Source organism: Paenibacillus sp. TSA_86.1 (assembly GCF_052691815.1).
In genome coordinates this window covers 1-57,671 of the sequence record NZ_JBQZGE010000021.1, presented here as the reverse complement: position 1 = coordinate 57,671, position 57,671 = coordinate 1, and the positions used below count along the sequence as shown (strand labels likewise).

Annotated in this window: 54 protein-coding genes and 1 tRNA gene (1 of these 55 running past the window's edge); 44 read left to right on the top strand and 11 right to left on the bottom strand. The window is 45.3% G+C overall.

The features are described from left to right. The 7 genes from mnmG to ACUTVW_RS25105 form a co-directional block, all read left to right on the top strand. Positions 1-1,671: the 3' portion of a tRNA uridine-5-carboxymethylaminomethyl(34) synthesis enzyme MnmG gene (mnmG, locus tag ACUTVW_RS25135; protein ID WP_445648281.1), read on the top strand. Its footprint begins 219 nt before the window's first position; only the last 1,671 of its 1,890 coding nucleotides appear in the window; its start codon lies beyond the left edge, outside the window; the stop codon is at positions 1,669-1,671. Next, entirely contained in the window at positions 1,671-2,393 is a 723-nt protein-coding gene (rsmG, locus tag ACUTVW_RS25130) for a 16S rRNA (guanine(527)-N(7))-methyltransferase RsmG (RefSeq protein WP_445648280.1), read from the top strand. The genes mnmG and rsmG overlap by 1 nt, the downstream gene beginning before the upstream one ends. Before the next feature lie 548 nt (positions 2,394-2,941). Beyond that, complete coding sequence (gene noc, locus ACUTVW_RS25125) at positions 2,942-3,760, top strand: nucleoid occlusion protein (protein WP_434748651.1); 819 nt, start codon at positions 2,942-2,944, stop codon at positions 3,758-3,760. A 184-nt stretch (positions 3,761-3,944) separates the two neighbouring features. Further along, positions 3,945-4,706 (top strand): ParA family protein, encoded by a 762-nt coding sequence (locus ACUTVW_RS25120; protein WP_434748652.1) that lies wholly within the window; start codon positions 3,945-3,947, stop codon positions 4,704-4,706. Further along, positions 4,699-5,547, top strand: a complete 849-nt coding sequence (locus ACUTVW_RS25115) for a ParB/RepB/Spo0J family partition protein (RefSeq protein WP_445648279.1) — start codon at positions 4,699-4,701, stop codon at positions 5,545-5,547. Before ACUTVW_RS25120 ends, ACUTVW_RS25115 begins: the two co-directional genes overlap by 8 nt. A gap of 146 nt (positions 5,548-5,693) precedes the next feature. Further along, on the top strand, positions 5,694-6,845 hold the full coding sequence (locus ACUTVW_RS25110) for an aminotransferase class V-fold PLP-dependent enzyme (protein WP_445648278.1): 1,152 nt from the start codon (positions 5,694-5,696) through the stop codon (positions 6,843-6,845). 142 nt (positions 6,846-6,987) lie between these two features. Next, positions 6,988-7,488 carry a DUF4446 family protein gene (locus ACUTVW_RS25105; RefSeq protein WP_445648277.1) on the top strand — a complete coding sequence of 167 codons (501 nt, stop codon included), beginning with the start codon at positions 6,988-6,990 and terminating at the stop codon, positions 7,486-7,488. Here ACUTVW_RS25105 and yyaC read toward each other — a convergent pair. Then, positions 7,463-8,068, bottom strand: a complete 606-nt coding sequence (gene yyaC, locus ACUTVW_RS25100) for a spore protease YyaC (protein WP_445648276.1) — start codon at positions 8,066-8,068, stop codon at positions 7,463-7,465. The genes ACUTVW_RS25105 and yyaC overlap by 26 nt on opposite strands. Positions 8,069-8,197: 129 nt before the next feature. On the opposite strand from yyaC, the gene ACUTVW_RS25095 reads away from it, so the two are divergent. The 4 genes from ACUTVW_RS25095 (at position 8,198) to ACUTVW_RS25080 (ending at position 9,856) form a co-directional block, all read left to right on the top strand. Further along, on the top strand, positions 8,198-8,449 hold the full coding sequence (locus ACUTVW_RS25095; RefSeq protein WP_434753147.1) for a DUF3343 domain-containing protein: 252 nt from the start codon (positions 8,198-8,200) through the stop codon (positions 8,447-8,449). 14 nt (positions 8,450-8,463) lie between these two features. Further along, positions 8,464-9,408 carry a mechanosensitive ion channel family protein gene (locus tag ACUTVW_RS25090; protein WP_445648275.1) on the top strand — a complete coding sequence of 315 codons (945 nt, stop codon included), beginning with the start codon at positions 8,464-8,466 and terminating at the stop codon, positions 9,406-9,408. Continuing rightward, on the top strand, positions 9,398-9,607 hold the full coding sequence (locus ACUTVW_RS25085; RefSeq protein WP_445648274.1) for a DUF951 domain-containing protein: 210 nt from the start codon (positions 9,398-9,400) through the stop codon (positions 9,605-9,607). The genes ACUTVW_RS25090 and ACUTVW_RS25085 overlap by 11 nt, the downstream gene beginning before the upstream one ends. A gap of 158 nt (positions 9,608-9,765) precedes the next feature. Further along, positions 9,766-9,856: transfer RNA gene (locus ACUTVW_RS25080), tRNA-Ser, on the top strand. A gap of 437 nt (positions 9,857-10,293) precedes the next feature. Here ACUTVW_RS25080 and ACUTVW_RS25075 read toward each other — a convergent pair. Beyond that, positions 10,294-10,488: a YjzC family protein gene (locus tag ACUTVW_RS25075; RefSeq protein ID WP_342553557.1), complete on the bottom strand. Its 195-nt coding sequence runs from the start codon at positions 10,486-10,488 to the stop codon at positions 10,294-10,296. A 215-nt stretch (positions 10,489-10,703) separates the two neighbouring features. Between ACUTVW_RS25075 and rpsF the strand changes: the two genes are divergently transcribed. From rpsF to ACUTVW_RS24935, 28 genes are all read left to right on the top strand, one after another. Next, entirely contained in the window at positions 10,704-10,997 is a 294-nt protein-coding gene (gene rpsF, locus ACUTVW_RS25070) for a 30S ribosomal protein S6 (protein WP_434748659.1), read from the top strand. A 51-nt stretch (positions 10,998-11,048) separates the two neighbouring features. Continuing rightward, entirely contained in the window at positions 11,049-11,537 is a 489-nt protein-coding gene (ssb, locus tag ACUTVW_RS25065) for a single-stranded DNA-binding protein (RefSeq protein WP_293200436.1), read from the top strand. Positions 11,538-11,594: 57 nt separating this feature from the next. Next, positions 11,595-11,864 (top strand): 30S ribosomal protein S18, encoded by a 270-nt coding sequence (gene rpsR / locus ACUTVW_RS25060; protein WP_090923587.1) that lies wholly within the window; start codon positions 11,595-11,597, stop codon positions 11,862-11,864. Positions 11,865-12,128: 264 nt separating this feature from the next. Beyond that, a complete protein-coding gene (locus ACUTVW_RS25055; protein ID WP_445648273.1) occupies positions 12,129-12,722 on the top strand; it encodes a M15 family metallopeptidase in 594 nt (197 codons plus the stop codon). 739 nt (positions 12,723-13,461) lie between these two features. Further along, positions 13,462-14,460 (top strand): ABC transporter ATP-binding protein, encoded by a 999-nt coding sequence (locus tag ACUTVW_RS25050; protein WP_445648272.1) that lies wholly within the window; start codon positions 13,462-13,464, stop codon positions 14,458-14,460. Positions 14,461-14,464: 4 nt separating this feature from the next. Then, entirely contained in the window at positions 14,465-15,397 is a 933-nt protein-coding gene (locus tag ACUTVW_RS25045; RefSeq protein WP_445648271.1) for an ABC transporter ATP-binding protein, read from the top strand. A gap of 7 nt (positions 15,398-15,404) precedes the next feature. Next, a complete protein-coding gene (gene opp4B, locus ACUTVW_RS25040; RefSeq protein WP_434748662.1) occupies positions 15,405-16,367 on the top strand; it encodes an oligopeptide ABC transporter permease in 963 nt (320 codons plus the stop codon). Between the two features lie 28 nt (positions 16,368-16,395). Next, complete coding sequence (locus ACUTVW_RS25035) at positions 16,396-17,301, top strand: ABC transporter permease (RefSeq protein ID WP_434748663.1); 906 nt, start codon at positions 16,396-16,398, stop codon at positions 17,299-17,301. A 19-nt stretch (positions 17,302-17,320) separates the two neighbouring features. Then, positions 17,321-19,147 (top strand): oligopeptide ABC transporter substrate-binding protein, encoded by a 1,827-nt coding sequence (locus tag ACUTVW_RS25030; protein ID WP_445648270.1) that lies wholly within the window; start codon positions 17,321-17,323, stop codon positions 19,145-19,147. 214 nt (positions 19,148-19,361) lie between these two features. Beyond that, positions 19,362-20,258, top strand: coding sequence for a D-alanyl-D-alanine carboxypeptidase family protein (locus tag ACUTVW_RS25025; protein ID WP_445648269.1), 897 nt, complete (start codon positions 19,362-19,364; stop codon positions 20,256-20,258). 111 nt (positions 20,259-20,369) lie between these two features. Next, the gene (locus tag ACUTVW_RS25020; RefSeq protein ID WP_445648268.1) at positions 20,370-22,796 is read left to right on the top strand and encodes a S9 family peptidase; all 2,427 of its coding nucleotides are present in this window, start codon (positions 20,370-20,372) and stop codon (positions 22,794-22,796) included. Between the two features lie 261 nt (positions 22,797-23,057). After that, entirely contained in the window at positions 23,058-24,650 is a 1,593-nt protein-coding gene (locus tag ACUTVW_RS25015) for an MFS transporter (protein ID WP_445648267.1), read from the top strand. Positions 24,651-24,900: 250 nt separating this feature from the next. Next, positions 24,901-25,935, top strand: a complete 1,035-nt coding sequence (locus ACUTVW_RS25010; RefSeq protein ID WP_445648266.1) for an LCP family protein — start codon at positions 24,901-24,903, stop codon at positions 25,933-25,935. Between the two features lie 194 nt (positions 25,936-26,129). After that, positions 26,130-26,555, top strand: a complete 426-nt coding sequence (locus ACUTVW_RS25005; protein ID WP_445648265.1) for a CBS domain-containing protein — start codon at positions 26,130-26,132, stop codon at positions 26,553-26,555. 205 nt (positions 26,556-26,760) lie between these two features. After that, the gene (locus tag ACUTVW_RS25000) at positions 26,761-27,063 is read left to right on the top strand and encodes a MazG-like family protein (protein ID WP_090923575.1); all 303 of its coding nucleotides are present in this window, start codon (positions 26,761-26,763) and stop codon (positions 27,061-27,063) included. Positions 27,064-27,068: 5 nt separating this feature from the next. Next, positions 27,069-27,980, top strand: a complete 912-nt coding sequence (locus ACUTVW_RS24995; protein WP_445648264.1) for a DUF2232 domain-containing protein — start codon at positions 27,069-27,071, stop codon at positions 27,978-27,980. Between the two features lie 11 nt (positions 27,981-27,991). After that, a complete protein-coding gene (locus ACUTVW_RS24990) occupies positions 27,992-29,989 on the top strand; it encodes a DHH family phosphoesterase (RefSeq protein ID WP_445648263.1) in 1,998 nt (665 codons plus the stop codon). Beyond that, the gene (gene rplI / locus ACUTVW_RS24985; protein ID WP_445648262.1) at positions 29,986-30,429 is read left to right on the top strand and encodes a 50S ribosomal protein L9; all 444 of its coding nucleotides are present in this window, start codon (positions 29,986-29,988) and stop codon (positions 30,427-30,429) included. The genes ACUTVW_RS24990 and rplI overlap by 4 nt, the downstream gene beginning before the upstream one ends. Position 30,430: 1 nt before the next feature. Continuing rightward, positions 30,431-31,792, top strand: a complete 1,362-nt coding sequence (dnaB, locus tag ACUTVW_RS24980) for a replicative DNA helicase (RefSeq protein WP_434748673.1) — start codon at positions 30,431-30,433, stop codon at positions 31,790-31,792. 445 nt (positions 31,793-32,237) lie between these two features. Next, positions 32,238-33,524: an adenylosuccinate synthase gene (locus ACUTVW_RS24975; protein WP_445648261.1), complete on the top strand. Its 1,287-nt coding sequence runs from the start codon at positions 32,238-32,240 to the stop codon at positions 33,522-33,524. Between the two features lie 183 nt (positions 33,525-33,707). After that, a complete protein-coding gene (locus ACUTVW_RS24970) occupies positions 33,708-34,433 on the top strand; it encodes a hypothetical protein (protein ID WP_445648260.1) in 726 nt (241 codons plus the stop codon). A gap of 2 nt (positions 34,434-34,435) precedes the next feature. Further along, on the top strand, positions 34,436-34,639 hold the full coding sequence (locus ACUTVW_RS24965) for a hypothetical protein (RefSeq protein ID WP_445648259.1): 204 nt from the start codon (positions 34,436-34,438) through the stop codon (positions 34,637-34,639). 483 nt (positions 34,640-35,122) lie between these two features. Then, complete coding sequence (locus ACUTVW_RS24960; RefSeq protein ID WP_445648258.1) at positions 35,123-36,655, top strand: peptidoglycan DD-metalloendopeptidase family protein; 1,533 nt, start codon at positions 35,123-35,125, stop codon at positions 36,653-36,655. Between the two features lie 310 nt (positions 36,656-36,965). Further along, positions 36,966-37,688, top strand: a complete 723-nt coding sequence (yycF, locus tag ACUTVW_RS24955) for a response regulator YycF (RefSeq protein WP_434748677.1) — start codon at positions 36,966-36,968, stop codon at positions 37,686-37,688. Then, positions 37,688-39,538, top strand: a complete 1,851-nt coding sequence (gene walK, locus ACUTVW_RS24950) for a cell wall metabolism sensor histidine kinase WalK (RefSeq protein WP_445648257.1) — start codon at positions 37,688-37,690, stop codon at positions 39,536-39,538. Before yycF ends, walK begins: the two co-directional genes overlap by 1 nt. Then, positions 39,522-40,802, top strand: a complete 1,281-nt coding sequence (locus ACUTVW_RS24945; RefSeq protein ID WP_445648256.1) for a YycH family regulatory protein — start codon at positions 39,522-39,524, stop codon at positions 40,800-40,802. The genes walK and ACUTVW_RS24945 overlap by 17 nt, the downstream gene beginning before the upstream one ends. A 272-nt stretch (positions 40,803-41,074) precedes the next feature. Further along, complete coding sequence (yycI, locus tag ACUTVW_RS24940; protein ID WP_445648295.1) at positions 41,075-41,818, top strand: two-component system regulatory protein YycI; 744 nt, start codon at positions 41,075-41,077, stop codon at positions 41,816-41,818. Between the two features lie 6 nt (positions 41,819-41,824). After that, on the top strand, positions 41,825-42,631 hold the full coding sequence (locus tag ACUTVW_RS24935) for an MBL fold metallo-hydrolase (protein WP_445648255.1): 807 nt from the start codon (positions 41,825-41,827) through the stop codon (positions 42,629-42,631). Here ACUTVW_RS24935 and ACUTVW_RS24930 read toward each other — a convergent pair. Beyond that, positions 42,600-42,812, bottom strand: coding sequence for a hypothetical protein (locus tag ACUTVW_RS24930; protein WP_445648254.1), 213 nt, complete (start codon positions 42,810-42,812; stop codon positions 42,600-42,602). The genes ACUTVW_RS24935 and ACUTVW_RS24930 overlap by 32 nt on opposite strands. Before the next feature lie 597 nt (positions 42,813-43,409). Here ACUTVW_RS24930 and ACUTVW_RS24925 point away from each other — a divergent pair. The 5 genes from ACUTVW_RS24925 (at position 43,410) to rlmH (ending at position 47,445) form a co-directional block, all read left to right on the top strand. After that, positions 43,410-44,681 (top strand): S1C family serine protease, encoded by a 1,272-nt coding sequence (locus ACUTVW_RS24925; protein WP_445648294.1) that lies wholly within the window; start codon positions 43,410-43,412, stop codon positions 44,679-44,681. A gap of 270 nt (positions 44,682-44,951) precedes the next feature. Next, entirely contained in the window at positions 44,952-45,473 is a 522-nt protein-coding gene (locus tag ACUTVW_RS24920) for a hypothetical protein (protein WP_445648253.1), read from the top strand. A 526-nt stretch (positions 45,474-45,999) separates the two neighbouring features. Then, the gene (locus ACUTVW_RS24915; protein ID WP_090923561.1) at positions 46,000-46,167 is read left to right on the top strand and encodes a CxxH/CxxC protein; all 168 of its coding nucleotides are present in this window, start codon (positions 46,000-46,002) and stop codon (positions 46,165-46,167) included. 24 nt (positions 46,168-46,191) lie between these two features. Further along, positions 46,192-46,383, top strand: a complete 192-nt coding sequence (locus ACUTVW_RS24910; RefSeq protein ID WP_445648252.1) for a hypothetical protein — start codon at positions 46,192-46,194, stop codon at positions 46,381-46,383. Between the two features lie 582 nt (positions 46,384-46,965). Next, positions 46,966-47,445, top strand: coding sequence for a 23S rRNA (pseudouridine(1915)-N(3))-methyltransferase RlmH (rlmH, locus tag ACUTVW_RS24905; protein ID WP_062327777.1), 480 nt, complete (start codon positions 46,966-46,968; stop codon positions 47,443-47,445). A gap of 361 nt (positions 47,446-47,806) precedes the next feature. On the opposite strand, the gene ACUTVW_RS24900 is transcribed toward rlmH, so the two are convergent. The 8 genes from ACUTVW_RS24900 to ACUTVW_RS24865 form a co-directional block, all read right to left on the bottom strand. Then, positions 47,807-48,826 carry an endonuclease/exonuclease/phosphatase family protein gene (locus tag ACUTVW_RS24900; RefSeq protein WP_445648251.1) on the bottom strand — a complete coding sequence of 340 codons (1,020 nt, stop codon included), beginning with the start codon at positions 48,824-48,826 and terminating at the stop codon, positions 47,807-47,809. Then, positions 48,807-49,859: an NAD-dependent epimerase/dehydratase family protein gene (locus ACUTVW_RS24895; RefSeq protein WP_445648250.1), complete on the bottom strand. Its 1,053-nt coding sequence runs from the start codon at positions 49,857-49,859 to the stop codon at positions 48,807-48,809. Before ACUTVW_RS24895 ends, ACUTVW_RS24900 begins: the two co-directional genes overlap by 20 nt. A gap of 4 nt (positions 49,860-49,863) precedes the next feature. Next, positions 49,864-50,862, bottom strand: a complete 999-nt coding sequence (locus ACUTVW_RS24890) for a glycosyltransferase family A protein (RefSeq protein WP_445648249.1) — start codon at positions 50,860-50,862, stop codon at positions 49,864-49,866. A 6-nt stretch (positions 50,863-50,868) separates the two neighbouring features. Continuing rightward, on the bottom strand, positions 50,869-51,729 hold the full coding sequence (locus tag ACUTVW_RS24885) for a glycosyltransferase family 2 protein (RefSeq protein ID WP_445648248.1): 861 nt from the start codon (positions 51,727-51,729) through the stop codon (positions 50,869-50,871). Between the two features lie 40 nt (positions 51,730-51,769). Continuing rightward, positions 51,770-53,080, bottom strand: coding sequence for an oligosaccharide flippase family protein (locus tag ACUTVW_RS24880; RefSeq protein WP_445648247.1), 1,311 nt, complete (start codon positions 53,078-53,080; stop codon positions 51,770-51,772). A gap of 38 nt (positions 53,081-53,118) precedes the next feature. Further along, complete coding sequence (locus ACUTVW_RS24875) at positions 53,119-53,976, bottom strand: decaprenyl-phosphate phosphoribosyltransferase (protein ID WP_445648293.1); 858 nt, start codon at positions 53,974-53,976, stop codon at positions 53,119-53,121. A gap of 118 nt (positions 53,977-54,094) precedes the next feature. Further along, on the bottom strand, positions 54,095-55,057 hold the full coding sequence (locus ACUTVW_RS24870) for an aldo/keto reductase (protein ID WP_445648246.1): 963 nt from the start codon (positions 55,055-55,057) through the stop codon (positions 54,095-54,097). Between the two features lie 369 nt (positions 55,058-55,426). Beyond that, the gene (locus ACUTVW_RS24865) at positions 55,427-57,451 is read right to left on the bottom strand and encodes a right-handed parallel beta-helix repeat-containing protein (protein ID WP_445648244.1); all 2,025 of its coding nucleotides are present in this window, start codon (positions 57,449-57,451) and stop codon (positions 55,427-55,429) included. Between the last annotated feature and the right edge of the window lie 220 nt (positions 57,452-57,671).

The window sequence follows — 57,671 nt, the reverse complement described above, 5'->3', positions numbered from 1 at the left end:
AATATCGACAAAACGTTTATCCAGATGCGGATGCTGAATACGGGGAAAGGCCCTGCGGTTCATGCGCTGCGTGCACAGGCTGATAAATTTTCTTACCAACATACAATGAAAGAAACGATGGAGAAGGAATCTAATCTGACCATGCGTCAGGGTATGGTGGATCGTCTGATCGTTGAGGACGGTCAGTGTGTCGGAGTTGTCACCCAAACAGGTACAGAATATCGTGCCAAAGCTGTAGTGTTGACTACAGGCACATATCTGCGCGGTAAAGTCATCATGGGTGAGTTGATGTATGAGAGCGGACCAAACAATCAACAGCCATCCCTTAAATTGTCGGAGCATCTGCGTGAGCTGGGCTTCGAACTGGTACGTTTCAAAACGGGCACACCACCGCGTGTGCATAAGGATACGATTGATTTTAGCAAAACCGAAATTCAGCCTGGCGATGATGAGCCGAAGTTCTTTTCCTATGAGACAAAATCCTCTACTAATGAGCAACTGCCTTGCTGGCTGACGTATACATCTGTAGAGACACATCAGATTATTAATGATAATCTGCATCGTGCGCCTATGTTTTCCGGTGTAATCGAGGGAACGGGGCCGCGTTACTGCCCATCCATTGAAGACAAAATTGTACGTTTTAGCGATAAGCCAAAACACCAAATATTCCTGGAACCTGAAGGCAAGAATACAGCTGAGTATTACGTACAAGGGCTGTCTACAAGCTTGCCTGAAGATGTACAGCTCGCGGTGCTTCGTTCGATTCCTGGTATGGAAAAAGTCGAAATGATGCGGAATGGTTACGCCATTGAATACGATGCGATGGTTCCGACACAGTTGTGGCCTTCTCTTGAAACGAAACGCCTGCCAGGGCTGTTCACAGCTGGTCAGATTAATGGTACATCCGGATATGAGGAAGCTGCTGGACAAGGGGTAATGGCTGGCATCAATGCAGCACGTAAAGTGCAGGGTAAAGAGGCGGTTGTACTTGATCGTTCCCAAGGGTACATTGGTGTACTCATTGATGACCTCGTTACAAAAGGTACCAATGAGCCTTACCGGTTGCTGACATCCCGTGCCGAGTATCGTCTGCTGCTCCGTCATGACAATGCGGATATGCGTCTAACGGAGATTGGTCATGACATTGGTTTGATCACTGAGGATCGTTATGTGGCTTTCCTGGATAAAAAGGCTAAAGTCGAGCAGGAGATCATACGTCTGAAAGAGGCAAAGGTACGTCCTGTAGAGGTCAATGCCAAACTTGAAGAGATTGGTTCTACACCGATCCAGGATGGAAGTACATTGCTAAATCTGATGCGTCGTCCTGAGATCGGCTATGACTGGATTGAGCAGGTTTCCCCTTCCGAAGTGGAATTGACCGCTGATATGAAGGAACAAGTTGAAATTCAAATTAAATATGCGGGTTATATTGAGAAACAATTGATCCACGTGGAACGTTTGCTGAAAATGGAGAAAAAGAAAATTCCGGACACGATCGTATACGACGAGATTCATGGTCTTGCGATGGAAGCCAAGCAGAAGCTTGCAAAAATTCGTCCGATTTCAATTGGTCAGGCATCTCGTATTGCAGGAGTTACGCCTGCGGATATCTCCATCTTACTTGTCTACCTGGAGCATTATAATCGCGTTACCGCAGCAAGGGGACAATAATGGACGATATTCAACAGCAGTTGCAGCTGCGCTTGAAAGAGCACGGTTTGGAAGTAGGAGAACTCCAGTTGGAACAGTTCGAAATGTATTATACAGAACTGGTATCCTGGAATGAAAAAATGAATCTGACTGGCATTACAGATCGTGAGCAAGTATATATGAAACACTTCTATGACTCGGTATCGCTAGCGTTCTATACAGATATGACAAAAGTAAATAAGCTTGCCGATATTGGCTCGGGCGCAGGGTTCCCGGGATTACCGCTGAAGATCTGCTTTCCCCATATCCAGCTTACGATCGTTGACTCATTAAATAAACGGATTGGTTTCTTGCAACATGTGGTGGATACACTTGGTCTGGAGCAAGTCGAATTAATCCATGGTCGTGCTGAGGAGCTGGGTCGCAAAGAAGGGTATCGAGACAGCTATGATCTGGTTACTGCGCGCGCTGTAGCCAAGCTGGCGGTACTGAATGAATTCTGTCTTCCTTTTGTACGTAAAAGCGGCATGTTCGCTGCAATGAAGGGTGGAGACCCGCGTGATGAAATGAAAGAAGCAGAGTTCAGCTTTAATCAGCTGAAAGGACGGGTAAAAGCTGTTCATCCATTTCAGCTGCCAGTGGAGGAGTCAGAACGTCATATCATTTTGATCCAGAAGTTTGATAAGACGCCACATAAGTATCCCCGTAAACCGGGAACACCACTTAAAACACCACTTGTTTAAGCATTTTATCAGAAGGATTAATAGAAATTACGTTTTGGTGTCGTAGACAACTGCGGAGAAGACTTACGTTTCCCCATAAGCTTTTCGTCCGGTTAATTATATGGCGGTAAGATTTGAAAGAGGATGTTTCACGTGAAACATTCTCTTTTTTTTGGGCTCAATCATCCATATGATAGTGAGTTTGAATTAATAAGGAGATGAATTAGATTTAATTACAAATGATTTATGACGATATCATGTGAATATAATCTTTGAATCTTCTGAATTACATTAAAGAAAAGCAGGAAAATTTGCTGTCTTTAAAGAATAGGTAAACATAGGCTTATGGAGAAAAAGATGATAGAATAGAAGTATCAGATCATACGTAAACAGTGATCATAGATTAGTCCATATTAATAGATAGTTAAGCATTTGATGCTGCTTCGCAGCAATTCATAAGAATGGTATAACTTATTTCAGGAACGATGGAAGTTTTGTCTCGCTTATGGAATAAGAAGCACCTGCTGTCCATGCAGGAGCTATTACGAAACTAGGTGGTAATCTACGGAATGAAAGAACAATTTTCGAAGTTGTTTGGTTTGGCGGAGCGCAATAACGGAGATGAGATTAAACAAGTCCCGGTTAATGAAATTGTGAGCAGTCCGTATCAACCCCGTACTATATTTGATGATGATAAGATCGATGAGTTACTGCAAACGATCAAAACGCATGGCATTATTCAACCGATTGTCGTCCGCGTTCGGAATGGATCATATGAGATTATTGCTGGGGAACGCCGCTGGCGTGCTGTACGCAAACTGGGTCTGGAGCACATTCCGGCCATCGTGCGCGAATTCAACGATTCTCAAGCAGCATCCATTGCTTTGATTGAGAACTTGCAACGTGAAGGCTTAACCTCGATTGAGGAAGCAGTTGCTTATCAAAAGTTGATTGATCTTCATCAATTGACACAGGAGAGTCTTGCTCAACGACTTGGCAAAAGTCAGTCTACTATTGCCAATAAGATTCGTTTGTTACAACTTCCTGATGGTGTGAAGACAGCTTTGATGGAGCGGAAGATATCTGAACGCCATGCAAGAGCTTTGTTATCTTTGGATACGGAAGAGCTACAGTTGAAATTGCTGGGCGAGATTATCGACAAGGGATTGAATGTGAAGCAGACAGAAGTACGTGTTGCTTTTTACAAAGAAGCTACCAAAATCAAAAAGTCCAAACGTATATCCTTTACCAAAGATGTAAGGTTGGCACTCAACACGATTCGTCAGTCCATTGATATGGTAACTGGTTCAGGGATGGATATTAAAACTAAAGAAGCTGATCACGAGGATCATTACGAAATCGTTATTCATATTCCAAAACGCAAATAATTGAAGCTTAAGGCGGCAATGGGCCGCTTTTTCTGTCTTAACAGTCAGATTGTGTATACGTGAAGATGCACATTGTTTTGGTAAAACGGTAGTTGTTGTTCGTGCGTACGATGGCCCCTGCTTATTGTTAACTGTAACTCACAACCTACTAGAAAAGACTCCTATTTTATTTGAGGTGAAGGTATTGTCTAAGATTATGGCCGTAGCAAATCAAAAGGGCGGTGTGGGGAAAACAACGACATCGGTTAACTTGGGTGCAGGACTTGCTTCACTCGGCAAAAGGGTACTGCTTGTCGATATTGACCCCCAAGGGAATACAACGAGCGGAGTCGGTATTAATAAAGCAGATGTGGCGAATTGTATATATGATGTTCTTATTAATGATGTACCTCCCCAGGAAGCAATTGCGGAGACACAGATTGAGGGACTTCATATCATACCTGCAACGATTCAACTTGCCGGAGCCGAGATCGAATTGGTATCCACCATATCGCGAGAAGTGCGTCTGAAAAAGGCATTGGCGCTCGTGAAAAACAATTATGATTATATTCTGATTGATTGTCCACCGTCGCTCGGAATGTTGACTATTAACTCACTAACTGCCTCCGATTCCGTAATTATTCCGATTCAGTGTGAATATTATGCCCTGGAAGGATTAAGCCAGTTGTTGAATACCGTTCGACTGGTGCAGAAACATCTGAATACTTCTCTTCAGATTGAAGGTGTATTGTTGACGATGTTTGATGCTCGTACGAATCTTGGCATTCAGGTTATAGAAGAAGTAAAGAAGTATTTTCAACAAAAAGTGTATCAGACCATTATTCCGCGTAATGTTCGGCTTAGTGAGGCACCTTCTCACGGGCAATCCATTATTACGTATGATCCCCGTTCACGTGGAGCGGAAGTGTATTTAGAGCTCGCAAAGGAAGTGATTTCTTATGAGTAAGCGGCTTGGGAAAGGACTAGATGCCCTCATTCCTTCGCTTTCAATTAATGACGACGATAAAGTCGTAGAAATCCCGATTAGCCAACTGCGTGCTAACCCTTATCAGCCTCGTAAAGCATTTGATGAGGAAACCATACATGAACTTGCGGAATCTATTCGGCAGCATGGTGTTATTCAACCGATTATCGTTCGCCCTGTACTTCGGGGTTATGAAATTATTGCAGGTGAGCGCAGATTCAGAGCATCGCAGTATTGCGGTAACGCTACTGTTCCGGCAGTAGTTCGTACATTCAATGATCAGCAGGTAATGGAGATTGCCCTGATTGAGAACTTGCAGCGGGAGAACCTGAATGCAATGGAAGTTGCAGTTGCCTATCAGGGGTTAATGGATCAATTCTCACTGACTCAGGAAGAGTTATCTGTGAAGGTAGGGAAATCACGCTCTCATATTGCTAACTTTCTGCGATTACTGGCTCTGCCAGAGGAAGTAAAGGATCATGTTTCACGTGGAACATTGTCGATGGGACATGCGCGAGCGATCGTGGGCGTTAAAGATGAAGGTCTGGTCAAGCAACTCGCTAAACAATCCATCGAACAGCAATGGAGTGTACGTGAACTGGAAGAAGCGGTTCAGCAGTTGGATCGATCTAAAACAGGTGAGGCGAAGGCCAAAACCAAGCTTAAAAAGAAAGATCCCTTTATCGATACGTTGGAGGAGTCACTGCGGGAACGGTTTAAAACGACAGTGAAAATCAAACATAGTCAGAAAGATAAAGGTAAAATAGAGCTCAATTACTACAGTAAGCAGGATCTCGAACGGTTATTGGAACTGTTGCAATAGCAATTCGTTTGATTGATCATTAACAACATGCAGAGCTACTCATGTCATGACATATCGACTCTGTGTCCTGGAGAAACGATATGTCATTCTTTGTTTACATGCCAATCCTGTAATTATTCCTTATGAGCAGAGGTGGTGGGAAGAGGATGGAGAAAATAATCTACCTAGATCATGCAGCGACATCTTGGCCAAAACCACCTACTGTGGGTGAGGCCATGATGAATGCCCTTGAATATGCCGGAGCTAACCCAGGCCGCGGGAGTCATCGTATGGCTGTGCAAGCCAGCAGAGTATTATTTGCAACGAGGAGAGAGGTAGCGACTCTGTTCGGCATTAAAAATTCCAATGATATTGCATTTGGCTCGAATACAACGGAAGCCCTCAACCTTGCAATTCAAGGAGTCCTCCGAGACGGTGATCATGTTATAGCCACCATGGCGGAGCATAACTCAGTTCGGCGGCCATTGGAATTCCTTCGCAGACTAGGCAAAATAGAGGTTGATTATGTACCTGTTACTGCCTCCGGGAATATGGACTTGAAAAAGATGAAACAAATGTTTCGGAAAAATACGCGTCTGGTTGTGTGCACACACAGCTCTAACCTGCTGGGCAGCATCTTGCCAATTGAAGAAATCTCACAACTATGTCACACCTATCAGGCTCTATTATTGGTAGATGCTGCTCAAAGCGCTGGGGTGATACCGGTTGATGTAGGGCAAATGGGGATTGATATGCTGGCTTTTCCAGGCCATAAGGGTCTGCTAGGGCCACAAGGAACAGGCGGTCTGTATATTGCTCCTGAGCTTGATGTACAACCTCTGCTTCATGGAGGTACTGGTAGCCAATCCGAAGCGCTAGAGCAGCCTAAAGTGCGTCCAGACCGATATGAAGCAGGCACCCCTAATACAGTTGGGATCGCTGGATTGGGGGCGGGAGTGAAACATGTACTCACGATGACCCCTGCTTTAATCTACCAGCATGAATGGGAACTGACACAGCATATGATGGAGGGACTGTCCTCCGTTAAAGGTATTCGATTACTGGGCCCAGGTATTGGACAACCGCGTACAGGATTAGTATCCTTTATTGTTGAGGGATATGATTCAGCTCAATTGGCATTTCAGTTGGATCGGAATTATGATATTGCTGTTCGTTCAGGCTTTCACTGTACTCCACTTGCACATGAGGCAGCCGGTACAGCAACCACTGGGGCTGTTAGAGCAAGTGTAGGATATAACTCTACCCAAGAAGAGGTGGATGAACTCATTCGGGCCGTTACAGAGTTGACAACGGAGTAGTAACGGAAGAAATCTACATCTTGTATTCCAAAATGGAAATATATGATTAATCCCTTGAATAACGGGTTGATTTATAATAAAAGCTAAGGACTGCGGACAGACATGAATCTAATCAAAAACATAGAGGGGTAGTTGCACTTACATGGCTGAATTAAATGAGCTGATTCTGGAACAGCTGTTATGGATTATTGGCGGAGTGACTTTACTTACGGTGATTTTACTGATCGTGAGTATTGCTCAAGGGGCAAAGTTACGGAAGGTTAAACGTAAATATGAAGCCATGATGGCTGGCAGTGGTGTAGAGGATCTGGAGTCACTGTTGATCAATCTGAAAATTCAGATGGATAGCATCGAGGATGAACACAAGCTGCAAACAAATCAGTTGCAAGAAGCATTGCAGAAACTGGCTCGTATCCAGGGGAAGGTCGGCGTGAAAAGATATAATGCATACGGAGAGCGTGGCAGCGACCTAAGCTTCTCCATAGCCATGATTAATGATAGTCAGGATGGTATGATTCTTACCGGATTATTCAATCGTGACGGTTCTTATGTATATGCGAAACCTCTGAAAGGGGGAGAGTCAACGTATACACTTTCCCCAGAGGAAAAGGAAGCTATTACTCTGGCACAGCAAGCAGAGTAGATCGGGTATGCCATTCCCGAATGGCTGAATATAGACTGCTTGCTATAATTTCAGACATACGCATGACCAGACTCAGCCGTGTGTTCTGAAGTACAAAGTATTCCATAAAACCGCCGACGTTAACGATACCTGTCAGATGGATATCGCCGACCGGCGGTAATTCTTTATTTACCCCCGCACCTGGTTTGAGAGGGCCATTCACTACCTGAATGCAACCGACACTGGAGGATTGACCGAGGCAGGCATCAATACCTATCACATATGGGTTATGATGAGTACTGTAAATGTTATGAAGTGTATCTTGTAGATTTACAGCATGGACGGGTTCATCTAACGTGCCATACAGATGAAACAGAGGGCTGTCCCATTTGGCGAGTGACGTACCTACCAGCGGTCCGAGACAGTCACCGGTTGAGCGGTCTGTACCAATGCAAACAATCACTACATTTTGCAGGGAGTGAGCTTTGTAGAGATGGAACATTAAACGATGCACAATAGCGGAGTGTACACCTGCATCGGTATGAGGAACTTTCAGACTGGTCATATCTTGCGACGAAAAGGAACGCGAAGTAGGATTCATAGGATCTATCCTTTCCCTTGGAATAGTAGTATCAGTATATGGAAAGGTAGAGTATTTTATACTTCGTAAGGACAGGCTTTTTGCCAGAGAGCCGGAGAAGGGGGAAAGGAGCAGGACATGGACGAATGGATGGATAATTGGATGCTGATTGCTTTTGATTCAACTCAGCAGGCACTGCGTGCGGAGATGCTGCTGGAGTTTGCCGAGATTGAGATTGACTTGTTTCCGACTCCGAAGGAGATTACAGCCGGCTGCGCACTGTGCATTCAGTTTCCGAAAGAGGATCTGCAGCGAGTGCAGAAAATAATTCGAGATGAGTTTGTCGAGATTCGCGGCCTCTATTTCAAAACCGAAGACAGCTATGATAACATACCGATGTAGAGGAGTGATCAGACATGATGTCATTTTATTTTGCCCAAGCTGGTAATAATGTCGGCATTTATGCATCAACTGTGGATGAAGCCATTCGTTGGACGGATAAAGTGTGGGCTAAAATTTCGGATACGGATATGTGGCTTAACATCATGTTCAGTTCAATTCGCATCCTCATTATTTTTATTATCACCCGTATTGTCATTAAAGTGGTGTCCCGGGTTATTGATCGTTCGATGGCACGGAAGCAGGAAGGTAAAATTCGTGTGAACCCGCGAAGATTCGTAACGATTGGTGAGCTGTTGAAAAATGCGACGTCGATAACCTGTAATTTCATTATGATTCTGTTACTGTTATCGGAGATCAATATTCAGGTTGGACCACTGCTGGCCAGTGCTGGTGTTCTGGGGCTTGCAATTGGTTTTGGCGCACAGGGATTGGTAAAGGATGTTATCACGGGATTTTTTATTATATTAGAAGATCAGTTTGCCGTAGGGGATGTTATCCAAACTGGGTCATATAAAGGGACGGTTGAGGTCATTGGTCTACGAACAACCAAACTGGTAAGCTGGCAGGGAGAAGTACATATCATCCCGAACGGTACGATTGCCAGTGTAACGAATTATTCCATGTCCAATTCACTTGCTGTGGTGGATATTCCGATGAAAGCCGATCTAACGCTGGATGAGTCCGTGCATCTGGTTAAACAATCACTTGCAGGTATTGAGGAACGTGACCTGAATATTGTGAAGGTGCCAGATGTGCTGGGTATACAGTCTATGTCAACTTCGGATTATGTCATACGTGTTGTAGCAGAATGTTTGCCGAACTCCCGAACTTCTGTGGAACGTCAGATTCAGGGAGATGTGAAGAAAATCCTGGAGTATCATGAGAGAAGTAAGCAGGTTGCATTGGAGCATGCGGCTGCGCTGGATAATAATGAGGGAGATGGTGCAGGTGGAGCGTAAAAGTTTCCAGCTTGGAGATATCGTACAGATGAAAAAGCAGCACCCCTGCGGCAGCAATGAGATGGAAATCATTCGCATGGGGATGGATATCCGGATCAAATGTGTTGGTTGCAAACATAGCGTACTGATTCCTAGAGCCAAGTTCGAGAAAAATATGAAAAAAGTGCTGCGATCGACGGAAGAAAATACGGAATCCTGAGGGTAGTTTGTAAAAGGTGATCATGCTATACCTATCCTATATCTGCGATATTAAATATAAAATACCTGGTTAGAGCTACTGGTGAAAATAGCGTTTACATGCAGAAGGGGAGAGGTATTGCTTTCCTTCTTTAGGCGTGGTATAATCATTTTTGCTGCGGAAAGGTACCCAAGAGGCCCAAGGGGGCTGACTCGAAATCAGCTAGGCGTGTCACAGCGTGCGTGGGTTCGAATCCCACCCTTTCCGCCACTTCAGTTTTTTAAGTGTAAAATGTACATATCTCCATGGAATGGAGTTTTCCATAAAGAATACTGAAAGGACTTTCCACCAGTTGGAGAGTCTTTTTTTATGTTTAATTGACTCATATGATATGTCATAAAATGAGGTTGCCCAATAAACACAGAAATAAAGAGCCCCGAAGGGCTCTTTATCCGGCGATGCATGTTTAGTTAGATCACAGTCGGTCGTAACGGCAGAAACGCTGGTTGTACTGCTTGCAGCAATACGTGTGCTTTTTAGACGAAGGGCCTTCAACACGCCCAATTGCTTCTTATATTACGTGATGCAACTCCAACAGCGAAAAATCGGCTTCGTTGTCCAACGGAACCACACCTCTCTCGTGCACCGCCTAATTGTATTATGAGCTAATTGACGTTTTATATACATGGTTATAGAAAAAGACATTGTTAATGGACCCGAGCTTTGGTTAGCTTTTTCCACTTACGATTCTGATTACTGGTTTCCGGAAAGGCTTCGCCTTTTTTCAAGGTTACTCGCTTTGGATCATTAATCTCCGTGTGAAAGCTTTTCTCTCCGACTTCCGTGTACTCTCCATCGTTTGGTGCTTTGTCTCCCGGCTCGAACTCGGTTCTTTCACCCATAATAAGCAACCTCCTTAACAGAATGAGATCATTGTTACTTCTATAGTCTGTTCCAGCAGGGGGCTATTCATGTTAGAGATTATGTACCAATATGTACAGGGAACGTTTGCTTGCATTCCGCCTGCGTATTTGTTATATTAATATAGTTCGAGTTTGTGCTCGTTCCTTGCTCTCAACCTGGATTGAGGGCCAGAGTCCATAAGGAGGTGAAAATTATGCGCAAATATGAAGTGATGTACATTATTCGTCCTGACGTTGAGCAAGAAGTTGTTCAAGCTACAGTCGATAAATTCCAAGGCATCATCTCCAACGGCGGTGGTGAGATTACAGCTCACGACGTTATGGGTAAACGCCGTCTTGCGTATGAGATCAAGAAATTCCGTGATGGTGTTTATGTTCTGGTACACTTCACTGCTGAACCAGCAGTAGTTACTGAGCTTGAGCGTCTCATGAAGATTTCTGACGAAGTAATTCGTTATCTCATTACCAACGACGTTAAGTCTGCCTAAGACGATAACTCGTGATTATCGCACCAATACGCTCAGAAGGAGGGGATTACATTGTTGAACCGTGTCATTCTGATCGGCCGGTTAACCCGGGATCCTGAGTTGCGTTACACTCCAGCAGGAGTAGCCGTGACACAATTTACTTTGGCCGTAGACAGACCGTTTACAAGTCAAGGAGGAGAGCGGGAAGCAGATTTTATTCCGGTCGTAACCTGGAGACAGCTTGCTGAGACCTGTGCAAACTATTTGCGTAAAGGTCGTCTGGCTGCAGTCGAAGGACGCATTCAAGTACGGAACTACGAGAATAACGAAGGAAAGCGTGTATACGTGACCGAAGTCATTGCCGATAATGTTCGTTTCTTGGAGTCAGCTAACCGCGAAGGCGGTGGCGGCGGGGGACAACCTATGCGTGAGGAGCCTTCTTATGGAGGCGGCGGCGGACGTGCAAGCAATAATAATAATGCTGCGCGTAGCAACAATCAGGATCCTTTTTCCGATGACGGAAAACCGATTGATATATCGGATGATGATTTGCCATTTTAACGTGGGCCGATACTCCTTAGGAGATATGGGTTACATGATAGGAAAGGACTGAAAAGCATGGGCTTCAAGCAAAGAGAAGGCGGAGACGATAAAAGACCGGCACGTCGTGGTGGTCGCAATAAACGTCGTAAAGTGTGCTTCTTCACAGCGAACAAAATTACTCACATCGATTATAAAGATACGGACTTGCTTCGTAAATTTATCAGCGAACGTGGAAAAATTTTGCCACGCCGTGTAACAGGTACTAGCGCTAAATATCAACGCATGCTGACGATTGCAATCAAACGCTCCCGTCAAATCGCATTGCTGCCATACACAACTGAGTAGTTTCTACTCAGTTTGCATACAAGAGCAGTCGGCTTATAGCCGGCTGCTTTTTTGTATTCTCAGATCTATAGTTATTATTACTGATGAGAAGAAGACCTTATGAAAGTTGAAGAAAATGAAAACGTATAATCATGTAATTTTTGCAGAAGAAGCTTTCGAGGTCGAGATGATTTATAATAGAATATAGCTTGCCATAGATGACATGAACCCATTCATATATCCATGAAGTGAAGTTCATCAATAGAATTAAATTTGGGAGAATATATGAATTCATCACGACAAAAAGAAAAACAGCGAAGGAAGAAAAGCCTAAGAAACTGGATCGTCGCAACGATTATCCTATCTATTGTATATGTATGGTTGCAACAAAGAGGTGATATGGGAGAGTTGTTGCAAGATGAGACAATTCCTGAGCCTTTACCCATTACAGGTTTGCACCCGGTTGTTGCTGAAAGTGAAGGCGTATTAGTCCGCATGGCTGCCAGGCGTGGTATACAAGTTGTAATTACACATGGATACCGGAGTGTGGAAGAACAGGATGCTCTATTTGCTCAAGGTCGGTCGTCCTCTGGTGCTATTGTTACGAATGCACGTGGTGGAGAATCTTATCATAACTATGGGCTTGCCATTGATTTCGCATTGAGGACCCCGGGCGGAGAGATTGTGTGGGATATGGAGCGAGATGATAATGGCAATGGTAAGGCGGACTGGATGGAGGTTGTTGACTTAGCGAAAGAGCTGGGATTCACCTGGGGTGGAGACTGGGCTAACTTTCCAGACTATCCTCATTTGCAGATGGATTTTGATCTAAGTATTCGTGAGTTAAAGCGTGGTAAAAGACCGCCGGCAGCACCATAAATCAAATAGTATATATACGTATATATGAATAATTATTAGAAAAGTCCTGCTTGTTGTAGGACTTTTTTCTTTCTTTTGTAAAATAAATGTTCAAAAGTGACAATTAACTCTTTACAGCAACAAATAAATAAAACTATACTATAATAACTAGATTTTTACGTTGACCTTACAAATCTTGAATAACTGTATATAACTAAGGTTTATATGACTGCATTAATTTAAAACTCTCAAACGACAAATTCCCCCTAAATATGACATGATATTCACATAAATGAAGCTGATTTTACGCGGGTCATAATAGAAACCACACCTAGTGTCATAGATATGTTATATATGAACATAAAATATTCCAGTGTACACACCTCATATCCTTGTAAAGTTGACCTAAGCAGGCTAACATTTCAACCAAAAACCTCGGTATATCCGCCTTTTTGCAAAGATACTATCCAAAACTGTAGTATAGGAAACATTTATTCCAATAATCTCAAAATAATGATTGACGTTAACTAAAATTACACGTATGATTACAGTAATTATTTGTATTTATAATTCCGCTAGGAATTGTCAACATTAATTGACCAATGGTTTAAATTAAAGACTATAATCTTGATTCTGTTAACGATAAGGTATTTTGTATACACTTTTGTTCAATTTATTGAAGAACATGGAAATATACAGTGGATGCATTCTTCTACTTACGAATACAGTCTGCGGAAATTACGGGGTTAGGGTGATTGATTTGGATAAAGAGCTATTGGAAGTCAGAGAGTTAACGACATCATTCAGAATTGAAGATAACTATTATGCAGCAGTTGATCACGTTAATCTTAAGGTTAAGAAGAATGAAGTATTAGCAATTGTAGGTGAATCGGGTTCCGGTAAAAGTGCGTTTGCATTTTCTCTAATGGGATTGCATAACAAAGCCAAAATCGAAGGCCAGATTCTCTATAAAGGGCAAGATATCGCCAACATCTCCCCTAACAAGTTGAACAAACTACGCGGAAAAGAAATGGCCATGATCTTTCAGGACCCATTATCCGCACTCAATCCTCTAATGATCATAGGTGAGCAGATTGAAGAGATTCTTACACTTCATCAATCTAAGCTGTCTTCTAAAGAAAAAAGAGACAAGGTTATTCACTTATTGAACCAGGTAGGGATTCCACGTCCCGAACAAATATATAAGCAGTATCCCCACGAGTTATCTGGTGGCATGAGACAGAGAATTGTCATCGCGATCGCGATTGCTAACAAACCAGAACTATTGATTGCCGATGAACCAACGACAGCACTCGACGTTACGATCCAGCTACAGATCCTTGAACTGATTCGTGATCTGAAGAAGGAGATTAATGCGGGCATTATCTTGATCACACACGACCTAGGTGTAGTGGCTGAGATGGCTGATCGCGTAGCTGTCATGTATGCCGGTGAAATTGTTGAAATTGCAGACATCGTCACGTTGATGAGTAATGCAAAGCATCCGTATACACGTTCATTGCTGAATTCCATTCCCACTCTCAGTGAAGAAAAATCTAAATTACATGTCATTCAAGGCATTGTGCCTTCTCTTAAAAATCTTCCAAGGCAGGGGTGCCGATTCAAGGCTCGTATTCCATGGATCAGTGACTCAGCTCATGAAGATAAGCCGCAGATGCATGAAATTGCACCAGGACACTTCGTAAGGTGTACCTGTTATCAGCACTTTCATTTCCCTGATCAAGCGGAGGAGGAATAACATAATGGCATTACTTGAAGTAGAAGGACTCAAGATACACTTTCCGATTCGCGGAGGATTACTGAAACGGGAGATTAGCAGTGTCAAAGCGGTTGATGACGTCAGCTTTTCTATTGAAGAAGGCCAGACTTACGGGCTGGTTGGAGAATCTGGTTCGGGCAAGACAACGACAGGTAGAGCTGTGATTGGTCTGAATCATGTAACGGCCGGCAAAATTTTATTTAATGGCAAAGATTTAACGAAAGAACGACGCAAAGATCGTCAGCTTCAGCGGGATGTACAGATGATTTTCCAAGATCCGTACTCCTCACTTAATCCGAAGAAGCGTGTGATGGACATCATTGCTGAGCCTCTGCGAAACTATGAACGGCTGACGGCAACGGAGGAGAAGAGGCAGGTCAGTAGCTTGTTAGAGAAGGTAGGGTTAAGTCCTGAGTCTATCTACAAGTATCCGCATGAATTCTCAGGGGGGCAGCGTCAACGGATTGGAATTGCTCGAGCAATTGCACTCAAGCCAAAACTGATTATTGCTGACGAACCTGTATCTGCACTCGATGTATCCGTACAAGCTCAGGTGCTCAATTTCATGCAGGAGATCCAGAAGGAACTGAATCTGACTTATTTGTTTATTAGCCACGATCTGGGAATCATTCGCCATATGTGCGACCAGATCGGAATTATGTATAAAGGGCGATATGTGGAACAGGGGACGACAGATGATATTTTTGAAAATCCCCAACATATCTATACCAAACGTCTTATTGCAGCGATTCCGGATATGGACCCAACCAAACGTGAGGAAATGATAGCTTTCCGACAGCAGATCAAATCCGAGTATGAAAACTCATATCGCAATTTCTTCGATGAGGAAGGGCTTGCCTATTCGCTCCAATCCATTTCCGATACTCACCGGGTAGCTTTACCTCAGAAAGGTTGAAAGCCATATGTGGAAAACTATTGTACGACGAATATTTATAATGATTCCTCAAATCATTCTACTCAGCATTCTGGTCTTCCTGATGGCCAAAGCCATGCCAGGTGATGCATTAACAGGCTTGCTCGATCCGAGTGTGGATCCCAAAGCGCTGGAAGAACAACGTGAACGGCTAGGGCTTAATAATCCATGGTATATACAGTATTGGGATTGGATCAGACACGCTGTTATGGGTGACTTCGGACAATCCTTCCGATTCAAAATGCCAGTAACAGACCTCATTGGTCAACGAATTGCTAATACGTTCTGGCTTGCTTTGGCAACACTTATACTTACCTATCTTATTGCTATCCCACTCGGTATTATCAGTGGTCGGTATAACGACACCTGGTCTGACCGTTTGATTACAGGATATACGTACTTAGGTTTTGCAGCACCGCTGTTCATCTTTGCACTGGTCATGGTCTGGATTTTTGGTTTCCGCTTTGGCTGGTTCCCGACCGGAGGAAGTGTAGCGCCGGGGCTTACACCTGGAACATTCGATTATGTCATAAGCAAGATTCATCATTTGCTCTTGCCAGCATTATCGATGGCATTAATCTCCACCGTATCCACGGTACAATATTTACGCAGTGAGATTATCGATATCAAGCACAAAGAATTTGTACTCACGGCGAGAGCCAAAGGTGCTTCGGAATCCCGAATCTACAACAGACATATTTTGCGAAACTCCCTGTTGCCGATTGCTGCATTTTTCGGGTATGAGATTACGGGGCTGATCGGCGGAACCATCTTTATTGAAAGTATATTCAGCTACCCGGGTATGGGACAGTTATTCCTGAATTCCATCTCATTACGGGATTTCAGTGTAGTCACAGCACTCGTGTTATTATACGGGATTGCTACGATTCTAGGCTCACTACTGTCTGATATTATTCTGGGATTGGTCGATCCGCGTATTCGCATTAAGTAAGAACTTGAAGATTTCGGGGTGAAAACAGATGAGCAAGGCCAATGATGTTGTTGTAACTTCACAGAAAGTTGATAAAAGCCCTTCCAGCTTAAAAATCTTATGGCGAGAGCTGGCCAGGGACAAAGTAGCCCTCGTTTCACTCATATTTCTGGGGCTTGTCATCCTTCTTGTATATGGAACCTCTATGATCCTGAATCAGGACGACATTGTTAAAGTTGATTTATTTGCGCTGTATGAGCCACCATCCGCTCAATACTGGCTGGGGACAGACTATGGCGGCCGTGATGTATTTGGTCAACTTGTCATTGGGACAAGAAATTCGTTAACCATTGGTATCCTGGTTACCGTAATGACGGGATTCATTGGTATTCTGGTTGGTGTACTCTCAGGTTACTTCGGCGGCATGATTGATAATATGTTCATGCGTGTGGTGGACTTTTTCATGATCCTGCCTTTCCTGATGATGGTTATTGCATTTGTAACAGCTGTGCCGAAATATAATATCGTTTCATTCTCACTAATAATGACCGCCTTCCTATGGATGGGGATTGCCAGACTGATTCGATCCAAGGCACTACAGGAGGGCGAACTAGAGTATATCAAAGCATCCAAAACTTTGGGATCTTCTCACTTTAAAATTATTGTATCTCAGCTTCTTCCCAACCTGAGTTCAATTATCATCGTTACGATGACATTGAATCTGGCAGCTAATATTGGCCTTGAATCCGGGCTGTCTTTCCTGGGATTTGGTTTCCCGGAAAGCACACCGAGTCTTGGAACACTCGTAAGTTATGCACGTAATCCGCAAACCTTGGAATACAGATGGTGGATATGGCTACCTGCATCACTACTGATTCTGGTATTGATGTTGAGTATAAATAATGTCGGACAGGCCTTGAAGCGTGCGACGGATGCAAGACAAAGAAGAGGTTAAAAAAAGGGAGGAAAGGTTCATGAAAAAGGGATTATTTTCACGAGGACTATTTTTCACGATGATGCTGGTCTTTGTATTGGCACTTGCGGCATGCTCCGAGAAAGAGACAGCAACTCCTGCACCAGGAGCAAAAACAGAAGAAGGAGAAACGGGGGAAAAACCTGCGAAAGAAGAGGGTGTTTACTCCATTGAAGACTTCAGCAATGTCAAAAAGAATGAAGGTACAGCCATTGAGGGTGGATCCCTTACATTTGGTCTTGTATCCGATACTGCGTTCGAAGGAACATTAAACTTTAACTTCTACTCCGGTAACCCGGATGCACAAGTTCTACAGTGGTTTGACGAAGGTTTGCTGACTTGGGATAAAGACTATGTCTACACCAATGATGGTCCTGCGACATACGAAACATCTGAAGATGGCAAAACATTTACGCTCACGATTCGTGACAATGTAAACTGGCATGATGGTAAGCCGGTAACGGCTGAAGACTTGCAGTTTGCTTATGAAGTCATTGGTGGCAAAGGCTATGATGGCCCACGTTATGATTCCAACTTCACAAGTATTGTAGGTATGGATGAATACCATGCTGGAAAAGCAAAAACAATCTCTGGTATTAAAGTGCTGAGCGACAAGAAAATCAGCATCACGTATAAAGAAGCAACGCCTTCCTTGCTAACTGGTGGCGTGTGGACTTATCCACTGGCTAAGCATATCTTTGGCGGTATGGATATAGCGAAAATGTCTTCTTCCAAAGAAGTACGTGAGAAGCCAATTGGTTTTGGTCCATTTAAAGTAGAAACGATTACTCCAGGTGAGTCTGTAACTTTTGTTAAGAACGATGACTACTGGCGTGGAGCTCCAAAACTGGACAAAGTGACGCTGAAAGTAATCAACCCAACAACGGTTGTTCAAGAGCTGAAATCTGGCGGGGTAGATCTGGTAGATGCCTTCCCAACAGATCAGTATAAAGATAACGCGAACCTCTCTAACGTAGAATTCCTGGGTGCAATCGACCGTGCGTATACGTACATCGGTTTCAAACTGGGAACATGGGATGCTGAAAATAATAAAGTTAAATCCAATCCTGACGCAAAAATGGGTGATAAAAACCTGCGTAAAGCAATGTGGATGGCTGTAGATAATGACCAAGTAGGTAAACGTTTCTACAATGGTCTTCGCTGGAATGCAACAACGTTGATTCCGCCTTCTCACCCTGAATTCCATGATTCTAGTAATCCAGGCGTAAAATACGATCCGGAAGCTGCAAAGAAATTGCTTGACGAAGCTGGCTACAAAATGGATGGAGAATTCCGTACGAAGCCAGACGGTTCACCTCTTGAAATCAATTTTATTTCCATGACAGGTGGCGACACAGCTGAACCTCTGGCACGTTATTATGTTCAATCTTGGGCAGCAATCGGTCTGAAAGTAAACTTGGAAATGATCGAGTTTAACAACTTCTATGACCGTGTAGGTAACACAGGTAAAGATGATCCTAAAGTCGATGTGTATCAAGCAGCTTGGGGTGTTGGTATCGATGTTGACCCATCCGGTTTGTATGGACGTGATGCACTTTACAACTTCCCTCGTTTCTCCAGTGAAGAGAATGATAAATTGCTGGCACGTGGAATCTCTGCTGAAGCATTTGACGTAGAGAAACGTAAAGAGATCTACAATGAATGGCAAAAATACATGGTGGATGAAGTTCCAGTGTTCCCAACATTGTATCGTGCTGTAGTATCACCGGTTAACAAACGTGTAATGAACTATGCGATTGGTGATGGAACAGGTGTATACTTGAGCGATTTGGCTGTAAATGCAGACAAACCGGTTGTTGCTCAATAGCTTTCTTCATCTGACTTATGTTAAAGTGCCTTCCATTCAGAAAAAGGTTACTTTAAATGATGAAATAAACATGGATTTCGATCACTCTGGCAAGGGGGTGAAGGAATCCATGTTTTTTTGTAACCAAAAAATAAAAAAAATTTAATTTTTTTCAAAAAAAGTGCAGACAAAATGCCTCTTTGTTACGTCTATATAAGTAAGAGGTGATGATTCGATGAAAATATGGTGGAAACGGGCAGGAATGCTGTTCGCTTTACTAATAATTATATACGTAGGAGTAAAACCGGACATGCTGGTTGGCAAACCAGGGATCAAAGCGGAATCGGCCGTATTGATGGATATGAACTCAGAACAGGTACTGATGGATTATAACGGCTCTGAGGAAATTGCTCCTGCAGGTGTCAGCAAATTGATGACTGAACTGCTTGTGATGGAAGCCGCGACGAAAGGTGATATTCGTTGGGATGATCCGGTTAATGTAAGCCGCTATGCCAGCTCTGTTGGCGGGAATCAACTTGCACTGAAACAGGGGGATCGATTCACAGTTCAGGAGCTATTCCAAGTCGTGGCAGTTTACTCTGCTAATGATGCTGCAATTGCTTTGGCGGAGCACATCAGCGGTTCAGAGCATCAATTTGTACAACGGATGAATCAGAAGGCTGCTGAGATTGGTTTGTCAGGGGACACTTACTTTACTAATTCTACAGGTCTAAGTGAGAGTATGCTTGGTTCACACCGTCCGCAGGATATCCAGGGACAGACGTTAATGACGGCAATGGATGCTTGCAAGCTTGCTCGATATTTGCTTAATCATCACCCGGAGATCCTTAAAGTCTCCAATCAAATGCAAGTTTCTTTGCATCAGAAAGGCATCTATATGAGCAATACAAACTGGATGTTATCTGCAATCGGCGGAACTTATGCATATCAGGGCAATGACGGGTTAAAGACTGGATATGATGAGGATAGTGGATATCATTTCGTTGGAACAGCTGAACGTGATGGAAAGCGGTTAATTTCGGTAGTGTTTGGCTCGGATACCCGGGAAGGCCGATTCATTGAAACACGCAAGCTGCTGAATTACGGATTCTCCAGCACTAAAGTAAACTAAGTATATTATTGTCAAGGAAGGTTGCCACTGTTAATAACTGGATAAACGTAGTAAAGTGGGATATAGGTAGTTCCATACTACTCTGCAATTCACTTTTAAGGGGGAAAACATTTGAACTCGATCAGTAAAAAAGTATATGCACTCACGTTGTCCATGGCGATGTCTATCGCTTTGATTCAGCCTGCCGTGCAGGCGGCCGAAGCAGTCAAACCAACATCGGCTGTCTCGGAATCGATCGTTTCCAAGGCAACACAGACCCTGCGGCAACTGGGATACATAGACGGTACTATGGATGGAATGCAAGAAGAAGCAACACCTATTACGCGTGCAGAGGCGGCAATTATTTTGCAGCGTGTGCTCGAACTGGATGCTCCGGAAATCCTCACAGGTTTTGCAGACGTTTCGCCGGATGATGCAGCTGCGCCAGCCATCTATGCGTTGAAGCAAGGTGGACTCATTCAAGGTAAAGCCAAAGGTTATGCCCCGGATGCACCACTCACACGTGCTCAGATGGCCTCTTTGTTCACACGAGCATTCGAATTGAAGGATAACGGTATCCAGGTGGTTTACAATGATGCTGACCAAATCCCGGCAGTACATGCGAATGATGCTGTTCGCGTTAAACAACATTTCATTATCGAAGGTAGCGCATTTCATGCGAAACAAGCCGTAACGCATGGCGAGTTTGCGAGTGCCCTGTATCTTGCGCTGGGACTTGATGTGAAGAAAGCTGGGATCACGCCGCTTGAGGACTTCTTCAAACAGCCTGCTCAGGCAGGTTTCCAAATGTCCCCGGATGGCAAACATCTGGCTTACATGGAGCCGTGGAACGATCGGATGAACATCGTGGTTACGGCAAATGGTCAAGATAAGCCTGTACGTATTACCAGTGAAACGGATCGAAGTATTGCGGGGTTTGCATGGGCAACCAATGACAAGCTGCTATATTTCAAGGATGCGGCCGGAGATGAGAATTATCACCTGTATGTTACAGATATCGATGGCAAAAACAGCAAAGATCTGACGCCTTATCCGAACACAAGAGCTATGCTTGTTGATGCCTTGGAGAATATTCCAGATGAGATTTTGGTGAGCATGAATAAACGTGATCCGAGGATTTTTGACGTATACCGTATCAATATCAAAACAGGCGAAGCTATAATTGCTGCCGAGAATCCGGGTAATATTACAGGTTGGATGACAGACCATGAGGGAAAAATTCGTGTGGCCATTTCCAGTGATGGCAATGTCTCTTCCTTGATGTACCGTGAGGCGGAGAATCAGCCGTTCCAACCGCTGCTCACAACGAAGCTGGGAGATACTTTTGTTCCTGTCATGTTCACAAGCGACAACAAAAACTTGTATGCCGTGTCCAATCTGGAGCAAGACAAAATGAGTATTGTAGAGTATAGCCCAGCAACCAAGAAGGTAATCAAAACGCTTTTCGAAAACAAAGATGTGGATGTCAGCAATGTGATTCCTTCCAAAGAAAAAGGAAAGATTCTTGCAGCAGTCTATGAGACAGACAAGGTGAATTATGAATATTTTGACAACAAGTTCAAGTCATTAATGCAGGATATCAAAGCCAAAGTGCCTGGCAAAGAGGTTAGCATCATAAATACAAGTGATGATGGGCAGGTACTCTTCATATCTTACAGTGACAAAGCGATGGGCACGTATTATTTCTATGATTCGAAAACAGGCAAGCTCGATAAACTGGCCGATACGGCTCCTTGGATTGATGAGACCAAAATGGCAGAGATGAAACCAATTACATTCAAGTCCCGTGATGGTCTGGACATACATGGATATCTGACGCTACCACAGGGCGCTAAAGCGTCTGAACTTCCACTGGTTGTTCTTCCCCATGGTGGACCTTGGGCCCGGGATTCATGGGGATATATTCCGGATGTTCAATTTCTGGCAAGCCGTGGATATGCAGTCCTCCAGGTGAACTTCCGCGGATCAACAGGTTATGGTAAGAAGTTTCTGGAGGCAGGCAACAAACAGTGGGGTAAAGCGATGCAGGATGATCTCACGGATGGTGTAAACTGGCTGGTGAAAGAAGGTACGGTTGATCCGAAACGGGTAGCCATCTATGGGGGGTCGTACGGAGGTTATGCAGCTCTGGCTGGCCTGGCATTCACCCCTGACATATACGCTGCCGGGATCAGCTATGTTGGCCCATCTAACATCTTCACACTGCTTGACTCGCTGCCGCCTTATTGGGAATCGGGTCGTAACCTGTTCTATGAGCGTGTAGGTGATCCTGTGAAGGATAAAGAGCTGCTAACCGCGATCTCACCGCTCTTCCATGTCGATCAGATGAAAGCACCGCTATTGGTTGTTCAGGGCGCCAATGATCCGCGTGTCAAACAGGCAGAATCGGATCAGATTGTCGAAGCGCTGCGCAAACGTGGAGTAGATGTACCTTATATGTTGAAAATGAATGAAGGTCATGGCTTCGCCAATGTGGAGAACCGACTGGATCTCTACCGCGCCATGGAGAAATTCCTGAATCGTCATTTGATGCAGTAACAAGAGCCGAGGTTGTTCTCTGATTCCCATAAGGATTAGAGGACAACCTCTTTTTTTCTCGGATCAGCAGACAGAGGAATGCATTTTTGAAATGGACAGCTAATATCACATTTCAACGCCTATGTATATTCATCAATTGACATATAGCCACGCTTTATTTTAAAATGACCAGTGAGTCATTAATATTCATTCAGGTTTATATAGATATCATTGTAGGCGGTACGAGGGCGTAACAACGAACAGATCAGGGAGGGACTTTGAATGCAAAAAGAAATGAAATGGCCATTGCTTCTCTTTGCCGTAGGTGTATTTATGGCTGCATTGGATAACGGTATTATTACATCGTCACTGACCACGTTAAATGCATCGTTTGGTGTATCGCCAACATGGGGTGCTTGGACGATTACATTGTATACACTAGGACTTGCAATCAGCGTACCGATTGCGGGTAAGCTTTCGGACCGGTTTGGACGCAAGAAACTGTTTCTCATTGAAGTTGCTTTATTTGGGATCGGATCGCTTCTTGTAGCATTAAGTACTTCATTTACGTTTTTCCTGATTGCCCGGGTGATTCAAGCACTCGGCGGTGGCGGGATATTTATCATTGCAAGCTCTTATGTGCTCAGCAAATTCCCTGCTCAGCGTCAGGGTACAGCTCTTGGCCTTCTGGGAGGTATGAACGGCATTGCAGCTATTCTCGGGCCGAACATTGGCGCGTTTATCCTGGATGTTACCGGGAACTGGCACTGGCTGTTTCTGATCAACGTACCGATTGCGATCTTATTGTTCATTGCTGGGATCCGTTATATCCATGAAGAACAGGAGCTTAGCCGGGCAGCCGTTGATTGGGGCGGCATAGCGGTCTTAACAGTGGGTGTACTGAGCCTGATGTACAGTTTCAGTAATCTGGACGGTGTGAATATGCTTCAAAGCCTGGCTTCACCGATGTTTTATAGCTTCTTTTTGGTGGGTATAGCTGTGCTGGTGATCTTTTATTTTATGGAAAAAAGGTTAGAAGGATCCGACCGTGAACCGGTCGTTTCTACCAAGCTACTTGGCATTGCGTCCTTCCGCTGGACACTGCTCATTGCCTTTTTTTCTGGGGCCATTCTGGCCTCTGTCATATTCATTCCAGGTTTCGTAGAGCAATATCTAGGTGTATCAAGCACAGCTTCCGGGTATTGGTTTACTCCGCTTGCTCTGGCCTCAGGCATCGGAGCAGGTGGAGGAGGATACCTTGTTGACCGCAAAGGACCGATCTGGACGTTATCTGTGGCGGGGCTGCTCTCTGCCATTGGCTTCCTGTTATTCCCGCTGTGGGTAGAGCATATCTGGCAGTTTGTCATCGCAAGTACTCTTGTGGGCATTGGTTTTGGCATGATGCTGGGTGCACCCGTCAATGTTCTGGTAACTGAACAGGCAGGTGAGCACAATAAAGGTATTGCGGTAGCAACCAGTTCCTTATTCCGCCAGATGGCAATGGCGATTGCACCAACGATCTTTGCCGGATTTCTGGCACGTTCGTTCACTAACCTCGGTTCGAATATCCAGTCAGGTCTGGCAGATCGGGGTATTGAAGTGCCGCCAGTGGCGCTGGAGCAATATGCTTCTGGCGGAGCATCGGGAAATGATGTCTCCAGTCTGCTGGCGGGGTTGTCGAAGATTCCGGATGCCAACATACGGGAAGCACTGCTTCAGGCCGTACATCAGACGACAGGCCAAGGTTACAATGGTCTTTTCTGGTCGGCAGTTATTTTCAGCATATTAACCTTAGTCGTCGCTCTTGTTACCGGACGTCTTCGTCAGAAAGAGAAGCAGCAGCAGAAGCCTGATGGGTCCCTGGGGTCGATATAATGTAGGAAGTAATGCGAAAAGATAGAGAAGAACAGTGAACCTTTTGTAACCGAAAAAGGGGTCGCTGTTCTTTTCAATTTAACCCGATTGTAACTTTTCATGATGCAGGAATGATTACAATAGAACGAGCAATGGCGGTTCTCCGCCTCCAGAGAAAGAAAAGTTCGGAGAACTGCGTGTCATCAGACGTTGTGAGCGTTTAATGGGTAGTAATGAATTTCAATTTTTATAGTGAAGAAGGAATCGATGGATGAAAAGCAGAACTAAAGAAAAGAAGAAGAAAAGTCGCAAAGGCCTATATATAACTCTTATATCTCTTGTCGTTTTGATCATTGGCGGTTATGTTTTCCGTCAGAAGTTAGCCGTGGCCGCATTTGACCTGTTTCTGGCTGATAAGGTAGAAGCACAGCTTACACATTCCTACGTGCCGCAGGAAGGCAATAACACGCCTGATCCGACGGTATATCGCAAAGAGCCGTTTTCTGTATTGCTTCTGGGCTCGGATAAACGAGACTATGAGAAGTCCCGTGGACGTTCTGATGCGGTCATCTATGCTGTTGTCCGCCCGAAGGAGTCGCGGGTGCTGCTCGTATCCATCCCGCGTGACACATACGTGCAGATCGTAGGAAGAGATGCGGACAAGGACGGGACAGATGATTATGACAAAATCGCGCATGCCTTTGCCTTCGGTGGGGAGAATATGTCCATCAAAACGGTGGAAAAATTTCTTGATGCTGACGTAGGGTATTACGCAACAATTGACTTTCAGGGGATCAAAAAAGTGGTTGATGCGCTGGGAGGCATATCATTGCCAATCGATAAGGATATTGTGAACAAAGATCCAAATCATGAGAAGTTCACGATTAAGGGCGGCAAACCGATCTATGACGGACAGGAAGCACTTTACTACGTGAGATATCGGGAAGATAGTGACTTTAACCGCACGAATCGGCAGCAAATTTTCCTGAACGCTTTTGCAAACAAGATGTTGAATCTGAATCAGATCTCAAAGATCCCTGAGCTGTTCCAGATCATGGGTGATAATTTTCAGACGGATATGCAGGCCACTTTTATTATTGATCTGGCGAAACAGGTGCTGACACAGGAGAAACCACAGGTTTCCAGCTTCACGATTTTGAGTGAAGGCATGCGTAAAAACGGTGTTTATTATGGCCGCGCAGATAAGAAAGATGTTCAATATGCCAAAGAGCTGATTAAAAACTGGATGGATCAATCGACCCCAGCCGGTGAAGTCATGATTCCTGACCGGCAGAAGATGGAATAGTTAACTCCATACAGATGGGTATCTTACACAACAATCAGCAGTACGTTTATAAGCGGGCTGCTGTTTTTTTCTTTGTTGAGGGTCTCAAATGTGTAAGATCTTCAACCTTTTGGAACATCCTTCGTTCTATAACGTATAATATAAGTTGAGTGAACCTGTTGAACGAGAAATACACAAGGAGGATACACAAGGGTATGAACATCGCATTTTTTTTGCTGCCCAAACAAGAGGTTACATGTGTGACGTCGGAATCTACGCTGCGGCAAACGCTGGAACGGATGGAATATCATCGGTTTACAGCAGTGCCTATTTTGAATAAGGAAGGCAAATATATTGGTACGGTTACAGAAGGTGATCTATTGTGGTATATGAAAAATGCGGAGGGAAAGATATCATTTGAAAACGCTTCAAAATTCCTTCTCAAGGATGTCCCATTAAGGCTTGATATCAAGCCAGTATCCATTAATGCCAATATGGAGGATTTAATTAATCTCGCCAAGGTACAGAATTTTGTGCCGGTGGTGGATGATATGGAACGTTTTATCGGCATAGTGAGACGTAGCCAGATCATCGAATACTGTGAAGGTATTGTTGCCAAGGAATCCGTAAAGGCCAAATAAGTTGAATTCTTTTCAAAATCATGGGCTGGCAGGGATAATCACAGCGATTATTACTAATATATATGAATAAGACGTACGGGGCTCGGCATCGTACCTGACATGGAGTTTCGGAGAATTTCTCCGCTTTTGGGGGTAATTTTGCCAGCCCCCTTTTTATGCTATAATGGAGAATAAAGCTTTTTCGGGGGAGAGTGACTTTCGCCAAATGCCTAAAGAACTGGATGTAGCCAAGCGGGCTAAAGTGATTGAATGGCTGAAAACCGAAGTACTTGATCAGGTATCCCGATTATTCAAAGCATTATGGGAAGGCAGCACGATTCGAATCGGAGATAGTCTTGCCAGTTTGATGATGAGCAGTTACATATTGGGCCGGCGGCTCGGTATTCCGTTTAAGGATCTGGATGCACTGCTTGTTGAGAAGTTGAAAAAGCATAAACAGGAAGGTCACCAGCTAGAAGACTGGTACCAGGATATTTCTGCACTTGAAGATCATATGCGTAAGAGGTGAATTTGTTGAAATTTAGCTTTAAATCAGCTGTCTGGAGTGCAGTACTTTTACTTTTGCTGCTCTCGTTGCTAACTCCTTTATCGGTACTCTCTATATTTTTTATGATGATTCCGGGAGTTATTCTGTATGCGTCATTACCTGTAAAATCATTTATTTTGCATCTTGTGCCCGTTGCTATTATTTTGGTTATGGTTCACCCGATTTATCTGTTATTTATGTTGATCTTAATACTGCCAGCCATTGCTATGGGTCACGCGTATAAGAACCAAAAATCAGCGTTGTTTGCTTTAATGACAGGTGCCGGAACGATGCTGGCGGAGTATCTGTTGTTACTGCTGGTGGGCAGCCTGATTTTCCAGTTCGACCTGTCCAGTTATATCAAAGATGTGGTGCAACTGACCATTGAACCGCTCACTAATTCATCAAGTCAGATGATTAATGGTTTTGTATGGACGCCTGAGATGACAGAAGATATCGCCAAACAAACTCAGTTAATGATTCCATTTGCACTGGTAGTTACGTCGATGGTTATGGCTTTCATTACACATATCATTGCTCGTCCTATTCTGAGTGTTATGGGTATGAACGTATCCAAGCTTCCACCTGCAAGAGAATGGCGTATGCCGCGTGCATTGATCTGGTATTACTTCCTCGCATTGATTATTGAGGTGGTCTCCAGACAAAATGACGGATCATATTGGAAAATGATTGCTATGAACTTGTCGCCATTAATTAATCTTGGCTTCATGATTCAAGCTATCGGTTTCTTCTTTTTCCTCTCACATACAAGAAGGTGGAACCCGGTTATTCCATTTTTATTGGGAGCGGCCGTGTTCTTCATTGGTCCACTTCGCATTGTCGGAATTATTGATCTGGCGTTCCCGCTCCGTGAGGCAATATCGAAATCAAAACGATAGGGTGATGAGTCATGCCTAAATTTCTAAAGAAACGCTGGCACGGCTATTATACCGTATGGGCGTTCATACTACTGTTGCTGCTAGTGATGTTGGTTACCATCTATAACTGGACGCTTGGTTTGATTAGTCTGATACTGGCTTCGGCGCTGGGAATCGTCATGATCAAGGCAGAGCTCGCGTTCCGCCGAGAACTTAACGACTATATTAACGGCCTGACCATTCGCATCAAACGTATGGAGGGTGAGGCGGTCAGCATGCTTCCGTTCGGAATTGTGCTGTACAGCGAGGATCGTACGGTGGAGTGGCATAATCGCTTCGTTGCGGATATGTTTCATGAGAAGACATTGGTGGGCAGTTCACTGCTTAATCTGTTCCCCAATCTCCCCCAACCGAAAGAAAAGAAAGATAAGGATAGTTCGAAAGAGCCTTCATCGAAGGAATTTCATGATGAATTCCAGCTGGATGATCGTTATTACGGTGTAATTCATAATCCGCAGGAGCGGTACGTGTATGTGTACGAGATCACCGAGCTGGCTATTCTTCGCGATAAATACGAGAATGAACGCATTGCATTAGGCATTCTTGTTCTGGATAATCTCGACGAGGCTGCACAAGGCATGGATGACCAACAACGTACAGCGCTGATCGCACGAGTCACCAGTGAAATCACAGCTTGGGCGAAGCAGTATGAAGTGTATCTACGTCGTCTGTCATCCGATCGCTACTTGATGATGCTCAATCACAAGTCCATGCAGGAACTTGAGCAGAGCCGGTTTGTCATTCTGGACGAAGTCCGTGAGATGACAGCTGATCTGAAAGTGCCGATGACACTGAGCGTTGGACTTGCATCTGGTTCTGACAGCATCAGCGAGATGGGAGAGCTGGCACAATCAAGTTTGGATATGGCGCTTGGACGAGGTGGCGATCAGGCTGCTGTGAAATCGGGCCAACGTTTGTCGTTTTACGGTGGAAAGTCCAATGCGGTAGAGAAGCGAACACGTGTCAGAGCGCGGGTTATTGCTCATGCATTACGTGACCTGATGCAGGAAAGCGATCGGGTTCTCATCATGGGGCACAAAATGCCGGATATGGATGCTATCGGAGCGTCCATTGGGGTGTGGAAAGCAGCGAGCCTGTACAATGTTGAGGCTCGTATTGTGCTGGACGGGGTCAATCCCTCTATTGAACGCTTGATGGAACAGGTAAACAAGGATGAGAAGCTCTCCAAAGCTTTGATCTCACCAGAGCAAGCCACACAGATGATGACGGAACATACATTACTGGTTGTTGTGGATACCCATAAGGCCTCCATGACAATGGAACCCAAGCTGGTCCAATCTGCAACACGTGTGGTCGTGGTGGATCACCATCGCCGGGGTGAGGAATTTATTAATGATGCAGTACTGATCTATCTGGAGCCTTACGCTTCATCAGCAGCTGAACTTGTGACAGAGCTTCTGCAATATATCCACGAGAAGGTACAGTTCACTCCACTTGAAGCAACGTCACTTCTCGCCGGTATAACGCTTGATACGAAGCATTTTGCATTGCATACGGGCTCTAGGACGTTTGAAGCAGCGGGCTTCCTTCGTCGCAGTGGTGCAGATACCATTATGGTCCAGAAGCTGATGAAAGAGGATCTGTCAGAATATATTGCTAAGGCAGAAATCATAAAGCATGCTAAAATGGTATATGGGAACATTGCGCTGGCGGTCACGGACCCTGGCAGCAAGATTTCACAGATGATGATCGCCCAGGTGGCGGACACATTGCTTAACATGACTGACGTGGTCGCCTCATTTGTCATCAGTGAGCGTACAGATGGACTGATTGGCATCAGTGCGAGATCACTGGGGCGCATGAATGTTCAGGTAGTTATGGAACGATTAGGTGGCGGTGGTCACTTAACAAATGCTGCTGTGCAGCTTGAAGGAACGCTGGGAGAAGCGGAGAAGCGGTTGATGAACGTCCTGGCTGAAATCGAAAAAGAAGAGGGGTTATTCGAATGAAAGTCATTTTTATAAAAGATATGAAGGGTCAAGGCAAGAAAGGGCAAGTGAAGGAAGTATCTGAGGGTTACGCACAGAATTTCCTGTTGCCACGGGGAATCGTACGTCCTGCAACAGAGGGTAACATGAAGACATTGGACAATCAGAAGGCAGCTGAAGATAGACTTAAGCAGGAAGAGAAAGCCGAAGCTGAAGCACTTGCGAAAAAGCTGGAGGCAGAAGTCACAGAATTAAAAGCAAAATCCGGCGAAGGCGGCCGTCTGTTCGGTGCGATTACGAGCAAACAAATTGCAGAAGCATTGGCTAAAAAGGGCCTAAAAATAGACAAGCGCAAGATCGAGCTGGATGATCCAATCCGTACGCTTGGTGTAACGCAAGTGACTGTCAAGGTTCACCCTGAAGTGAAGGCTACCTTGAAGGTACAGGTAACGGAGGAGTAAGATGGGCGGCGAAATGTTATTCGACCGGGTTCCCCCACAGAACCTGGAAGCCGAACAGGCTGTGCTGGGTGCAATCCTGTTACAGGGCGAAGCTCTGATTACAGCGATGGAACGGGTGCAAACCGAGGATTTTTACGATAAGCCCCATCAATTGATATATGAAGCGATGATTCAGCTGGGTGAGGAAAATCAACCGATCGACCTTGTTACGCTGACTTCACGTTTGAAGGATAAAGGCGAGCTGGAGGACATTGGTGGTGTCAGCTACCTTGCCAAGCTCGCTCACGGTGTGCCTACAGCAGCCAACGTGGATTATTATGCGCAGATTATTGAAGAGAAATCGATGCTTCGTCGTCTGATTCGTACAGCAACACAGATCGTTAGTGAAGGGTACACAGGCGGCGAAGATGTCGCAGGTATGCTCGGTGAGGCTGAACGGCGCATTCTGGAAATTTCCAACAGACGCTCCAGTAGTGGATTTATAGCCATTCAGGATGTATTGATGGAGGTTTTCGACAAGGTTGAAACATTGCATCAGAACCGGGGAACGACAACCGGGATTCCTTCAGGTTTCATCGATTTGGACAAGATGACGGCTGGATTCCAGCGTAGTGACTTGATTATTGTAGCTGCACGTCCGTCTGTAGGTAAGACAGCCTTCGCCTTGAACATCGCTCAGAATGTAGGTATCCGGGCGCAAGAGACGGTAGCGATCTTCAGTCTGGAGATGTCTGCTGCACAGCTCGTACAACGGATGATTTGTGCGGAAGCCAATCTGGATGCGGGAGTTCTTCGTACAGGAGAATTTAAAGGTGATGAAGACTGGCAGAAGCTGACGATGGGCATTGCTGCTCTCAATGAAGCCAACATCTATATTGACGATACACCTGGTATTACGGTAGCCGATATTCGGGCCAAATGCCGTCGTCTGAAGAAGGAGAAGGGTCTAGGCATGATCCTGATCGACTATCTTCAATTGATCAGTGGACGTGGTAAAGCGGGAGAGAACCGTCAACAAGAGGTATCCGAAATTTCACGTACATTGAAACAGATCGGCCGGGAACTGGAAGTTCCGGTTATTGCCTTGTCTCAGCTGAGCCGGGGTGTAGAGCAACGTCAGGATAAACGTCCGATGATGAGTGACTTGCGGGAGTCGGGTTCGATCGAGCAAGATGCCGACATCGTAGCGTTTCTGTACCGGGATGACTATTATAACCAGGATACCGAGAAAAAAAATATCATCGAGATCATTATTGCCAAGCAGCGTAATGGTCCGGTAGGTACGGTGGAACTGGTCTTCCTGAAAAACTTTAATAAATTCGTCAATTACGAGAGGGCCCATAATGACGCCTTCGCGATGTAGAGGGTAGACTGTGATTACTCTGAACAGAGGTACACAGGCTATCCTGGACAATCAGTAACAGGGTATGCGAACGATTGAATATTAGGATATATACTCGTTAGCACGTGAAAGATTAGTTAATGTAAAAGTACCGGTGAATGCAGTCGAGGAGAACAAGACTGGGATCACCGGTTTTTTACTGTGGAATAAGGTCATAATTCCGAACATTAAGCAATTGACATATATAAATGTTCGCCATTTCATTTGACTTTGAAAAAAGGGACTGGTACACTAATATTGCTGCGTTAAAGCAGTACAAACCTTCCCTTGAATGTAATGGGAGGAAATCATTACTGTCCGTTAGCACGCTTCTCAGTCGGTTTATTGCGTAACTTGCCTGCCGGGATAGAGGACGGACAGACCAATATACAAAGGTGCGCAAGGCACCCACGGAGGTATGTTAACTATGTCAACGGTAGTTGTAGTGGGAACGCAATGGGGAGACGAAGGTAAAGGTAAAATCACGGATTATTTGGCGGAAAGCGCAGATGTAGTTGCTCGTTACCAAGGCGGTAACAATGCAGGCCATACGATTCTGATCGACAACAAAAAATATAAATTGACGATGATTCCATCGGGTATCTTTTACACAGACAAAGCATGCGTGATTGGTAACGGTATGGTTATCAACCCGAAGGCACTTATCGAAGAAATTAATTATATTCATGATAACGGATTTACAACGAAAAACCTGTTTATCAGTGAGCGTGCACATATCATCCTGCCATATCACATGGTTCTGGACGCTCTGGAGGAAGAGAGCAAGGGCCCGAACAAAATTGGTACAACAGGTAAAGGCATTGGCCCTTGTTACATGGACAAATCTGCTCGGATCGGTATTCGTATGGTGGATCTGATGGATGCAGAAGATTTTGAACTGAAGCTGCGTCACTTGGTTAAAGAAAAAAATCGGGTTATCGAGCAGGTGTACAACGGTACTCCGGTTGATGTAGAAGAGATTCTCGCGGATTATCTTGGCTATGCAGAAGTGCTTCGCCCTTATGTACGTGATACATCTGTTGTGCTAAATGATGCCATCGATGAGGACAAAAAGGTATTGTTTGAAGGCGCACAAGGTGTGATGTTGGACCTTGACCAAGGTACTTATCCATATGTGACTTCATCCAACCCATCTGCAGGCGGCGTATGTATTGGTTCTGGTGTTGGTCCGGCACGTATTCAGCAGGTTATCGGGGTAGCCAAAGCATACACAACTCGTGTAGGTGACGGCCCATTCCCGACAGAGTTGCATGATGCGATTGGTGATCAGATTCGGGAGACAGGTCATGAGTACGGAACAGTAACTGGACGTCCACGCCGTGTAGGCTGGTTCGACAGTGTTGTTGTTCGTCACGCTCGTCGTGTGAGCGGTATTACAGGGCTGTCCCTGAACTCTCTGGACGTTATGACGGGTCTGGATACGGTAAAAATCTGCACAGGTTATAAATTCCGCGGCGAAGTAATCACTCACTATCCGGCGAGCCTCAAAATGCTGGCTGAATGTGAAGCGGTATACGAAGAGATGCCAGGTTGGAGCGAGGACATTACAGGAGCGAAGAAACTGGAAGATCTGCCGGTGAATACACAGAACTATGTGAAACGTGTAGCTGAACTGACAGGCATTCCGATCGCAATTTTCTCTGTAGGTCGTAACCGTGAGCAGACCAATCAGGTTCTGCCAATCTACGTATAAACTGATAATTGGATTGTTAAATTCCCCTCCAGTTGTTGCTACTATAGCGGCAGCTGGAGGTTTTTTGTGTATGTTTCGGATATAATCCCGAGATTTCCGTCAATACTGGCTAACAGTAGAGCCGGATATCCCGAAAATCTGTATGGATTTAAGGGAAGTATAATCGGAGGGAGAGAAACAGAGATGAAATTGCTGATGTGGTTTGTCAAAATCGTGCTTATCGTATTGCTGGTCAGTTCACTGACGTTGCTTACGACAGGATTAATTGTTCAATCGTATGCCAAGTCATTGCTTGCCAGCTTTAATATACAGTGGGAAGGTCAGCCTACGGGACTGATGGGCATGTTTCAAGGGGCTTTGGGCACCAAGCAATCCAGCGAGGGAGAGAAGTCCGGGAATACGTCTACAGATCAGCCAGCCGGAACGGAAGAGCAAAAAGCCCCGGAGAATTCAATTTCGGTCATGGGAAACGGGACGAAGGATGGAAACGCTGGAGGGGGTACGGGCAACACGGACACGAATCCAGGTACATCTAGTAATGGCGAAACAGGGGGAGCAAACACAGATACCGGTGGGGGTTCTGGAACGGTTGACGGTAACGGTTCAGCTACTGGAAGTGGAACGGCAAGCGGTCAGGGAACAGACCGGAGTAATTCGACTGGAAAAGAAGAGATTGTCGTGTCCCCAGATGATATAACAGGTGCTAAAAACAAATTGCCTGCTAAGGAAAAAGAGCGTATTTTCACCCTGCTGATGAACAAGTTACCTCAGAAGGAAATGCAACAGATCTCGGGAGCGATGGAGGGTGGGTTGACAGAGCAAGAGCTGAGGGAGATTGAACAGGTCATCTCAAAGTATCTGACCAGTGAAGAATACGATGATTTGATGCAAGTGCTACAAGCAGAATAAAGGTGATTAGGAGTTACTTTGCTGGACAGCGCTTCTATGCTATTGGAGCCCTGGTGTATTATCTAAAGACAATTCCTTGGCAGGTGCCTGATTTTACAATAGACCGATTCCGTGACCCGTTATGGCAGATCCATCTGGAGATGGAGCAACATGGATTCTGGGACGTGCAGCAGAAGCGGTTTATCATAGGTGCAGTCAAGAAATAAGTAAAATCAATCGTGAAAGGTCAGGACAGATAAGTCTGTCCGTGACATTGCATGAATCGAATAAAGTTATTATTTAAGTCTTTCATCAGAGTGGATCTGATGGAAGATTTTTTGTATATACATGAAAATTATAATGAAATTTAGTAGGTCTTAGAACCTAGTCTTAGATTGGGATAAAAAGTACATAGTACAGTAGGAGTTGAGGCATAATGGAGGATGGAACACATGCTCCGAACGATGGATATTTCAGGGAAACCATATGGGGCGCGGATTTGAGATGTGAGGTTAAGAGTTGAAATGACTGTAAAACCTGTGTTAAAGTATACGGGTGTGATAAAAGGTTAAATTTTTGACACTTTTAAAGTACAGCTAAAGTCCTGATTTTACAAAAATTCATATCATTGAACTTACTTGCATATGACTCACTTACAGGTGTTGTCTGATAGTAAATGCGGAATAAGAAATGCTGAAAAGGAGAGAATCATGAAAGGTTTCAGAGGCAAACGCCAACCGGATCAACACCGGGTACACGAACAATCCGGACAACACCGGACGGCCGAAGACAAAAACAGCATGAGCATGTCCAACTTCAGTTCTAATAAAAAGAGAATTCTGTCATCGCGTAAATGGATCATTACCACAGCATGTGGTATTTTGATTGCAGCATCGGTTGGATTCGGAGCAAAGCAGTATGTGGACTCCAACACCGTCTCTTATTATAAGGTTATGGTGAAAGGCAACGAGATTGGCACGATTACAAACGAGGCACAGTTGCAGCAATTATTTGCCGAAAAAACAAAAGAATACCGCGTTAAGTACCCGGATGCGGATATGGTGCTGAACACAGATGGCATCACAACCGAGACGGTAAGAGCATATAAACCGGAAGTGAACAGTGAGGAAACGCTGGACAAACTGGGGAACATGTTAACGGCATATGCCAAAGGCGTGGAGCTTAAAGTAAACGGTGAAGTTGTCGGAATTGTGAAGGATCAGGAAACGGCAGACAAGATCCTGCAGCAAGTACAGAGCAAATACATACCGGCATCGGCTGTGCGAAGCTCTCTGAAGACCAAGTCGGTATCAGCTAACTCCTCTAAAAAGGATCAAGGACCAGGCACAACGCTAAAATCTGTAGACATCAAAGAAGATGTGACAACAGATACGGTGAAGGCAGATCCAAATAAAATATGGGATGTATCCGAGGCGGTTAAAGCTTTAACCGTTGGTAAAGACGCGCCTGTAACTTATGTGGTGCGAGAAGGAGATACGATCTCTTCTATTGCATCCAAGTATGAAATTACGCAAAGCGAGATCCGCAAACATAACCCGGGCATCAAGGAGACATCTCTCCAGATTGGACAGGAGCTGACTCTCACTGTACCAAAGCCAGCGATTACGGTTAAATCGGTAGAGCAAGTGGTAGAGCAGATTGAAGTTAAACCACAGGTTGAGGTACGTAAGAGTGCCGATCTGAAGGCAGGTACGACGAAAGTGGTTCGTCCAGGTCAAAGCGGCCTGAAAAATATGCAGTATCGCATCACCAAAGAAAACGGCGAAGTCGTTCGGGAAGAATGGCTGGGTCAGGAAGTCCTAAAAACAGCGGTGACTGAGGTTGTACTCAGTGGAACCAAAGTGGTTGGCGAAGGCACAGGGCAATTTGCATGGCCTGTATCCAATGCGACGATGAGCAGCAGTTTCGGTCAACGTTGGGGCCGCCAGCACAAAGGTGTTGATCTGGTTGGTAATCGCGATGTCAAATCTGCAGATGAAGGTGTAATTACTTTTGCAGGACAGAAGAGCGGTTATGGCAATGTCATCATCATTAACCATCGTAACGGATATGAAACGCTCTATGGTCACTTGAACAGCATCAGTGTGGATGTTGGCCAAGTGGTGGAGAAGGGTGACAGCATCGGCGTGATGGGGAATACGGGACGTTCCACAGGAACCCATCTGCATTTTGAGATTTTGAAAAATGGCTCAGCAGAAAATCCGATGACCTATCTGAATTAAGGATAGAGCATGAGTTTAAGGATAGAGCTTGAAATGAAGTATAGGACACGAGGCATCGGGTAACGATGTTAAGATTGAGAACAAGGCCCGCTGTAAAGCTGGCCTTGTTTTTTGATGTGAAATATTTTTACAGGAAACGGCTTCCAAGAGGTGGATCAGGATGTGACGGTGCCTCAGGTATGTTAAACTAGAGAGTATAGATCGTTGATAATAGGCAGTACACAACAGGGAATGCATGATAGACAATCAGATAGATTAGAGAGACAGCGCCAGTGGCGAATTAAGCAGGATATAGGGGTGAATTCAGCCGATGCAGGGAAAGATTTTGGTGGTGGACGACGAGCAGCCCATCGCAGACATTTTGAAGTTTAATTTGGAAAAAGAGGGTTACGAGGTCATCTGTGCGTTTGATGGTATTCGTGCGGTAGAGCTGGCGTTATCCGAGAAACCGGATCTGATGCTTCTGGATCTGATGCTTCCGGGCAAGGACGGGATGGATGTGTGCCGCGAGGTGCGTGCGCATCTGGAGATCCCGATTATTATGCTGACTGCCAAAGACGGGGAGATCGACAAGGTACTTGGTCTGGAGCTAGGCGCCGATGATTATGTAACCAAACCGTTTAGTACAAGGGAGCTGCTCGCCCGGGTGAAGGCACAGATGCGCAGACAGCAGAAACCAGCAGCGATTGTAGAAGCGCCGGAGGAAGAAGGAAAGCAGGTTCTGCGGCTGTTTGATCTGGCTTTTGATATGGACATGTATACGGCGTACAAGGGCGGTGAACCGCTGGATCTGACGCATCGTGAATATGAGCTACTCTATTATATGGCCAAGCACTCGGGCAAAGTCATGACACGCGAGCATCTGTTGCAAGCTGTATGGGGATATGAATATTTTGGCGACGTGCGTACAGTGGATGTGACGATCCGCAGGCTGCGGGAGAAGATTGAAGAAAATCCGAGCAAGCCGGAAACGATTCTGACTCGCCGGGGGCTGGGTTATCTCGTGCGCAGTGCCAAAAGCGTGGGGATATAATGGGCCGATTCTCGCAATTTTCGTTCTTTCGAACGATTCAGGCGAAATTAATTATTATTTATGTACTGCTGATCCTGATTGCGATGCAATTGATCGGCGTTTATTTCGTAAGTGCAATGAAGAACTCGCTGACTAGCAACTTTACGGAAGATTTGCAGGCACGAGCGGAGATGCTGTCGGTATTGGTAGGCCAGACGATGGCTGCTGGTGAAGCGGAAGCTGGTGAGGACAAAACAGAGAATCTGCGTGTGCTGGTAAACAATCTGTTCAACATTAACGGTGCCGAGATTCAGGTGCTGGATGCCAGCGGCAAGGTGCTCACCACCTCGCTAAGTTCACATTCTGATTATATCGGGCGTAAAAATACCCAAACCGTTGTCAGCCGTGCACTGCAAGGCATTCGGGATAATGAGGAATATATCGTAGACGAGGATAATGTTCGCAAAAAGGTCGTGGCCAAGCCGGTATTATCCGGCGGCAAAATTATAGGTGCGGTCTACATTGCTGCTTCGATGAACGAGCTTTACTCGACAATGGAGGGCATCAACAAGATTTTCATCTCCGGTATTCTGATTGCCCTGGTGTTAACCGCGGTACTGGGTGTTATTCTGTCTCATACGATTACCCAGCCGATTAAGGAAGTGACAAGACGGGCAACAGCAGTCGCGGAAGGAAACTTCGATCAGCAGACACCGGTATTCGGTACAGATGAGATCGGTCAACTTAGTCGTGCGTTCAACTATATGACCAGCAGGCTGCGCGATGCCCTCTCTCAGAACGAAGAGGAGAAGGAGAAGCTGACGTCCATTCTGACCAATATGAGTGATGGTGTGGTTGCTACCGATGAGCATGGTAAAGTGATTCTCGTTAACCGCCGTGCGAGCAGCATTCTTGGCATGCGTCCGTCTGATATTGAAGGCAGGCATTTTGCCGTCCTGCTTGGCATTGATCCGGAGGATGCGGAAGCACTGGCGAGCGGATTTACCGGCTCAACGCTGCTGCAGATTGCCCCGGCAGGTCAGGAGGAGCCCGTAGTCATCCGCATGACGTTCACGCCGGTACACCGGCGTGAGCTGGGAATCACCGGCACGATTGCGGTGCTTCAGGATGTAACGGAGCAGGAGGAGCTTGAGGCCTCCCGGCGTGAATTTGTGGCGAATGTATCACATGAGCTGCGTACACCGCTGACCACAATCAAAAGTTACGCGGAAGCACTGGATGATGGGGCATTGGAAGACCCGCAGCTTGCGGGACGTTTCGTGGGTGTGATTCAGAACGAGACCGAGCGCATGATCCGTTTGGTTACCGACTTGTTGCACCTGTCGAGACTGGATTCCAAGGAAGCTTTGCTGCGCAAGCAGCCTATTGATATTTTGGAGATGCTGGAGGAAGTGGCGGATCGATTCTCCTTCCAGATGCACCAGAAGGATATTCAGTCCGTGTTGTCTGTGGAGAATGATATTCCCGCAGTCCCACTAGACAGGGATCAGATTGATCAGGTTCTGGACAACGTAGTGTCCAACGCATTGAAATATACGCTGGAGGGCGGCACCATTACAATTGCTGCCCGGCGCAGCGATGAGCATACGTTAGCCATCTCCGTATCTGACACAGGCATGGGTATACCGCAGCGTGATCTGGATCGGATATTTGAGAGATTCTACCGTGTAGATAAAGCACGCTCTCGCAGCATGGGGGGCACAGGGCTAGGATTGTCCATTGCCCGGGAAATTGTAAAAGCCCACGATGGCAGCATCTCTCTGGAATCTGAAGTAGACGTAGGCACAACGGTAACTTTTACACTGCCTATGCGTGACAAAGGGGGTGAGCACCTTGAAGGAACGGATTAAATCTCTGGTGCTCGCTTCGCTGGTCGCAGCCAGTCTGATCCAGAGTTACTTCCTGATCTACCGTTTGCCTGGAGGCGGCGATTCTGTTGTTACCTCCGAGACAAACTACGTGAAGACCGAGAATATGGGTCAGGAGCGTAATATTGAAGAGTTGATTTTTCCGGATCAGATGATTATTCATCTGGGACAGGACAAACATACGGTCTTTTACCCCGGCAACACGTTCTATCAATTGATCTACTCCAGGTTAAAGGGGCGGACATTTGAGGATTTCCAGCGCCGCAGTGTACAATCGGTGAACTGGGATCAGATTCGCAAGGAAAGTCCTGGCTTCGAGTTGTCTTTTAAAGAAGGCATGCCGGTAGCTTTGTTACAACGAGTGATGCGTTTGGGGACGGATTCTCTCTTTCAGGGAGAGACGATCAACCGCATTGCCATATATACGACGCCAGATGAGACGAAGGCTCATGCCCTGTTCTTCAGTGCGAAGGGAGACGTAGTCTATGAGGCTACACAGGCAGATCTGACGGTGCAGGATGTGAAGCAGCATGTCGATTTTGGGACGAGTTGGACACCGTACACGCTGATGGAAGGCGGGTATTATATTCCGGCACAGGCACTGGATACGATTGAGGCGGATGTGCCGACAGGGCAGTTCACGGTAGAGCAGATGCAGCGCAGTCTGTTCTCTGATCCGAGCATGACCCGGAATATTCGGGAAAAGGATGGATCAGAGATTTATACGGATAGCAAACGTAGTCTGCAAGTGAAACAGGAGCAGCGCTGGATTAGCTATACAGACCCGGCGGCACCGCCAGCTGGGCAGAGTGATGCGTCCAAGGAAGCCCTGTCTGCGGTTGATTTTGTGAATCAGCATGGCGGCTGGAAAGGGCGCTCACGCATGATGCTGAGATCGACTGACAATAAAACACAGTTGCAGTTCCAGCAGTATTACGGAAGTTTTCCAATCATGGATTCGATGCAATTCCGCTTCGGCACGATCAACATGGAGATGCAGCAGGAGACAGTGTCGAGCTATGAGCGATCCTTGGAATATTTGAACGAAGGTACGGAGGCCAAAAAGTCGATCAAGCTGCCTGGCGGGGATAAGCTGAAAAATCTGATCCGCAAGGTAGCTGGCGAAAACCGCAAAGTTGTGGACGTGTACCCGGCATATCGTCCATCTACGATAGAAGATGGGCTGAAGCTGATCCCGGTCTGGGTGATCCGCTTCGGCAATGGTGAGGAAACGACGGTGTCTTAGGAGTAACGGAAGGGGCTGCTGCCGCTGGTCGAATGCTAACGATCACCAGAGACGTTAAATGCCAGATTTATGACGCTTTGAAAATCTAACGATCACCATGGACGCTATTCTGATGAAAACGGGCTTAAACTGATGAAAATGTCTGATTTTACGCGAAATAAGGCTTCTCCTGATCGTTAGAATTCAAATGAACCCGAAATGGGGCAAATAAGGTTCCTGGTGATCGTTAGATAGATTAGGTGATGGACAAACCAAACGAGGAGGTGAATGTTCTGGATTGGGGACGGGCGAAAAATGTATTAATCTATGCATTTCTGCTGCTGAATCTGGTATTGGGATATCAGATCTGGATGGATGCACGCGAGACGGCTGGTGCCAATCTGGACTTCACCTCGCTCGCGGATAATACACAGCAGGCGATGGAAGAGAAGGGCATTCAGGTGCTGGCACCGATTCCGAATGAGACGCCGAAGCTGCCGAAGTTGTCCTATGAGTTTATCGAAGAGGACAAGTCGGGGATTGAAGTGGAGCTGGAGAAGCCTGTGGACAGCAAACTGATTTTCTCGCCAAGCGAGCTCGCGGACGCGCTGCAGGCGGAGATTCCGCAAATCGGCACATACCGACTGGATCAGCTGATGGCGGAAGATGGGGCCTTTGTGCTCCACCCGCTGGTGGACGGCAAATGGCCGCTCTTTAACGTGAGTCTGGAGCTGTTCTACAGCGATCAGAAAATCACGGGTTATCATCAGACTCCCGTGCGGATTACAACCGCCGAGGAGAGCGATCAGCAGGTGCTTCCGGCGTCTAAGGCGCTGGGAATGCTGATCGAAAACTTTTTGCCCAACGGTGCGATTGTGAAAGATATTCAGCTGGGCTATTACGGCCAGTTGTTCAATTCAGATATACAGGTGGCGATGCCGGCATGGCGGTTCGTGCTGGAAAGTGGCGAAGTGTTGTACGTGCAGGGCATCAGTGGGGATGTATTCAGTCCCAAGTCAGATAAACCAGGGGAGTAATGTGTTATGGGGATATATTTTACCGTGTTATCCAGCGGTTCGACAGGCAATGCCACGGTCATTCAGCATGGGGGCACCTCACTTATGATTGATGCGGGTCTCAGCGCGAAGCGGCTGGAGGCACTGTTCTTGGAACGGGAGATTTCAGGCAAGGAACTGGACGGCATTCTGGTGACACATGAACATTCGGATCATATTAAAGGACTAGGCGCGATGTCTCGGAAATATAATTTACCGATCTATGCAAATACGAATACGTGGGCGGCTTTGGAGAAGTCGGTCGGAGCGATTCCGGAGGAGAACCGGCGGATATTTGAAACGGGTGAAAAACATGATTTTGGCTCGCTGCGCGTGGAGTCCTTCGGTATCTCGCATGATGCGGCTGAACCGGTAGGTTATACATTCGACGATGGCAGTGAGAAACTGTCGGTTGCGACAGACCTCGGTTATATGAGTGACAAGGTTCGCGACGCGATCTCGGATTCGGATGTGCTCGTGCTGGAGGCGAATCATGATGTCGAATTGCTGCGCATGGGGCGGTATCCATGGAACACCAAGCGCCGGATTCTCAGCGACATCGGGCATTTGTCGAACGAAGCAGCAGGTGCGGCGCTTAGTGAACTGATGAACGGACGCATCAAGCGTACGTATCTGGCACATCTCAGCCGGGATCATAATATGATGGATTTGGCTAAAATGTCGGTACGTGATGCGATGGAGAGCCGAGGCTGTTTTTATCGGGACCATGAGTTCAAGCTCTGTGATACGTATTATGATCGTCCTACACCATGGGATAGGGTGGGTGAGCCATAAAGCTGTCCAGTTCGGCGGCTTTGCGCTCTACTTCCTCGCGTGTAAGGATGCCTTTATCAATAAGCAGTTCGATGATGGTGCTGAGTGCCAGTGTGTTACGGTAATGCTCTTCTTTGAGATCGGCCAGCTTGGCCGCCATATGCACTTCGTCCATAGCTGTGATTGTTCGCGTGCGTTCCATTGTGGAATCCTCCTTCTTTCTATGAAGCTTTGAATTGTTCTTTTACTATTATTGTAGTCAGGCTGGGTGGAAAACATTCCTCTTTTTGCCGCTAACATTCTATGAGCAGGATGTGTATGCTGAAACTGTAGCTGCTCTGTCTGGAACTCGGAGCGAAAACGGGTTAAAAAAGTTCGGTGAATTCGAGAGAATGGCGCTTAGCGCAGCCCATTTTGTGGTGATAGATAGTATGTACCTTTATTGTTAAGCGAGTAATGGCGAAAATTTACGTTTATTTACGTTATTATGCAACTTTTTGGGATATAAAGTGTTTAGTATATAAGGAGTATTATGATTTTGGCTGTTTTTTGCGTATGAAATAGAATCTCGAGTCTCGCAGAAGACGAGAGGTTGATTGGTAGAACACACGGGATGGAGTGCCATTCTGTTGTATATAGACGTCTGTTCCCGATTGGGTTCGGGGAGGCGACGATGTGCAAGGCCATTTTTGAACATGCAAAAAAGCATGGGGAACGCGAAGTACCATCGGTCTTCCATGTTATCACTTGGGCGGCAGTCAGGGTCTTGATGCGTGACAACGAAGGGGAGAGGATCACGATGGGATTGTTTGGAGATGATTTTTATTCAACCAAGGTATCAAGACGCGCCGAACCTGAACAGAAAGGCAAACTTCAGATCATCCGCCCGGGAGGCGGAAGACGTGATCGCTGGAGCAATCCGGGCAAATCACGCTCGGGATTCAGTTCTACCGTCAAGGTAGCTGTGATCAGTTCGGTGATCAGCTCCATCGTGACGGTTACGCTGTTCAGCTTCATCAGCCAGCCAGCAACGCAGTTACCTCTGGCTAATGCTGCGGGCCAAGGCAGTGGGACTTCACAGACAGCACAGGTGGTTGATCCATATGACCGCATCATTAATGCTGCGGCAGAAGTACGTCCTTCTGTCGTCAGCATCGTGAATCATAAAACAGGCAGTAGCCTGTCGATGAAAGATTCCGCGCTGGGCTCCGGGGTTATTTTCAAAAAAGAAGATGGCAAAGCCTACATTATGACCAATCACCACGTCGTGGAAGGTGCCAGTGATCTGGAGATCGTAACGGTGGACGGCGAAACACATAAAGCAAAACTGGTTGGCAAAGACCGGGTGAGCGACATCGCGGTACTGTCCACCGATGATAAAGGCCTGGGGGCAGCTGCGGAGATCGGTGATTCCAGCAAGCTGCAACGCGGACAGACGGTACTGGCAATTGGTAATCCACTGGGTCTCGGCGGTACGCTGACATCGGGGATCGTTAGTTACACGGATCGTATTTTGCCTGTATCCATTAACCAGGACGGGGTGTACGACTGGGAGCAAAACGTCATTCAGACGGATGCAGCGATTAACGAAGGGAACAGCGGCGGGGCACTGGTGGATCTGAACGGAAAAGTGGTAGGCATTAATACGATGAAAATTTCGGACACTGGCGTTGAGGGTCTCAGTTTCGCGATTCCGATGAACGAAGTGATGAAGACGGTCGATTCACTGTTGCTGAACGGCAAAGTATCCCGTCCTTATCTGGGCGTGTACACGGTGGATCTGAGCAATCCGTATGCTCCGCTGGACGATGATCAGCGCAAGGATCTCAAGCTGCCATCGCACGTGGATAGCGGTGTGGTTGTGTTGGAGGCTTCCGGCCCGGCATCCGATGCAGGGATGAAGCTGAATGATGTCATTACGGAATTCGATGGGCAAAAAATTACCTCCACGCTGGATCTGCGGAAATTCCTGTACGATAAGAAAAAGATCGGTGATACAATAGAGGTCTCATTCTATCGGGATGGCAAAGCGGAGAAAGTCTCTGTGAAGCTGACGGATAAACCGGAGTAAGGCTCGTGGAGTTTAGGTGATACAGCGAAAAGGCAATAGTAGAGAGAGTGATCAGAAATTCTGAGCACTCTTTTTGTATTATTGTGCATGCAGGGTACACGGGGGTGTACGCGCCCCATCTGATCGGGAAGACTTGGAGCCAAAGGCGCAGATACATTTGGTTGCCTATATGTTAAACTGTTCTTAATGTGTTTACATAGATCAATGTTGCAAATAACAGCTGGATAACGTGAGATCCGGCTGACTAATCTGAAAATGGAGGGATTCGAGATGAATCTATTGAAGAAAAAGGTAATTGGAGGAACAGGCGTGGCATTATCCATGCTGTTGCTATCTGCTTGTGGATCGGAGAGCTCACCAGCTACATCCGTAGATTCGAGCGCGCTGCAGGAGAAGATTGCCGGACTGGAGAAAAAGCTGACCGAGCAAGGGATCAAAAGTGATGAGCAGGCACAGAAAATTGCCGCACTTGAGAAAAAGCTGAATGAATTTGGCACAGCCGGCGTTGCTGGACAAGGGACAGGTGGCACAACAACGGCAGTTGGAGGAAACAACGGTTCTGCTGGAAAAGGGGACGGGGTGCTGATTACGTTTGCCCAGTATGAGAAGCTGGAGGTCGGCATGACTGTGGAAAATGTTATCGACATCCTTGGCGGCGAAGGTGAAGCGCTGAGTGAAGCGGAGAACATGGTCGTGTACAATTATAAAGGTGCAGCTCGCAACGGGGGCAACGCGGTAATAGCTTTTCAAGGTGGGAAATTGCTTACGAAGGCACAGTCGGGATTGGAGTAAGGCTGGGGGTTAGGTGTAAGGGTAAGAGCGATTAAGGAAGGCACGGCCACATGGCTGGCTGAGCATCTTGATGCATCAAACTCATTACACCGCGCGCCAGGCAAAGCAGATAAGGATAGACAAGTACGAAGAGTGGTAGGTAAAACACTTAGTGTAAGGATCAGGTTACCGTAAGGAAAAGATAAGAGTAATTACAAGATAGGCAGGATTAGGGACAAGGTTAGGATAGAGTAAAAGTGTGAGAATTAGCTTAAATTTAAAATTATATTTGAAGTATTCCAGCAAGGATACCTGAGGTAGGGTATCATTAACGGGGTACTTTTTTTTATCTTATGGGAAAGATACATCTGCTTATGATATGAGGAAGGTCTTTTCGGTGCATAAGTGGTACGTTTTTGCGCGGATCCGCGATGTGGGGCTTTCTTTTCCGCGGCAGGTGTGATAGAACTGAGAAGTGGCTATCCTGTAATGGGATAAGCGGTTGTGAATCGGGAACATAGCTGGTGACAGAAAGGATGCTTAACGGATGTACGTTGTATGCAAAGAACACGTGGACATTGCCATCGACATGTTTGTGGATGAATATGAGGACGCTCCAGATATTGTGGATCTGAAGGAGACGGAATTTGCCGACTGGGACCCGCCTGCCAAATGCGCTGAATGCGATCAGCACGCGGAATTTCTTGTCGTTTAGCGTACTGTAGAGCAGGTCGCCAGGGTGAGCTATTGGATGCTGTGGGATGTTGTTGTGCATGGCGTAGCAGCGGTAGTGCTTCTGGCGTTAGACTTGGTTCGATCCGGTATGAACATCACAGCAAGGTGCAGAGAGAGCGTGTTGAGCGCTCTTTTTGCGTTTGTGGGGAGTAAGCGGCTGTGGTGTGAGTGTGTGTTAGCGCGCAAATGGGCTTGAGGCAAGAGGTAGAGCGGAGAGAATGAAAGTTGAAAGTGGCAAGACGCAGGCAGGAACAGTGCCTGGAGCGCCACGAAATAAAGTGACAATGGACTAGAATTAAGAATTAGCGAGTTCTAGCGGTAAGAGAAAGGGTAGCTACAGAACTTTGCGAAGGTAAGTGTGGAGCGGCAAGGCGTAGCGTAGGCATCGGCATGTAAAAGCTGGGGAGCGGTAAAAGCAGAATGGGCTAGAGCTTTGGGTGGTGATTGAGGGCGTGGTTGGCGAGTGCGAATTGTAACGATCATGAGAGAGCTTATTTGGGGAGAATGAGCATGGTTGAAATTCTAACGATCCGTAGAGAGCTTATTTTGATAAAATTGCTTCAAACAAGGTGAAAAATACACAGTGTGAGGGAAATAACGTCATCTGTGATCGTTAGATTTTAAAAGTGGGCGATTCGGGCTGAATAAGGTTTGTGGTGATCGTTAGAGTTTTTGGAATGATTTTGATGTGGATGAACGATGCGTTTGAAGCATCTGATTTATAGATAGATGGATGGATGGATGGAGTGCAAGACAACGATTCAGGAGGAATGATCACATGTTGATTCAAATTATTGGCGTAGGCAAATTGAAGGAAAAATATTTAACGCTGGGCATTCAGGAATATGCCAAGCGGCTCGCCCCGTACATCAAGTTTCAGATGATCGAGGTCGCAGACGAGAAAGCGCCCGATACCCTGAGCGAAGCTGAGGTAAGGGCGGTAAAAGAGCGCGAGGGTGAACGCATCCTCGCGCATGTGAAGAGCGAGGCGCACGTTGTCGCGCTCGCACTGGATGGCCAGCTCTGGAGTTCGGAGGAGCTGGCCATGGAGATCGACAAGCTCGGCACGTATGGGACGAGCCATGTCGTGTTTGTTATCGGAGGGAGCCACGGGCTCTCCGATGAGGTATTGCGCCGCGCGAAGCAGCGCTTGAGCTTTGGGCGCATGACCCTGCCGCATCAATTAATGCGGCTGGTGCTGGTGGAGCAGATTTATCGCGCGGTGAAGATCAATCGGGGTGAACCGTACCATAAGTAACGGCATTTTTTGCTGAAAACTGCGTAAAGGCATGGAAAAGGATTAGCATGGAGTGGGTTTACTCTAAGACAATTTCTGTGAAAATACCTGCTACAGACGCGATATGCTGTGATTTGAGGGCATGGAGCTGTCTGTGACGTATTCTGATTTGGCATCAGATGACGATGTTGTATGGAGCATTGAACTTTTGCTTGGATAAAGCAAAAGCCCCTGCCACCGTTTGGGTGGAAGGGGCGTAGGTTAAAGTTTATGATGAAGTACCGCAAGCCTACTTGCGTGAGTGGTCGAGAGGCAAGATGTGAGTAAAGCATTTAACAAAGACTTGTTTCGAGCCCATTTTTTACTATTTCTAGAGCTGATGCTACTTTATCCGCAGTTTTACCTTCAGGGCTTTATGGTCGGATAGCTCCAATTGGGCAACTGCCTGGTAGGACTGGATTTCTACGTGCCTGTTGTGTAAGAAATGGTCGATACGCCAGCCGAAATACCCCTTGGTTTCCCAGGTGGTAGGGAACAGCTGTTTTGAATATTTGACGGCATCCTCTAGTTGGTCTCTTAACGGATCAAGGCTGCCCATCAACAGCGTCGTGTTGAAATCGCCAGTAACGATCAGTGGTGCATCCCCCGCTTGCCTGATAAAGTCTTCGATTTCATCTAATCCGTCGTTCCGGGTTTGGTGTCGTAAGTTGACGAAGTTCCAGAATTCTCGTGAGAGAATGCTATGTCCCAGATCGACCTGGGGCTCCAGATGAACGCTCACCACATGAACAGGTTTGTTATCAATCAAGAAGGTCAGCCAAAGCACCTGCTTGCTCGGGGATAATGTTTGCTGGATCACAGGATATTTGCTAACAATGGCGAATTGATCCTCCGTTACCACGTGATAATCAGGGAATTGTGCCTGAATCTCCTTTTTTTTATCAATTAAATAAGCTTTCCAAACGGGCTTTTCCTGCAAATATACATATTCTTCAAGAATATAAATGTCCTGATTACTTTCCTGTAAAAAATTATACATCTGACCTGGTGGCTCGGATTGATCCCAGAATTCAGTATTCCAATTCATAATATGAATTGAAGCTTGGTCTGATCCAGAGGCTTTGTCGGATAACCTCAAGGCATGGAAGTTAATATCCGCCCGGGGAATCAGCAAGAGCATAACAATCAGGGAACAGCCGATTATGATTATCTTTCGCTTAGCTTTTATCGCTAATAGCGCAATAAAGCAAGGAAGCAGTAATATGGAACTGGGTGGAATGCTAGCAACTACATTCCACCAGGGGAGGTACCCCGCTATAAACCTATCGCAGATAAGTACAATGAGAATGGAGCTAAAAGCTACAATATGTCTCCATCGGAACTCAGAAAAAATACTTCGCATATTTAATGGCACCCTGTTTCCACAGTGTATTGTTGCCAAGCCCCGTGGCTGCATCTGGGTTTTTCTTCCGATCCTCCAAATACCAGTGATAATTCCGTACGAGGGAATCTTTGTTAGAGAATTTCGGTTGATATCCTAATTGGTTGATGGCTTTATCTAGAGAAACGTAATAGGTCTTGTTCAGTTTCTTATATAGCCGCTTGTAAAATGGGGACACCCTAAGTTTTTCCAGAATGGATAGGGCAATGGTCATAGGGAGTGCGGGGAGGCAAATAATACGTTTGCCATAGCCGGCTTCCGTTAATACAGATTGGTAGTCCTCTCTAATGGAGGAGAACTCCGCAGCTCCAATATTGAAGAGGTCATTTACTTTGTCCCTATCGCCAGACATTGCCATGTATATGGCCTGGCAGAGGTCTTCAACATCCAATAATTGATAACGGTTTTTTCCATTCCCGAGCATAGGAAAGTTTCTTCCTTCACTGGCCCACTCATACAGAATGGCGAAAGTTCCTAGACGGTGAGGACCCAAAAATGATCTGGGACGCAGGATCGGGACACATTTACCCTTGTCGCGCCAGCTTGCGCAATGTTGCTCGGCAATGATTTTGCCTTTATTGTAGGGGTCAAAAGGGTTCACCTTATCTGTCTCCAGAATTGGTGATTTGTCAGCCACTCCATATACAGAAGTAGAAGAGATATAGACAAATCGTTGTACATTGCCCACTTCAAAAGAATTTTCTAATAGATTATCTGTGCCGTTAATAATAATGTCCAGAATTTCCTCATCCTCGAAGCTGGGGGAGGCTGAAGCACAATGAAGCACAATATCTATATCTTTGATAATCTCTTGTACCTTGTTTTTATCACGGATATCTCCAGTGATCGTTGTGAAATCCGCAACATGCTTAGCAGGATGCTGAATATCAAATAGAACCAGTTCATAATCATGGCTGTAATGTTTATGAAGATAATCTACCAGATTGATTCCCAGTACACCGCTGTTTCCCGTAATTAACACTTTTTGTTTCATAGGATCACTCTCCATACTTGTATTTAAGCCGGAATTTTCTGCTTGTAAAGAATTCCAAAAATCCTCTCACAAAACCCCAGAAGCAGACACTTGTAATGATCCAATGGGTACCTATAAAAAAAAGAGTGAAGAAGAAACCTTTTTCTTTCCGCACGAAAGTATATTGTCCGAAATCAGAAACAATAAAAAATAGCAGACAACCAAGGAATAGTAAGAGACATAATGGACTGAAGAAGGAGAAGGGCAATAGTACATTGCTCATTCCGACAAATAACATTCCGATCCCTCTGAGCGGCGTTTCAAAACCTTTGGTAAACTTCTTCCGGTGGAAGTAAAATGGAACCCGCTGTCTTGCTCGTTCATGCATTTTTCTGGCCAACTGGCGCAACTCATGTTCATCATCGTGATTGCCCATCACCTTACGAGTGAGCAGCAGTTTATAGTTCAGGTTCAAACGGTGCCCGAATTCGATATCTTCGGAATTGTTCAGGTTCTCATAGAATCCGCCCAGCTCATTAAAGACAGATTTCTTCACGGCGCCCAGCGAGAAAAAACCAGCGGTCACATAGCCTTCAGAGCTGATTCTCCAGTAATATCCTTGAAGCGTTCGATATTCCTCTACCAGACTGTCGTTGAAAAGTGCCTCTTTGGCGTAAATACCGCAGACGGAACCGAGCGAGGGATCTTTTTGAAATTCCAGAACGGTATTTTCAATGGCATCGTGAAATAGGGCTACATCACTGTCCAGAAAAAAAACAATTTCGCCCAGCGCATTGGCCACTCCGGTGTTCCTGGCTGCCGAAACGCCATTGTTCTTCGTTTGAATGATGCGGCACGGATAGGCGGAGGCAATTTCCACCGAGTTGTCAGTACTGCCATCATCAACAAAAATGATTTCAATAGATTTATAGGATTGGTTCATTAGTGAATCAAGGCATTTGGGCAGCGTTTTGGAATAGTTGTAGTTAGGGATTATCACGGAAACTAAAGGTAAGGTATCCAAGTAAGATCATCCTTTCACATGTTCGTTAGTCGGTTTACTTCTCACTACTTGCTTATGGATGCTTAATCCTAATAGCTTCTGTTTAATATAAAAGACCAATAGTATCCAAAAGGGCAGGCTGTATTTGTATTTATTTAGCATATATCTTAAATTCACTAAAGATTGCCTTGTTCTCTCTGCAACATTGAAGTTGCTATCGTGAAGTAGATGGTAACTGACTATGCTGGTGTCCTTTTTAAAGACGAGCCCTTCTCTGGATAAGCGAATTCCTAAATCCAGATCCTCATGGCCCCATCCCTTAAAATTTTCATCAAATAGTCCAGCGTCTTGCAGTGCTTGTCTGGGAACGGAAACATTGCCGGTAAAGAAGGTCAGCCAGTTGAATTTACCTGCTGGTTTAATGGGCAACTGCTTCTCTAGCCCCTGTTTTACTACCTTACACTGTAAAAAGGATAGGTTGTCAGCAGGGGTTCCGGTATCAAACAACTGTGCGATTTCCTCTTCAGTGACTAGTGAATCATTGCGTTCACCTAATACAATACATGGGATGTTATGTCCATCTATATGCCTTTGCACAAAATCAGGGCCAGGAACCCGATCATCATCGAGGAAGATGACCAGTTCTCCTGTTGCTTTCTCAATTCCAAGATTCCTGGCTACAGCTCTTCCTACATTTTGTTTACATATTAGGTAAATGGGGGTATACGAGAAATGAATTCGTTGAAACTGAGCAATCATATCAGGGTTGCATCCATCAAATATGACAATAACTTCCACTCCTTCGCCGATTTGACCCTCTAAACCCTGCAAGGTTAACCTTAGCCGGGTTAGCTTGTCCTTGGTAGGAATGATGATGCTTGCTTTCATAGGCTGCCATCCTCCTTCAACTGAAATGATGAGCCTAAAGTCAGGATTCCACCACTGCAACTGATTTGATCTTTCGGTTTAGGTACTGGGTTTTGATGATAAAAGTGAAAGTTCCTATTAATACCAATTGAATAACCAGGGTTGCAAGCATGGTTCCGAGTATTCCATAAGACTTGGTGAGGAGTACAGAGATGAGGATTAGAACCGGTAGGGGAATACCTAGCGTGATTAGACACAATAAGGCTCCTCTTTTACCTTCCACCGAAAATACGGAATGGAATATCCAATAAATAAAGTGGAAGCCAGTACTGATTGAAACAATGGCTACATATAGCCAATTTAGCGGATAGTCATTACCATACAAGAGAATTAGAGTAATACATAAGACAGCATTTCCAACGATAGCTAAAGGTAGCAGCCAGATAAGCATACTGAGAACGCGAGTGTACACCTTGCTTTTCTCCAATAGGGCAATTGCGGGTAGAAACACAATAGCAAATACCTCATGGAACAGTAGATTAAAAAAGTTTCTCACATTCACTTGATAAACGGAGTACATACCTACGTCATAGCTGGAGCAAAAGTAGTTTACAATAAATAAATCACTGGAAAACAGTAGTGTGGAAAAAGACACACTGATCATCGTGATCCCGCCGTAACGATAGAGGTGTTTGGCAGTTTTCATGGAAAAGGATAGCTTGAAATCCCGAGAAAAAATCCAGGCGATAAGAGTGAATATGATGAAATTCACGATAAGAGCAAGGATGAAAAAATTAAAACTATCCGATCTAAAATAACTTGCCAGTACAATCACAAAAAATACGGATGTTCCAATCAATTTACCGATGCTGAGCAGAAGAAATTTGTTTTTTGCCCGCAGAATGGATTCGGAAATGGTGGCAAAGTTAATGACCACAGCTAAAGCGATGCTAAGAACCCATTGTGTCTCGGAAATATGGGCAACAACGGAAAAGGCTTCACTCAGTTTTAAAAAGACCACAACAAACAAGCCCGCCAGCACCCCATTACAAATAACAGCTGATCCGATAATTTGTCGTTCCTGCTCTTTATCGCTTTCAGGAAGATACTTAATGATTGAAATATGAATTCCGAAAACCATAGGAATAATTAAAAAGTAAGCAATATTTTGGATCATAGAAATATCCCCAAGAGCAACGACACCCAGTTTCCTGGCGGCCATGACTAAACCGACTACATTTAATACAGCGGATAACATTCTAAAAATAAATACAATCCCCAAGTTGCCTAGGAAATTTGTTATATTTCGGTTGTTCAAAATATCCGAGGACTTTTCACGAATACGTTTTCGTAAAGTTGGGTTTTTACTCATTTTGGTTTATCCTATTCACTCTCAATTTGGGCTAACGTTTAAATAAATAGATTGCTTTGCAAAGAGATGTAGACAATGACCCACAGCAGTACGGTAAGACGAATGGGTCTGTCTCTGAGCACGATCATCTCAGGGCGTTCTCCCAGATCTGTTTTACTTAACAAATACTGATATCGAAATATGCCGTATACAGCGATGGGGAGCGTTGCAATCATGTAATTGGAGTTGGATTCAAAGATAGAAAAACAAGCGTAGGCTACGACTGTACATGAGGTTAGCATGGGGATCATCTCGTCAATCAGACCAATGGAATATTCGCTAAGAATTTTGCGTGTATGTTTTGTCTGACCTGATAAGGTAAGGATTTCCTTCTTACGCTTGTTAAAACCTAGAAATAAAGTGAGAAACGCTACGCTTAATAAAAACCAGATAGGGATTTCATCGCCAGTGGTCAAACAACCAGATAAAGATCTAAGCACGAATCCTATGGATATGACCAGCACATCAATGATGACAAACTCTTTCAACTTAAATGAATAGCTAACGTTGAGAATGAAATAGATAAGGATAATAGCTCCGAAGGTACTGTTTACAAGGAAAGAGAGAACTAGAATGCAAGGACATAATAAAACTAAAATCGTTAAAGCATGAGAGAATTTTATATCACCTGAGGGTAAAGGACGGAATTTCTTAACCGGGTGTTGTCTATCTTTCTCGATGTCTACCATATCGTTCAGAATATAAACAGAACTGGAGATGCCGCAAAACAGTAGAAATTGTACCAACGTCAATTGGACCATTTGTATGGATAGATGGTTGAAAGATAACAGTAAACCCGAGAAAACAAATGCATTTTTAGTCCAATGGTGGACTCTCAATAGACGTAAAAGAGGCATTATCCTCTTGGACTTCTGCATAGGAGAACTAGCTGATCCCAGTATGGGAACGGAGTGGATTATTTTTTCCCTATTCATAGGGGGCACCTCTCACAATCAAATTTAATCAGCTAATATTTTAATAAGTTGCTTCATTTAACCTTTTAATCTGCTCCTGAGTAAGCGTTACATCGAGTGCTTGTAGGTTCTCCTGAAGTTGTTCCGTTGAGCTTGCTGCAATTAACGGCAGGGTAACCGGGGAGTTACCCAGCATCCAAGCAAGGACTACCTGATTATGCGTTGCGCCCGTTTCTCTGGAGATTTCTTGTAAAACAGCAATTCTAGTCTCAGCGTCTGGGCCAGCGTATTGCACAGGAATCGCACGATCCTGACGGCTGTACGCACCGCTCAACAGAGGAGAATAGGCAAGTAAAGCGACTTCCTCATGGGTCTCAATATACTTGAGCATTTCCTCCGAAACGCTGAGCTGTACATCGAAGTCGGCGCCTGCTCTAGGGCGCAAATAGGTATATCTCTGCTGAATACATTGATAGGAAGAAAAACCGTGGGATTGACTAATATTTCTTGCTTCTTCAAGCCGCCAAGTGTAATGGTTACTGCATCCGATGGCCCTTACTTTGCCAGATTGTACTAATTGATTAAAGGCCTCGAGTGTTTCCTCCAGAGGGACATCCATATCGTCAATATGGGCATAATACAAATCAATATAATCGGTTTGCAGCCGCTTGAGGCTTTCATCGACCGCTTTATGAATGGCCTTTTTGGATAAACCTTCTTTAGAAGAAAAACCGCCACCGGGAATGGTTGGGTTCGCTCCAACTTTGGTTGCCAGAAAGATACGATTCCGGTTTTCTTTTTCCTTCATCCATTCTCCCAGCAAGGTCTCGCTTTGCCCGCCTACTCCAGTTCCGTTCCAAAAGGCATAATTGTTGGAAGTATCCAAAAAGTTACCCCCTGCCTCCACATATTGATCCAGTAGCCGATACGATAAGCTTTTGTCGGTTTTCGTACCGAAGTTTAGACAACCAAGACATAGGGCGCTCACCTGTGGTCCTGATTTTCCTAAAGAAAGTTGTCTCATTTTATTCAATCTCCTTCCAGTGTAATTTCTTTCTTTACTAAACTTTAGCGGTTTGAATTTGACTTATAATAGCATTATAGTTAAAAAATTCAACCGCTACTTGGAAATCAGTCTATAGAAGTTGTATACAACAGTCAAGAATTTTCTTGAAAAATATAGAAAAGAATAGATTTTTATGTCTAAATATTACAAAAAATAGAACTTAACCATGGAAAAGAAGGATAAGTGCATGCATGTGCAAAATAGAATATGAATGTAAGAATGGAAATGGCGTTCGAAAGCTGGGTATCCCTACTAAGGGGAGAAATGCCCGCAGAAATTACACACGAAAAAGATCCAATCACCTAAAGTGACTGGACCCTCCCTAAACTACATCTCAAACTCAACATTACCATTCTCGCTTAACTCAAACGGACCAGGTGTAACATCTGCATCGGGTCTCTTTGATCCGAAAAAATCGGAGTCAAAGCGATAGGGGCTGCTATCGGGTTCCTCATATTTCATATCGGCGTGATACGTCTTTCCAAGCAGATCCGTGGTAACCACCATCGCAGAGGTTCCCCGAAGCAATTCGGTCTCCTTGATCTGAATGTGCACCTTACCCAGCCCAGGATCAATCTCAATGTTTATGCCCTTCTGTGAATGTACCTTGGCATCCGAATCGTGACTACTTGGAACTGCATGGTTAAGATATACATTTCCACCCATAGCTACTGGAAGAACAGCATTGCCTATAAAGAAATCCTTCGCGGCATCGCCAAGCTCCATAAGTTGCTCTTTGGTGTATTCCCACCACTTCTTATCTTTGACATCCGGATGTTGATCGTATCCGCCAAGTCCCACAGCGTGTAGATAGCAGATAGAATTGTCCGGAACCCCATCCATGACGGTCTTCCCGTCCTCTCCAACGGCATCCCTAGATTTAAGGGGAAGATGCTCAAAAAAGGTGATTGGAACAGGTTCCTTATTTGCGTCGTTATCACCCAAAAAGATGTTGTTGTAGTATCTGTCATCGCCCCCCGTGATATTGGAATAACCGGCCATGGCTGTCTCGTGAGGGAAGTGATATGGGGTAATACGTGTAATCTCGGAACGAACAACAAATCGGCCAGCAAATAAATTATGGGCAAATGCACCGCCCTGGGCCATATTTCTGAAATTCATGGGCGAGAGGAAAAGATTATGATCGACCATATACGGACCATGGCACACCTCAACGAAGAGGTCTTCTGAAATGTTGTCGAAAAATACATTGCGGCTGATGCGAGTACCTTGTGCCTGCCAGTCAAGCCAAAGCGCACGGTAACAGCTATACATTATATTTTCGCTAATTATAGTATCCAGAGAAGCGTGCAGCTTAATTCCCGCTACTTCGGCACCGTGTCTGAGTCGTTTATGGTGAATATTATAAATACGGTTCTGGTAAATGCGGCTGAAAGCTGCTCCCATATGGCCCACAATACCGGCCTGCTCACAATCATGAATTACATTACCTCGCACGATGTGACTACCGACTCGATCTTTATGCCAACCGGAGCGTAATGCGCGTAAAATAACCTCCTGCTCCCGTTGAGTACCGCCTTTACTACGCTTCTCCAAAGAATTGGCGTGACCTGTGCCGACTTCGGTACCCAGGCTAATACCAACGCATTTGGATTCACTGATTATATTATTTTCAATAATCCAGCCCTTGCTCCAGTGGGGTCCGATCAAACCTTCCTGGTAGTCCGTAGGCGGCGCCCATTGAGGTGAAGCTTGACGCAGGGTGAAGCCACTTACAGTTATGTAGTTCAATCCGGGCTTCTCAGGCCAAAAGCAATAAGGACGAACATTAATCTCTACATTTTCCTGACGAGGATCTTTTCCGCCAAAATTAGCCCAGATTTTTGTTGTTGCAGAACTCACTTCGGCATACCATTTCAACAGTGAATCGGTGGAATACTTGGCTTCAGGCCAAACGTCCGGATTGTGAACGCTTTCAACACTTTCGCATTCATACAAGGATTTTCCATCCAAATAGACATCGCCGAGATGAACTGGAAACGGTCCGTCAAACAACCAGTCTCCACTGAGTTCCACCTCAAAAGGATTACGAACGGAAAAGATGGAATTCAAAACCTCTGTGCTCCAAACATCGTCTCCTTCAGACTTCCAGTCGGTAACTCGCTCAGCGCCTGTAATAACTACTTCCCCGTCTCCTGCGGATCGATAGACGATTCGATGCTCCGCGGTTCCTCCATTCGCCGGGTTAACCCATTCCCTGTATACTCCCGCATGAACAATAACTGTATCACCAGCCATGGCATGAGCCGCAGCACGTGATATGGTGCGAAGGGGTTGATCCGCTGTTCCTTTTCCTTGATCACTCCCATGTATGGATACATGATATTCCATAACAACTCTCCTTCTATTCTTAAATTATTGTTGTATCTCGTTATTATACTAGAAAATAAATGTAATGGGAGAGATAGGAAGATAGAAGTTCTATGAACAAGCGCTCGGTGACGTTTATCTAATGGAAGTGATCCTGAAGAAATAAAAAAGCCACTCCATTTTAAAGTGTACCCTTTGTAAAGGACATTTTGAAAAAAAACTAGGCAACTTGTTGAAGCTG

Excerpts from the sequence above, each read along its gene's own strand:
- ACUTVW_RS25045 (WP_445648271.1), top strand. The coding sequence starts at position 14,465 with ATGGCATTACTTGAAGTAGAAGGACTCAAGATACACTTTCCGATTCGC.
- ACUTVW_RS25090 (WP_445648275.1), top strand. The coding sequence starts at position 8,464 with ATGATGTCATTTTATTTTGCCCAAGCTGGTAATAATGTCGGCATTTAT.
- ACUTVW_RS25030 (WP_445648270.1), top strand. The coding sequence starts at position 17,321 with ATGAAAAAGGGATTATTTTCACGAGGACTATTTTTCACGATGATGCTG.
- ACUTVW_RS24935 (WP_445648255.1), top strand. The coding sequence starts at position 41,825 with ATGGGGATATATTTTACCGTGTTATCCAGCGGTTCGACAGGCAATGCC.
- ACUTVW_RS24895 (WP_445648250.1), bottom strand. The coding sequence starts at position 49,859 with ATGAAACAAAAAGTGTTAATTACGGGAAACAGCGGTGTACTGGGAATC.
- ACUTVW_RS25000 (WP_090923575.1), top strand. The coding sequence starts at position 26,761 with ATGCCTAAAGAACTGGATGTAGCCAAGCGGGCTAAAGTGATTGAATGG.
- rlmH (WP_062327777.1), top strand. The coding sequence starts at position 46,966 with ATGTTGATTCAAATTATTGGCGTAGGCAAATTGAAGGAAAAATATTTA.
- ACUTVW_RS24915 (WP_090923561.1), top strand. The coding sequence starts at position 46,000 with ATGTACGTTGTATGCAAAGAACACGTGGACATTGCCATCGACATGTTT.
- ACUTVW_RS25055 (WP_445648273.1), top strand. The coding sequence starts at position 12,129 with ATGAATTCATCACGACAAAAAGAAAAACAGCGAAGGAAGAAAAGCCTA.
- ACUTVW_RS24925 (WP_445648294.1), top strand. The coding sequence starts at position 43,410 with ATGGGATTGTTTGGAGATGATTTTTATTCAACCAAGGTATCAAGACGC.
- ACUTVW_RS25095 (WP_434753147.1), top strand. The coding sequence starts at position 8,198 with ATGGATAATTGGATGCTGATTGCTTTTGATTCAACTCAGCAGGCACTG.
- ACUTVW_RS25035 (WP_434748663.1), top strand. The coding sequence starts at position 16,396 with ATGAGCAAGGCCAATGATGTTGTTGTAACTTCACAGAAAGTTGATAAA.
- ACUTVW_RS24930 (WP_445648254.1), bottom strand. The coding sequence starts at position 42,812 with ATGGAACGCACGCGAACAATCACAGCTATGGACGAAGTGCATATGGCG.
- ACUTVW_RS25110 (WP_445648278.1), top strand. The coding sequence starts at position 5,694 with ATGGAGAAAATAATCTACCTAGATCATGCAGCGACATCTTGGCCAAAA.
- rplI (WP_445648262.1), top strand. The coding sequence starts at position 29,986 with ATGAAAGTCATTTTTATAAAAGATATGAAGGGTCAAGGCAAGAAAGGG.
- ACUTVW_RS24960 (WP_445648258.1), top strand. The coding sequence starts at position 35,123 with ATGAAAGGTTTCAGAGGCAAACGCCAACCGGATCAACACCGGGTACAC.
- ACUTVW_RS25010 (WP_445648266.1), top strand. The coding sequence starts at position 24,901 with ATGAAAAGCAGAACTAAAGAAAAGAAGAAGAAAAGTCGCAAAGGCCTA.
- ACUTVW_RS24865 (WP_445648244.1), bottom strand. The coding sequence starts at position 57,451 with ATGGAATATCATGTATCCATACATGGGAGTGATCAAGGAAAAGGAACA.
- opp4B (WP_434748662.1), top strand. The coding sequence starts at position 15,405 with ATGTGGAAAACTATTGTACGACGAATATTTATAATGATTCCTCAAATC.
- yycF (WP_434748677.1), top strand. The coding sequence starts at position 36,966 with ATGCAGGGAAAGATTTTGGTGGTGGACGACGAGCAGCCCATCGCAGAC.
- yyaC (WP_445648276.1), bottom strand. The coding sequence starts at position 8,068 with ATGAATCCTACTTCGCGTTCCTTTTCGTCGCAAGATATGACCAGTCTG.
- ACUTVW_RS24990 (WP_445648263.1), top strand. The coding sequence starts at position 27,992 with ATGCCTAAATTTCTAAAGAAACGCTGGCACGGCTATTATACCGTATGG.
- noc (WP_434748651.1), top strand. The coding sequence starts at position 2,942 with ATGAAAGAACAATTTTCGAAGTTGTTTGGTTTGGCGGAGCGCAATAAC.
- rpsF (WP_434748659.1), top strand. The coding sequence starts at position 10,704 with ATGCGCAAATATGAAGTGATGTACATTATTCGTCCTGACGTTGAGCAA.
- ACUTVW_RS24920 (WP_445648253.1), top strand. The coding sequence starts at position 44,952 with ATGAATCTATTGAAGAAAAAGGTAATTGGAGGAACAGGCGTGGCATTA.
- ACUTVW_RS24885 (WP_445648248.1), bottom strand. The coding sequence starts at position 51,729 with ATGAAAGCAAGCATCATCATTCCTACCAAGGACAAGCTAACCCGGCTA.
- rpsR (WP_090923587.1), top strand. The coding sequence starts at position 11,595 with ATGGGCTTCAAGCAAAGAGAAGGCGGAGACGATAAAAGACCGGCACGT.
- ACUTVW_RS25075 (WP_342553557.1), bottom strand. The coding sequence starts at position 10,488 with ATGGGTGAAAGAACCGAGTTCGAGCCGGGAGACAAAGCACCAAACGAT.
- dnaB (WP_434748673.1), top strand. The coding sequence starts at position 30,431 with ATGGGCGGCGAAATGTTATTCGACCGGGTTCCCCCACAGAACCTGGAA.
- rsmG (WP_445648280.1), top strand. The coding sequence starts at position 1,671 with ATGGACGATATTCAACAGCAGTTGCAGCTGCGCTTGAAAGAGCACGGT.
- walK (WP_445648257.1), top strand. The coding sequence starts at position 37,688 with ATGGGCCGATTCTCGCAATTTTCGTTCTTTCGAACGATTCAGGCGAAA.
- ACUTVW_RS25115 (WP_445648279.1), top strand. The coding sequence starts at position 4,699 with ATGAGTAAGCGGCTTGGGAAAGGACTAGATGCCCTCATTCCTTCGCTT.
- ACUTVW_RS25105 (WP_445648277.1), top strand. The coding sequence starts at position 6,988 with ATGGCTGAATTAAATGAGCTGATTCTGGAACAGCTGTTATGGATTATT.
- ACUTVW_RS24900 (WP_445648251.1), bottom strand. The coding sequence starts at position 48,826 with ATGCGAAGTATTTTTTCTGAGTTCCGATGGAGACATATTGTAGCTTTT.
- ACUTVW_RS24970 (WP_445648260.1), top strand. The coding sequence starts at position 33,708 with ATGAAATTGCTGATGTGGTTTGTCAAAATCGTGCTTATCGTATTGCTG.
- ACUTVW_RS24975 (WP_445648261.1), top strand. The coding sequence starts at position 32,238 with ATGTCAACGGTAGTTGTAGTGGGAACGCAATGGGGAGACGAAGGTAAA.
- ACUTVW_RS25025 (WP_445648269.1), top strand. The coding sequence starts at position 19,362 with ATGAAAATATGGTGGAAACGGGCAGGAATGCTGTTCGCTTTACTAATA.
- ACUTVW_RS25005 (WP_445648265.1), top strand. The coding sequence starts at position 26,130 with ATGAACATCGCATTTTTTTTGCTGCCCAAACAAGAGGTTACATGTGTG.
- ACUTVW_RS25015 (WP_445648267.1), top strand. The coding sequence starts at position 23,058 with ATGCAAAAAGAAATGAAATGGCCATTGCTTCTCTTTGCCGTAGGTGTA.
- ACUTVW_RS24880 (WP_445648247.1), bottom strand. The coding sequence starts at position 53,080 with ATGAGTAAAAACCCAACTTTACGAAAACGTATTCGTGAAAAGTCCTCG.
- ACUTVW_RS24870 (WP_445648246.1), bottom strand. The coding sequence starts at position 55,057 with ATGAGACAACTTTCTTTAGGAAAATCAGGACCACAGGTGAGCGCCCTA.
- ACUTVW_RS24875 (WP_445648293.1), bottom strand. The coding sequence starts at position 53,976 with ATGCCTCTTTTACGTCTATTGAGAGTCCACCATTGGACTAAAAATGCA.